49 protein-coding genes, 2 tRNA genes and 1 pseudogene (2 of these 52 cut by a window edge) are annotated in these 57,671 nt (G+C 63.1%); 24 read left to right on the top strand and 28 right to left on the bottom strand.

The genetic code is table 11. From position 1 onward, the window contains the following. From ispH to A39O_RS41525, 3 genes are all read right to left on the bottom strand, one after another. A protein-coding gene (ispH, locus tag A39O_RS0101995; RefSeq protein WP_020503042.1) for a 4-hydroxy-3-methylbut-2-enyl diphosphate reductase crosses the window boundary here: on the bottom strand, positions 1-377 show its beginning. Its footprint begins 574 nt before the window's first position; only the first 377 of its 951 coding nucleotides appear in the window; its start codon is at positions 375-377; its stop codon lies off the left edge, out of view. Positions 378-481: 104 nt separating this feature from the next. Continuing rightward, positions 482-931, bottom strand: coding sequence for an FKBP-type peptidyl-prolyl cis-trans isomerase (locus A39O_RS0101990; protein WP_020503041.1), 450 nt, complete (start codon positions 929-931; stop codon positions 482-484). Between the two features lie 76 nt (positions 932-1,007). After that, positions 1,008-1,145: a hypothetical protein gene (locus tag A39O_RS41525; RefSeq protein ID WP_020503040.1), complete on the bottom strand. Its 138-nt coding sequence runs from the start codon at positions 1,143-1,145 to the stop codon at positions 1,008-1,010. A gap of 327 nt (positions 1,146-1,472) precedes the next feature. On the opposite strand from A39O_RS41525, the gene rimO reads away from it, so the two are divergent. Beyond that, positions 1,473-2,819: a 30S ribosomal protein S12 methylthiotransferase RimO gene (rimO, locus tag A39O_RS0101980; RefSeq protein WP_026199093.1), complete on the top strand. Its 1,347-nt coding sequence runs from the start codon at positions 1,473-1,475 to the stop codon at positions 2,817-2,819. 326 nt (positions 2,820-3,145) lie between these two features. Here rimO and A39O_RS43430 read toward each other — a convergent pair whose 3' ends face one another. The 3 genes from A39O_RS43430 to A39O_RS0101960 are packed head-to-tail and all read right to left on the bottom strand — an operon-like array spanning position 3,146 to position 4,207. Continuing rightward, the gene (locus A39O_RS43430; RefSeq protein WP_407635621.1) at positions 3,146-3,487 is read right to left on the bottom strand and encodes an ImmA/IrrE family metallo-endopeptidase; all 342 of its coding nucleotides are present in this window, start codon (positions 3,485-3,487) and stop codon (positions 3,146-3,148) included. 53 nt (positions 3,488-3,540) lie between these two features. After that, a complete protein-coding gene (locus A39O_RS42015; RefSeq protein ID WP_026199091.1) occupies positions 3,541-3,813 on the bottom strand; it encodes a HigA family addiction module antitoxin in 273 nt (90 codons plus the stop codon). A 49-nt stretch (positions 3,814-3,862) separates the two neighbouring features. After that, entirely contained in the window at positions 3,863-4,207 is a 345-nt protein-coding gene (locus tag A39O_RS0101960) for a type II toxin-antitoxin system RelE/ParE family toxin (RefSeq protein WP_020503037.1), read from the bottom strand. Positions 4,208-4,518: 311 nt separating this feature from the next. Here A39O_RS0101960 and A39O_RS0101955 point away from each other — a divergent pair, with 311 nt between their 5' ends. Further along, positions 4,519-5,037: an LEA type 2 family protein gene (locus A39O_RS0101955; RefSeq protein ID WP_020503036.1), complete on the top strand. Its 519-nt coding sequence runs from the start codon at positions 4,519-4,521 to the stop codon at positions 5,035-5,037. Positions 5,038-5,170: 133 nt separating this feature from the next. Here A39O_RS0101955 and uvrB read toward each other — a convergent pair whose 3' ends face one another. Then, positions 5,171-7,228, bottom strand: coding sequence for an excinuclease ABC subunit UvrB (gene uvrB, locus A39O_RS0101950; RefSeq protein ID WP_020503035.1), 2,058 nt, complete (start codon positions 7,226-7,228; stop codon positions 5,171-5,173). Positions 7,229-7,879: 651 nt separating this feature from the next. Here uvrB and A39O_RS36095 point away from each other — a divergent pair. The 8 genes and pseudogenes from A39O_RS36095 to A39O_RS0101915 form a co-directional block, all read left to right on the top strand. Continuing rightward, positions 7,880-11,773, top strand: coding sequence for a Calx-beta domain-containing protein (locus A39O_RS36095; protein ID WP_169338390.1), 3,894 nt, complete (start codon positions 7,880-7,882; stop codon positions 11,771-11,773). A gap of 152 nt (positions 11,774-11,925) precedes the next feature. Continuing rightward, a complete protein-coding gene (locus A39O_RS0101940) occupies positions 11,926-13,110 on the top strand; it encodes a pyridoxal phosphate-dependent aminotransferase (protein WP_020503033.1) in 1,185 nt (394 codons plus the stop codon). Between the two features lie 127 nt (positions 13,111-13,237). After that, on the top strand, positions 13,238-13,765 hold the full coding sequence (locus A39O_RS36090; protein ID WP_020503032.1) for a GspH/FimT family pseudopilin: 528 nt from the start codon (positions 13,238-13,240) through the stop codon (positions 13,763-13,765). A gap of 85 nt (positions 13,766-13,850) precedes the next feature. After that, positions 13,851-13,926, top strand: a tRNA-Asn gene (locus A39O_RS0101930). A gap of 272 nt (positions 13,927-14,198) precedes the next feature. Continuing rightward, positions 14,199-14,274 (top strand) — tRNA-Phe (locus A39O_RS0101925). Between the two features lie 382 nt (positions 14,275-14,656). Continuing rightward, on the top strand, positions 14,657-14,860 hold the full coding sequence (locus A39O_RS40185; protein ID WP_157639561.1) for a hypothetical protein: 204 nt from the start codon (positions 14,657-14,659) through the stop codon (positions 14,858-14,860). Beyond that, positions 14,829-15,263, top strand: a complete 435-nt coding sequence (locus A39O_RS31555; RefSeq protein ID WP_020503031.1) for a DUF2335 domain-containing protein — start codon at positions 14,829-14,831, stop codon at positions 15,261-15,263. Before A39O_RS40185 ends, A39O_RS31555 begins: the two co-directional genes overlap by 32 nt. A 314-nt stretch (positions 15,264-15,577) precedes the next feature. Continuing rightward, a pseudogene (locus tag A39O_RS0101915) lies at positions 15,578-15,778 on the top strand (transposase); the annotation flags it as partial. Positions 15,779-16,135: 357 nt separating this feature from the next. Here A39O_RS0101915 and A39O_RS0101910 read toward each other — a convergent pair. From A39O_RS0101910 to A39O_RS0101855, 12 genes are all read right to left on the bottom strand, one after another. After that, positions 16,136-16,954 carry a hypothetical protein gene (locus A39O_RS0101910; RefSeq protein ID WP_020503029.1) on the bottom strand — a complete coding sequence of 273 codons (819 nt, stop codon included), beginning with the start codon at positions 16,952-16,954 and terminating at the stop codon, positions 16,136-16,138. A 449-nt stretch (positions 16,955-17,403) separates the two neighbouring features. Further along, entirely contained in the window at positions 17,404-18,102 is a 699-nt protein-coding gene (locus A39O_RS31550; RefSeq protein WP_020503028.1) for a Panacea domain-containing protein, read from the bottom strand. Continuing rightward, complete coding sequence (locus A39O_RS40180) at positions 18,080-18,262, bottom strand: DarT ssDNA thymidine ADP-ribosyltransferase family protein (protein WP_157639559.1); 183 nt, start codon at positions 18,260-18,262, stop codon at positions 18,080-18,082. Before A39O_RS40180 ends, A39O_RS31550 begins: the two co-directional genes overlap by 23 nt. Before the next feature lie 197 nt (positions 18,263-18,459). Continuing rightward, positions 18,460-18,945, bottom strand: coding sequence for a Cys-tRNA(Pro) deacylase (gene ybaK, locus A39O_RS0101900; protein ID WP_020503027.1), 486 nt, complete (start codon positions 18,943-18,945; stop codon positions 18,460-18,462). A 175-nt stretch (positions 18,946-19,120) separates the two neighbouring features. Next, positions 19,121-19,801 (bottom strand): M48 family metallopeptidase, encoded by a 681-nt coding sequence (locus tag A39O_RS0101895; protein WP_020503026.1) that lies wholly within the window; start codon positions 19,799-19,801, stop codon positions 19,121-19,123. Between the two features lies 1 nt (position 19,802). Continuing rightward, a complete protein-coding gene (locus A39O_RS0101890) occupies positions 19,803-23,030 on the bottom strand; it encodes a type I restriction endonuclease subunit R (protein ID WP_020503025.1) in 3,228 nt (1,075 codons plus the stop codon). A 12-nt stretch (positions 23,031-23,042) separates the two neighbouring features. Next, the gene (gene darG / locus A39O_RS31545) at positions 23,043-24,137 is read right to left on the bottom strand and encodes a type II toxin-antitoxin system antitoxin DNA ADP-ribosyl glycohydrolase DarG (RefSeq protein WP_020503024.1); all 1,095 of its coding nucleotides are present in this window, start codon (positions 24,135-24,137) and stop codon (positions 23,043-23,045) included. Then, positions 24,137-24,778 (bottom strand): type II toxin-antitoxin system toxin DNA ADP-ribosyl transferase DarT, encoded by a 642-nt coding sequence (darT, locus tag A39O_RS37485; RefSeq protein WP_083924429.1) that lies wholly within the window; start codon positions 24,776-24,778, stop codon positions 24,137-24,139. The genes darG and darT overlap by 1 nt, the downstream gene beginning before the upstream one ends. 646 nt (positions 24,779-25,424) lie before the next feature. Next, on the bottom strand, positions 25,425-26,654 hold the full coding sequence (locus tag A39O_RS31540) for a restriction endonuclease subunit S (protein ID WP_083924427.1): 1,230 nt from the start codon (positions 26,652-26,654) through the stop codon (positions 25,425-25,427). Next, the gene (locus tag A39O_RS0101865; protein WP_020503021.1) at positions 26,651-29,356 is read right to left on the bottom strand and encodes an N-6 DNA methylase; all 2,706 of its coding nucleotides are present in this window, start codon (positions 29,354-29,356) and stop codon (positions 26,651-26,653) included. Before A39O_RS0101865 ends, A39O_RS31540 begins: the two co-directional genes overlap by 4 nt. A gap of 264 nt (positions 29,357-29,620) precedes the next feature. Next, positions 29,621-30,571, bottom strand: a complete 951-nt coding sequence (locus tag A39O_RS0101860) for an alpha-E domain-containing protein (RefSeq protein WP_020503020.1) — start codon at positions 30,569-30,571, stop codon at positions 29,621-29,623. Positions 30,572-30,610: 39 nt separating this feature from the next. Then, complete coding sequence (locus tag A39O_RS0101855; RefSeq protein ID WP_020503019.1) at positions 30,611-32,056, bottom strand: circularly permuted type 2 ATP-grasp protein; 1,446 nt, start codon at positions 32,054-32,056, stop codon at positions 30,611-30,613. Between the two features lie 246 nt (positions 32,057-32,302). Here A39O_RS0101855 and A39O_RS31535 point away from each other — a divergent pair, with 246 nt between their 5' ends. Both A39O_RS31535 and A39O_RS0101845 read left to right on the top strand, forming a co-directional pair. Further along, positions 32,303-34,453, top strand: coding sequence for a putative bifunctional diguanylate cyclase/phosphodiesterase (locus A39O_RS31535; RefSeq protein ID WP_020503018.1), 2,151 nt, complete (start codon positions 32,303-32,305; stop codon positions 34,451-34,453). Positions 34,454-34,670: 217 nt separating this feature from the next. After that, positions 34,671-35,462, top strand: a complete 792-nt coding sequence (locus tag A39O_RS0101845) for a proteasome-type protease (RefSeq protein ID WP_020503017.1) — start codon at positions 34,671-34,673, stop codon at positions 35,460-35,462. Here the strand turns inward: A39O_RS0101845 and A39O_RS0101840 are convergent. Further along, the gene (locus tag A39O_RS0101840; protein ID WP_020503016.1) at positions 35,447-35,935 is read right to left on the bottom strand and encodes an ATP-dependent zinc protease family protein; all 489 of its coding nucleotides are present in this window, start codon (positions 35,933-35,935) and stop codon (positions 35,447-35,449) included. The genes A39O_RS0101845 and A39O_RS0101840 overlap by 16 nt on opposite strands. A 348-nt stretch (positions 35,936-36,283) precedes the next feature. Between A39O_RS0101840 and A39O_RS0101835 the strand changes: the two genes are divergently transcribed. The 5 genes from A39O_RS0101835 (at position 36,284) to trpC (ending at position 40,033) form a co-directional block, all read left to right on the top strand. Further along, positions 36,284-36,544, top strand: a complete 261-nt coding sequence (locus tag A39O_RS0101835; RefSeq protein WP_020503015.1) for a hypothetical protein — start codon at positions 36,284-36,286, stop codon at positions 36,542-36,544. A 129-nt stretch (positions 36,545-36,673) separates the two neighbouring features. After that, positions 36,674-37,345: a hypothetical protein gene (locus A39O_RS31530; protein WP_083924446.1), complete on the top strand. Its 672-nt coding sequence runs from the start codon at positions 36,674-36,676 to the stop codon at positions 37,343-37,345. 30 nt (positions 37,346-37,375) lie between these two features. Further along, positions 37,376-37,957 carry an anthranilate synthase component II gene (locus tag A39O_RS0101825; RefSeq protein ID WP_020503013.1) on the top strand — a complete coding sequence of 194 codons (582 nt, stop codon included), beginning with the start codon at positions 37,376-37,378 and terminating at the stop codon, positions 37,955-37,957. 7 nt (positions 37,958-37,964) lie between these two features. Continuing rightward, complete coding sequence (trpD, locus tag A39O_RS0101820) at positions 37,965-38,987, top strand: anthranilate phosphoribosyltransferase (RefSeq protein WP_020503012.1); 1,023 nt, start codon at positions 37,965-37,967, stop codon at positions 38,985-38,987. A 248-nt stretch (positions 38,988-39,235) separates the two neighbouring features. After that, the gene (trpC, locus tag A39O_RS0101815) at positions 39,236-40,033 is read left to right on the top strand and encodes an indole-3-glycerol phosphate synthase TrpC (RefSeq protein WP_020503011.1); all 798 of its coding nucleotides are present in this window, start codon (positions 39,236-39,238) and stop codon (positions 40,031-40,033) included. 13 nt (positions 40,034-40,046) lie between these two features. On the opposite strand, the gene crp is transcribed toward trpC, so the two are convergent. Further along, the gene (gene crp, locus A39O_RS0101810) at positions 40,047-40,700 is read right to left on the bottom strand and encodes a cAMP-activated global transcriptional regulator CRP (protein ID WP_020503010.1); all 654 of its coding nucleotides are present in this window, start codon (positions 40,698-40,700) and stop codon (positions 40,047-40,049) included. 156 nt (positions 40,701-40,856) lie between these two features. On the opposite strand from crp, the gene A39O_RS0101805 reads away from it, so the two are divergent. From A39O_RS0101805 to aceK, 4 genes are all read left to right on the top strand, one after another. After that, a complete protein-coding gene (locus tag A39O_RS0101805; protein WP_020503009.1) occupies positions 40,857-41,273 on the top strand; it encodes an OsmC family protein in 417 nt (138 codons plus the stop codon). Beyond that, a complete protein-coding gene (locus tag A39O_RS0101800; RefSeq protein WP_020503008.1) occupies positions 41,266-42,882 on the top strand; it encodes a DUF885 family protein in 1,617 nt (538 codons plus the stop codon). Before A39O_RS0101805 ends, A39O_RS0101800 begins: the two co-directional genes overlap by 8 nt. 90 nt (positions 42,883-42,972) lie before the next feature. After that, positions 42,973-43,461, top strand: a complete 489-nt coding sequence (rraA, locus tag A39O_RS0101795; RefSeq protein ID WP_020503007.1) for a ribonuclease E activity regulator RraA — start codon at positions 42,973-42,975, stop codon at positions 43,459-43,461. Positions 43,462-43,471: 10 nt separating this feature from the next. Next, the gene (gene aceK / locus A39O_RS0101790) at positions 43,472-45,217 is read left to right on the top strand and encodes a bifunctional isocitrate dehydrogenase kinase/phosphatase (RefSeq protein WP_020503006.1); all 1,746 of its coding nucleotides are present in this window, start codon (positions 43,472-43,474) and stop codon (positions 45,215-45,217) included. A 305-nt stretch (positions 45,218-45,522) separates the two neighbouring features. Here aceK and A39O_RS36085 read toward each other — a convergent pair whose 3' ends face one another. From A39O_RS36085 to glcE, 4 genes are read right to left on the bottom strand one after another with little or no spacing between them, the layout of a single operon-like run. Continuing rightward, positions 45,523-46,998, bottom strand: a complete 1,476-nt coding sequence (locus A39O_RS36085) for an MFS transporter (protein WP_020503005.1) — start codon at positions 46,996-46,998, stop codon at positions 45,523-45,525. Positions 46,999-47,026: 28 nt separating this feature from the next. Further along, complete coding sequence (locus A39O_RS0101780) at positions 47,027-47,929, bottom strand: 2-hydroxy-3-oxopropionate reductase (RefSeq protein ID WP_020503004.1); 903 nt, start codon at positions 47,927-47,929, stop codon at positions 47,027-47,029. Positions 47,930-47,962: 33 nt separating this feature from the next. Further along, a complete protein-coding gene (gene glcF, locus A39O_RS0101775) occupies positions 47,963-49,177 on the bottom strand; it encodes a glycolate oxidase subunit GlcF (protein WP_020503003.1) in 1,215 nt (404 codons plus the stop codon). Between the two features lie 9 nt (positions 49,178-49,186). Next, the gene (glcE, locus tag A39O_RS0101770) at positions 49,187-50,287 is read right to left on the bottom strand and encodes a glycolate oxidase subunit GlcE (protein WP_020503002.1); all 1,101 of its coding nucleotides are present in this window, start codon (positions 50,285-50,287) and stop codon (positions 49,187-49,189) included. A 198-nt stretch (positions 50,288-50,485) separates the two neighbouring features. Here glcE and A39O_RS0101765 point away from each other — a divergent pair, with 198 nt between their 5' ends. After that, positions 50,486-51,955, top strand: coding sequence for a 2Fe-2S iron-sulfur cluster-binding protein (locus A39O_RS0101765; RefSeq protein WP_020503001.1), 1,470 nt, complete (start codon positions 50,486-50,488; stop codon positions 51,953-51,955). A gap of 321 nt (positions 51,956-52,276) precedes the next feature. On the opposite strand, the gene ubiG is transcribed toward A39O_RS0101765, so the two are convergent. The 3 genes from ubiG to thrC form a co-directional block, all read right to left on the bottom strand. After that, entirely contained in the window at positions 52,277-53,029 is a 753-nt protein-coding gene (ubiG, locus tag A39O_RS0101760) for a bifunctional 2-polyprenyl-6-hydroxyphenol methylase/3-demethylubiquinol 3-O-methyltransferase UbiG (RefSeq protein ID WP_020503000.1), read from the bottom strand. A 103-nt stretch (positions 53,030-53,132) separates the two neighbouring features. Continuing rightward, on the bottom strand, positions 53,133-53,903 hold the full coding sequence (locus A39O_RS0101755; protein WP_083924423.1) for a transglutaminase-like domain-containing protein: 771 nt from the start codon (positions 53,901-53,903) through the stop codon (positions 53,133-53,135). Between the two features lie 6 nt (positions 53,904-53,909). After that, a complete protein-coding gene (thrC, locus tag A39O_RS0101750; protein WP_020502998.1) occupies positions 53,910-55,310 on the bottom strand; it encodes a threonine synthase in 1,401 nt (466 codons plus the stop codon). 454 nt (positions 55,311-55,764) lie between these two features. Between thrC and A39O_RS0101745 the strand changes: the two genes are divergently transcribed. Both A39O_RS0101745 and A39O_RS0101740 read left to right on the top strand, forming a co-directional pair. After that, positions 55,765-56,073 (top strand): DUF485 domain-containing protein, encoded by a 309-nt coding sequence (locus tag A39O_RS0101745; protein ID WP_020502997.1) that lies wholly within the window; start codon positions 55,765-55,767, stop codon positions 56,071-56,073. Next, positions 56,070-57,671 carry the 5' portion of a cation acetate symporter gene (locus tag A39O_RS0101740; protein WP_020502996.1) on the top strand. The gene runs 108 nt beyond the window's last position, so 1,602 of the gene's 1,710 nt are visible here — the first part of the coding sequence; the start codon lies at positions 56,070-56,072; the stop codon falls past the right edge of the window. The genes A39O_RS0101745 and A39O_RS0101740 overlap by 4 nt, the downstream gene beginning before the upstream one ends.

Below are 57,671 nucleotides of genomic sequence, written 5' to 3'. Positions count from 1 at the left end.
TCCGGGTGGCCGCGGTGACCGATCAGGACCAGTTCATCGCCGGCCTTGCAGTGCCGCGCCACCTCCAGATGGACCTTGGTCACCAGCGGACAGGTGGCATCGAAGACCCGGAGCCCGCGCGCCTGCGCCTGCGCCCGCACCTGCTGGGCGACCCCGTGGGCGCTGAAGATGACCGTGGCCCCGTCCGGAATCTGATCCAGTTCCTCGACGAAGATGGCGCCGCGCTGCTTCAGCCCGTCCACGACGAAGCGGTTGTGAACCACTTCGTGTCGCACATAGATCGGGGCACCATAGAGGTCGAGCACGCGCTCGACGATGGCGATGGCGCGGTCGACACCGGCACAGAAACCGCGGGGATTGGCGAGGAGTATGTCCATGGCAACAGAGGATAGGCGAAGATTGGGTGATAGAAGAAGTCAGACATTATGGGGCAATCCGGCCGCCGCCGGCGGCCGCATCGTCAGTCTCTGACTGACCGCGGTCAGGCGACCGACAGGATACGCACCCGCAAGGCCAGCGAACGGCCGGCAAAGGGATGGTTGAAGTCGACCCGCACCCGCCCGGCCGCACCCTCCCCCTCGCGTTCGAGCACCAGTCCGCTGGTCTCGTGCCCGGCCGGAGTCGTGAAGGCGACCACCTGGCCCGGTGCGGGGTCCAGATCCGGCGGAAAGTCACTCACGGGCAACCAGTGACGATTGTCCGGGTCATACTCGGCGAACAACTCGGACCCGCTGGCCAGGATCAGGTGGTCCTCACCCGTAGCGAGACCCAGCAGCGCAGCCTCCATCCCCGCGGCCAGGGTGCCATCGCCCAGACGACAGGTGATCGGCTCCTGATCGAAGGTGGAAAAACCAACGAAGCCGTCGTGAAAACGCACTTCCAGGTGCATCACCAGGGAACAGCCGGGGGCGATCTGCGCAGGTGTCGGCATGAGCGAGCGGTCGCATGGCAGGGTCGTCGACGCGGTGTCCGGATGAACCGGACACCGCGCGGCGACCCCATCGCTGCTACATCAGTTCCTGGGTGACGAACAGATAGCCCAACGACACGACCACGACCGTGATCGCCAGGTAGGGCAGGAGAATACAAACACCGGGCAGGTCATTACAGACCTTGCTGTATTTACAGAGATTGCAGTTTTTCATTATGGTGACCGTACGCCGAGTGAACTTCCGAGGCCGGCCCCGTGGCGCGAGGGCAGGTCCTCTTTCGGTGACAGGATCAGGCGCCGTTATCGTCCGGTACCCACGCGCCCCGTCCTTGGGGGTGTCCTCCCGCGATACCGCTGTACCACGGCCCAGTGTCAAGCGTAGCCCACGGGCGAGCGCTATGCTTACCGAATCAGCGTGCGAGGGCAAGCCCGCGCGAACAAGTATTTCGCGCGCGGGCCTTTGTTTCCTGTACCTCCTACCAATACCATAGACGATTGCCCAAGGCTCAGGGCACTTTCCTCCACCCTGCCGGGAGTTCCCGTGACCTCTCTTGATTCCAGCGCGGTTCCTACCCGCCCGCCCCGCATCGGGTTCGTCAGCCTGGGATGTCCCAAGGCGACCGTGGACTCGGAACACATCCTCACCCAACTACGCGCCGAGGGCTACGGCATCACGCCGAGCTACGACGGGGCCGATCTGGTCATCATCAACACCTGCGGCTTCATCGACGCCGCGGTGGAGGAGTCACTGGAAGCGATCGGCGAGGCTCTCAGCGAGCACGGCCAGGTGATCGTCACCGGCTGTCTGGGCGCCCGCGCCGAGCTGATCCGCGACGCCTACCCGCGAGTGCTCGCCATCACCGGGCCGCATGATTTGGACGCCGTGATGGCCGCGGTCCATCGGGAACTGCCGGCCCCGCATGACCCCTTCCAGAGTCTGGTCCCACCCCAGGGGGTGCGACTCACCCCGCGCCATTACGCCTATCTCAAGATCTCCGAGGGCTGCAACCACCGCTGCACTTTCTGCATCATCCCCAGCCTGCGCGGTGACCTGGCCAGCCGCCCCATCGGCGCAATCCTGACCGAGGCCGAACGGCTGGTGGAGGCCGGCGTGCGAGAATTGCTGGTCATCGCCCAGGACACCAGCGCCTATGGCCTGGACCTGCGCTATCGGCCGGACTTCTGGAAGGGCCGGCCGCTGACCACCGACCTGGTCACCCTGGCGCGCACCCTGGGCGAACTGCCCGCCTGGGTGCGGATGCACTATGTTTACCCCTACCCTCATGTGGACGACCTGATCCCGCTGATGGCGGACGGCGTGATCCTGCCCTATCTGGACATGCCGCTGCAGCACGGGTCGGAGCGGGTGCTCAAGGCGATGCACCGACCCGCCGCCGCCGAGCGCGTGCTGGAACGTCTCGCCCGCTGGCGCGCCCAGTGCCCGGACCTGGTCCTGCGCAGCACCTTCATCGTCGGCTTTCCCGGCGAGACCGATGCCGAATTCGAAACCCTGCTCGACTTCATCCGCGCGGCGCGGCTCGACCGGGTCGGCTGCTTCCCCTATTCGGCGGTCGCCGGGGCGGCGGCCAACGCCTTACCCGATCCGGTGCCGGAGGACGTCAAACTGGAGCGCCTGGGCCGGTTCATGGACGTCCAGGCCGAGATCAGCCGCGACAAACTCGCCGCGCGGATCGGCCAGCGCCTCACCGTCCTGGTGGATACGGTGGACGATGCCGAGGTCATCGCCCGCGGCCCCGGCGACGCCCCCGAAATCGACGGCGTGATCATCATCCCCGGCGCCTGGGAGCTGGACCCCGGCGACTTCGTCGAAGTGATCGTCACCGACTCGGGAGACCATGATTTGTGGGCTGAGCCGGTGGAGGATTGACCGGCGGGCCTTGGTCATTGTTCCGGCCGTGCGCCATCGTAGGGTGGACAAGCGCAGCGCAGTCCACCAACGGCGGCGCGGGATTCGGTGGACGATAGTCGCCCGCACGATCGCTGAACAGGGTCAGGTTGCGGCCTTGGCGGCGCGCCTCGTGGAACAGGAGCAAATCGACAACGCGCGCGAACTCCAAGCCGCCCTCGCGACCGGCAGGCAGGATCTGGTCAAGACGGTGGGTCTCCGGCAGGCGGACTGGGGTAGGCGTAACGGTTGCTCCTTCCTCCCGTTGAAATTGGCACTACAACGACGACCGACTCGGCAATAACAACTTACCCCGCGGATTCCACGGACTCCGGGCACGGGGTTCCCCAGCACAAACGGCGCTTGAGGCGGTTTCCGATTTTATGGTCGAACACGCCTTCCTTCTGCAGTCGCCCGACCACGATGCCGGGGGCAATGCCGATTGTCCGCGCAAACGCCTGCACCTGTGCCAGGTTCGGCCGGCCAGTCGCAAGTAAGCTGCGCCATGCGGCAGGCGGGATCAGCAGATCCGCGGCGAATCGGTTCGCCTCGTGCTCCTTCTCGTCCGCGGCACCGTCGCCCTCAATAAACACGGCACGCTTGCCATGAAGCAGAACGTGGCCGGCCTCGTGGAAAAAGGTGAACCACAGGTGGTCGTCTGACTTGTAGCGCAGACTAAGCTGAATCAGCGCCTTGTCCGGAGTCAGCCAGCGGGTGGCACCGGTAGACGCTTTAGCCAGTCCAGGTCACCGACCAGGTGGGCCTGCTCTTGCTCGCGCACCCGCGCCGCCTGGTAAAGACTTTCCAGATTCTGCCAGAAGTGGGCCGGACGACCCAGCACCCGCTCCAGCTTGAGCGCAGTCTCGGCGGTAATCGGGGCCTTGCCCTGGACAATCTCGTTGACGGTCTTCGGGGTCAAGCCCGTGCGAGCGGCCAAGTCGCGCTGGGTCATCCCGAGTGAGTCCAGATATTCCATCAGGATCTCTCCCGGGGGGACAACGTAGTCGGGATCAAATTCAGTTATGCTAATCATGTGTATCCTCCACGCCATTGATGCGAACGGAGGTCACCAGCGACCAGTCGAGGCCGCCTTCTGCGCGTAGCGGCCGGGGGTCGTGGTTCGGTTCGAAGATCAGTCGGTAGGGATGGTCCAGATCGAGACTCAACTGACCGGCACGATCCCCGATCAGCTCATGGCATCGACCAGGACCGCTGTAAGGGGGCCAGAGATCGCCCAGATTGTCGGCAGCGCGCAGTTCCTGTATGCGCCGCGTGATGAGCCGGGCACGCCGCTCGCCGTGGACCACTTGCAGCCTCCGCGCCTCGCGGCACTCCTTGCCCAACTTGGTGGTGCGAAAGGCTATGTCCATTTTCAAAAGATGTTAACGAATGACGTTAACTACTTCAAGCTATTTTCGGAGAGTCGCGTACACTGGAAACCAGTTCTTTCTCGGCTCTAAGCAACTGATTAATTTTATTTTTTCGATCGCTCATGTCACGTTGAGAACGGTATGTCCGGCACTCCGAAACCGTCATCCCCGCGAGGCCAGCCTTGACCATCGACCGCACCGCGGCACCCCGACCGCGTCGGCGTCTGCAGCCCGGGATGCTCCCAGGCAACCCTGGACGCGGAATCGACCCTCAACCAACTGCGCACCAAGCGAAGACTGGAGTAGACGCGATGAGCCAACCGAGGTCCCGCCTCACACCCACCCCGAGCATCCTCCTGAGCTTCGCTCTGGTCATCGCCCTGATCAGCGGCTGCGCCAGCCTGACCAAACCCTGGATCGCGCCCGAGGTCGCGCTGACCGGACTGAAGATCAAAGAGCTGACCCTGCTGCGCCAGGTGTTCATCGTTAACCTGACGGTCCGGAATCCCAACGACCGGACCTTGCCGATCAAGGGTCTGACCTACCGCATCACGCTGGAAGGGAACGAACTGGCGCAGGGATCCAGTCAACTCGATCGGCAGATCCCGCCGCTGGGCACCGCGCTGGCCGACGTGGAGGTCGTCGGCAGCCTGCTGGGTATCACCCGACAACTCCCGGCCCTGGCACTGAAGGATCGTCCACTCGACTGGACCGTCTCCGGCACGGCCAGCCTCGCGAACGGGCTCTTGCCGCTCCCGTATCGCTGGTCCGGTCAGATTGACCCGAAGGCGTTGCTGAGTATAGCCGTCGAACGTGATAACCGGTCGTAGGGGCGGGTTTAAAACCCGCCCCTACACCAAGGGTCTGCCTGGTGATGAGCGGCAAGCGCATCCGTCCCCAGGAATCCAAAGCTTCAGCCTTGGCGCCCCCTGACCAAAGCTGAAGCCGTGGACTCCACTGACCTCAAGCCGCCAACCCCTTCCCCTGCAATTCCTTGATTTTATCGCGCACGGCCGCCGCCTTCTCGAACTCCAGGTCTTTGGCATAGGCGTACATCTCCTTCTCCAGCGCCTTGACCTTTTTCGCCATCTGCTGGGGTGTGAGATTGGCGTACTCGACGATCTCCTCGGCCACCCGGGCATAGGCGCGGGCCTTCATGGGGGCGCCAGGCATGGCCGACTCCAGGATGTCCGCCACCGCCTTGCGGATGGTCTGGGGGGTGATGCCGTGCGCGGCGTTGAAGGCGACCTGCCTGGCCCGGCGCCGCTCGGTCTCGCCGATGGCCCGCTCCATGGACCCGGTGATCCGGTCGGCATAGAGAATCGCCTTACCGTTGGCGTTGCGGGCGGCCCGGCCGATGGTCTGGATCAGCGAGCCCTCGGAGCGCAGGAACCCCTCTTTGTCCGCGTCGAGGATGGCCACCAGCGAGACCTCGGGCATGTCCAGCCCCTCGCGCAGCAGGTTGATGCCCACCAGGACATCGAACTCACCCAGCCGCAGATCGCGGATGATCTCCACCCGCTCCACGGTGTCGATATCCGAATGCAGATAGCGCACCTTGACCCCGTGCTCGTTCAGATACTCGGTCAGATCCTCGGCCATGCGTTTGGTCAGGGTGGTCGCCAGCACCCGCTCGCCGACCGCGACCCGCAGACCGATCTCGGACAGCAGATCGTCCACCTGACTCAGCGCGGGGCGCACTTCCACCTCCGGGTCGACCAGGCCCGTGGGGCGCACCACCTGCTCGACGATGGCCCCGGAGCAGCCGAGTTCATAGGCGCGCGGGGTGGCCGACACATAGATGGTCTGCGGCTGGCGGGCCTGGAACTCCTCGAAACGCATCGGGCGGTTGTCGAGCGCCGAAGGGAGCCGAAAACCGTAGTCGACCAGATTTTCCTTGCGTGAGCGGTCGCCCCGGTACATGCCGCCCAGTTGGGGGACCGTGACATGGCTCTCGTCGATCACCACCAGGGCGTTGCCCGGCAGGTAGTCGTAGAGTGTGGGCGGCGGTTCGCCGGGACCGCGCCCGGAGAGATAGCGGCTGTAGTTCTCGATCCCTGAGCAGTAGCCGACCTCCATCATCATTTCCATATCGAAAATGGTCCGCTGCTCCAGGCGCTGCGCCTCGACCAGCTTGTTGTTGTCGCGCAGCCAGGTCAGCCGATCCTTGAGTTCCAGCTTGATCTGATCGACGGCGTTGAGCACGGTCTCGCGCGGGGTGGCGTAGTGCGTCTTGGGGAACACGGTGTAACGCGGGACCTTGCGCAGCACCTCGCCGGTGAGCGGATCAAAGACGGACAGGGCTTCGATCTCGTCGTCGAACAGCTCGATGCGCACCGCCTCCTCGTCGGATTCGGCCGGGTGGATGTCGATCACGTCGCCGCGCACCCGGTAGGTCCCGCGCGCCAGCTCGATCTCGTTGCGCCGGTATTGCAGATCCGCCAGCCGGCGCAGGATGGCCCGCTGATCGATCAGGTCGCCGCGGCTCAGATGCAGGACCATCTTCAGATAGGCATCCGGATCGCCCAGGCCGTAGATGCTGGACACACTCGCCACGATGATGACATCCGGACGCTCCAGCAGGGACTTGGTTGCGGACAGCCGCATCTGTTCGATGTGCTCGTTGATCGACGAGTCCTTCTCGATGTAGGTATCGCTGGCCGGGATGTAGGCCTCCGGCTGGTAGTAGTCGTAGTAGGAGACGAAATATTCCACCGCGTTATGTGGAAAAAACTCGCGCATCTCGCCGTAGAGCTGGGCGGCCAGGGTCTTGTTGGGCGCCAGGATCAGCGCCGGGCGCTGCACCGCGGCGATGACGTTGGCGATGGTGAAGGTCTTGCCTGAGCCCGTGACGCCGAGCAGCGTCTGGCCCGCCTCACCATTGTTCAGCCCTTCAACCAAACGGCGGATGGCTTCCGGCTGATCACCGGCGGGGGCGAACTTGGCGACCAGTTCAAAAGGTCGGGATATCAATGGGGTCTCCTCAAAAGGCCGATGGACACTCGGATGGTTGGGGCGCATGTCCCCCGACAAGAAGGATCAGACGGGAGCGCGCTGCGGTATGAGGACGTACGGGCGTGACCGCAACAGCGGCATTCCGGCCGACCGGCCGGCCGCGCGGCCCACCAATCGTGACCTGGCAGCCTGAGTCGGTGCGCATGGCACCTGACGCGCCCCCGACAGGAGACAAAACGCAAAATGCTTCGCAAACCGCACAGGCCGCGGCGCCAAGCGCTTCATAAACTGTACAGGTTGACAGGTCAATATGCCGATTTGGGGATTTACCATACCCGCCGTGAGCTAACCCAGACGAAACACATCTGGTACGCAATTTGCTATTCCTAGACGTAAAGCACCTCACGATTTCCTTGCGATGCGGCCCAGCCAAGCGTTGCACCGCCGATCATGGCAACTGGAACGGGACCGCAGAACCTGCAAGTGCATGCGTTCCTCGGTTCCGAGCGCAGCGAATATTGCTGTGATTCCTGTCCTCACCCGGCGACGACGCCGACTGATACCGGCTCCAAGCGCACGGCAGCCTGAATGCAAGAGAGCTTCGGCCAGACACGCGCAACAAACCTAATACCATTACCATTACCATTACCGTTGTCGAGGTTATTTATGGTCCGATCGCTCCTCTCCGCAAGCATCTTACTGGGCAGCAGCGTTGTTTTGGCAGAGATCACCTTTGAAGATGTGACCAATATCGCCGGGCCCTTCCATACCGGCTCCTCCTGGGGCGCGGCCTGGGGTGACCTCAACGGCGACGGGCGACCGGATTTGTATGCCAATAATCACCAGATGCGTGGTTCACTGTGGCGTAACAACGGCGATGGCACCTTCACCGACGTCATCCTTACCGTGGATCGGCAGCGCGTATTGACTGGAGAATATCAACAGGATGCCCATGCCGGAACCTGGGGCGACTTCGATAACGACGGCGACCTGGATTTATTGGCCGCGCGCAGTTCCGGCGGTGGACGCGGACAACTCTTCGTCAATTCCGGCGGGATCTTTACGACCGAGGTCGGCGTCGCGAAGGGCCTTGGCGGCTTCACCGCTGGACGGATGGGCTCGTGGTTCGATTATGATAACGATGGCGTTCTCGACATTGCCGCGGCGACCGCGAACTATTCGCAGATTTACCGTCAAGGCTCGACCAAATTCTCGAACACAACATCAGCGGTTGGCATGGGCAATAAATGCAACCATAATGTGTTCACTCAGCTCATGGATATCACTGACGACGGTCGCCCGGAGCTGATTTGCGGTGCTGTCGCGACCTACCCGGAAAAGATCTACGATACATCCAGCAGCGTCTTTCGTGATCTGACCTCACTGGTAGACCAGGACCCCCTGGTGCCTGACGTCGCATTGGCCGACTTCAACAACGACCAGCAGATCGATCTATTCAAGCTCAAGGGGCGTGTTCGCCCAAGCGAAGTGCTGTTGGTAACCCCTGGCCACTTGGAAGCCTACCTGACGGTTTCTTCAAATAGCGAGCACAAAGGTTTTTCTTTTGGCGCCGACGGCCCGATCACCGTTCGAGCATTCAGTTTCGAGCGTGAGAACAGCAATGAGAATATTGTTGTTTACACCGGCGCTGATCGCTGGAGCCCGGCCACGGTGCCCTTTGTACTCGATCCAGCTGATCCGGCGAATTGGGGTATCGATCCTAACCGTTCCGCTCCAGGCGTCTACATGGGCTATGACACGGCGACCCAACAATGGACCGTGCGGGTGAGCCCGGGCTCGGCAGACAGTCGTGATGCGTACTTTGCAATCGAAGGAAACGCCCTCACTGAACCGCAAACAATTGCGATTACAAGACCTGAATACCCACAACAACCGAACCTGCTGGTCAACACCGGCTTCGAGTTCGTCCCCAGCGATGACTTCGGCATCGGCGAGGTCTGGTGCAAGAGCGTCGTTGCCGGTGATTTCGACAACGACACGGACGTGGATCTCTACATGGCCTGCGGCGGCAGTTTGACCAACCTGCCAAACCGCCTGTTTGAAAATCTCGGCGACGGCACGTTTTCTGAGGTTGCGTCCGCCGGCGGCGGCGCCGGCGTGCAAGGTGTCGGACTCGCAGCGAATGTCGGTGCCAGCGACAACGTCGTCATGGCAGACTACGACGTTGATGGTTACCTGGACTTGTTCGTGACGAATGGGCCGCTGCTGACCCCGCTGCGCGTTGGCGGCCCGGACCAGCTCTTCCGCAACACCAGCTCCGGCAACCATTGGATTCAACTCGACCTCGAGGGTACCACCTCGAACCGCAGCGCAATCGGGGCGAAAGTGTATGCCTCTGCGAATGGTGTCAACCAAGTCCGTGAACAGAACGGCGGCTACCATCGTTTTTCACAGGACCAGATGCGCGTGCATTTCGGACTCGGCAACAATACGTCCGTCGATTTGACCGTCGAGTGGCCGAGCGGACAGGTCGACCATTTCCCCGGCGTCCAGGCCGACAGCGTCCACCATATCATTGAAAGCGGCACCATCGAACGCGTCACCCTGGGACCCGTCCCGCCGCTGCCGGCACCCCAAGCGGGCGACGAATGCGGTGCGCCAGCGTATACCAAATCACTGGATCAGGGCGCATTTCTCTGGAAGGACTGCACCACGCAGCAGTGGTATTTTCGTGCCGGCGCCGGCGGCTCGGCAGCCACTGTCAAAGTGACCGGCCGGTTGGTCTCAACCTCGGCCTTCACCTCCGTGACACCCTATTCGCTGGAGACCGGTGATGTGCTGGACACTTCCACCTCCGGCAAGATCAACTTTTCGCTCAGCTCATCCGGTAACGGCGACGATGGTTTTCAGTTTGGAGCGACGGGAACCGCAACCTGTCTTTCGATTACCAGTCCGGCTAACGTGCGGCTGTTGGTCGGAGGAAAAACATTGCCGGTCACGTTACCCTTCAATCTCAACACCCTGTCGTCCGAAGGCTGCGCGAGTACCAGCGTCTCGATCGCCGATGTAACGGTTGACGAAGCCGCGGGAAGCGCACAGTTCGTTCTGAGTCTCTCGGAAGCGAGTGCGGCTGACGTCACGGTGCAATACACCACCCGGGACGGTAGCGCAGTGAGTGGGTCGGACTACGCCGCAACATCCGCGCCGGTCACGCTCCTGTTCCCGGCGGGTACGACGTCCCAGACGATTGCCGTACCGGTCTTCGAGGACACCCTTCGGGAAGGGAACGAGACCTTCGAGGTTGCCCTCGCGAACGCAACCAACGCCGCCATCGACCGTGGAGTCGGCGTTGCGACCATCTTGGACAACGAGTTGTCGGCGTGCGGAGCGCCCGCGTATAACCGGGCGACTGACCGCGGTGTCTTCCTGTGGAAGGACTGTGCCACAGGCACCTGGTATGCACGCATGTCGCCAGGCGGCAGCACCCTGACTTACCAGGGCAGCGTCAGCGCCGGGGTCGCGTTCACCAGTGTCGCCGGCGTCAGCATCGAGGCCAAAGACGTCTTGGACTACGTAAGCGATCCCGCACGGATCAACTATACGCTCGCGGTCGCGGGAACCGGTCAGGACGGCTTCGATTTTAAGGTTGTTACCGATGCCGGTGTTTGCTTCCGACTGGACGCCCCGACCGCCGAGAGGTTGTATGTCGGAGCGGGCCGCCATCAAGTCACCACGCCGATCGATCTGGCAACGATGGGTGAATGCCTCCCCGCCCCGGTGCCTGCGGTCTCGGTGGACAACGGCACGGTCACTGAAAGTAGTGGTGCCGCCACGCTGGTGGTCAAGCTGTCGGTGGCGACCTGGATCCCGGTCACCGTGGATTACACCACCGCCGACGGCAGCGCCACATCAGGTTCGGACTACACCCCGGTCAGCGGTACGCTGAGCTTCGCACCGGGCGAGACCAGCAAGACCATCAGCCTGCCGATCGTCAATGACGCGGTCACCGAGACTGAGGAAAGCTTCGGGCTGAACCTGAGCAACGCGGTCAACGCCATCATCGAGGCCAGCGCGGCGACGGTGACCATTCAGGATGACGATACGGTGGTGACCGTCTTTGCGGAGGACTTTGAGAATGCGTCGGGCTGGGTGGTCAATCCCAACCGCAGCGATCGGGCCACCAGCGGCCAGTGGCAGATCGGCGATCCGGCGGCAACCAGTTCCAACGGCGTGTCGCTGCAGCCCGACAACACGCACGGCGGCGTCAAGGCCCTGGTGACCGGCGCGTCCGCCGGGAGTAGTGCCGGCAGCTACGATGTCGACAACGGGGTCACGTCGGTTAGGTCGCCGAACATCGTCCTGCCCGGCAGCGGCAAACTCACGCTTGACCTGAGTTATTACTTCGCCCACCTGAACAACGCGTCGAGCGCCGACTTCCTGCGCGTCACGATCCGCGGAACCAGCGGGAATCGGACCCTGCTCGAGCAATTCGGCAGCGCCGCCGACCGCGCCGGCGTATGGACAGGGTTCTCGGCAGATGTCTCTGATTTTGCTGGACAAACGGTCTATCTATTGATCGAGGCGGCCGACCTCAGCAGCGCCTCACTGATCGAAGCCGGGGTGGACGACCTCAGCATCATGCGGCGTTGACGCCATGCGGATGGAGCGGGTGCGCCCGCTCCATCCGACAGGAGAAAGCCGCACGGGACTGGTTCGAGTGGGATGCTCCCGCACCGTCGATACGGTAACATGCGGGATCAACCTCAAACTCAACCGAATCAGGCACGCAGAGACCTCCGTCGATGACCATCAAGCTCGCCGCCCGCGTCCAGGCCGTCAAGCCTTCCGCCACCCTCGCTGTCGATGCCCGCGCCAAGGCCCTCAAGGCCGCGGGAAAGGACGTCATCGGTCTTGGCGCCGGTGAACCCGATTTCGATACCCCGGACCATATCAAGGCCGCGGCGATCGAGGCCATCCACCAGGGATTTACCAAGTACACCGCGGTCGACGGCATGCCCAGCCTGAAGGCTGCCGTAGCCGCCAAATTCAAGCGCGAAAACAACCTGGACTTCGCCGTCGACCAGATCCTGGTCTCGTGCGGCGGCAAGCAAAGCTTCTTCAATCTGGCGCTGGCGGTCATCGATCCGGGCGACGAGGTGGTGATCCCGGCGCCTTACTGGGTCTCGTATCCCGACATCGTGCTGCTGGCCGGCGGGGCCCCGGTCCTGGTCCACGCCGGGGCGGAGCAACACTTCAAGATCAGCCCGGCGCAACTGAAAGCGTCCCTGAACGAAAAAACCAAACTCGTTGTCATCAACAGCCCATCCAACCCCACCGGCATGGCCTACAGCGCGGCCGAACTCAAGGCCCTTGGCGCCGTCCTGCGGGACTTCCCGCGCGCCCTGATCGCCACCGACGACATGTATGAGCACATCCGCTGGGATAGCGCGCCCTTCGTCAACATCGTCAACTGCTGCCCGGATCTCGCCCCGCGCACCCTGGTGCTGAACGGCGTGTCCAAGGCCTACTCCATGACCGGCTGGCGCATCGGCTACGCCGGCGGCCCCGCGGAGGTCATCAAGGCGATGACCAAGGTGCAGTCGCAAAGCACATCCAATCCCACCTCCATCGCCCAGGTGGCGGCCCAGGCGGCATTGGAAGGCCCCCAGGACTGCATCGGCATGATGGTTCGGGCCTTCAAAGAGCGGCACGACCATGTGCTGGAGCGCCTGAACGCCATCCCTGGAATCGAGTGCCTGCCCACCGACGGGACCTTCTATCTCTTCCCCCGGGTGCAACAGGCGATCGATCGGCTGACCGGAGTCCACAACGACCTGGAGTTTGCCGAACACCTCCTGGAGAAAGTCGGGGTCGCGCTCGTGCCCGGCTCGGCTTTCGGGCTCGCGGGCCATGTGCGCATCTCCATCGCGACCAGTCCGAGCAACCTCGATCAGGCCGTCGATCGCATCGCGTCCGCGGTCGGGTAAGCAGTCGGAATGGTGGTGCGGACAGCTTGGACGCAGTGACGAGCGAGGCTGATCGTGGCCCCGGCGCCTAGGCCGGGGATGGTAGGTATACTAAAATCACGTTAAGACCTTAGGGAGATTTGTCGCCATGAACGCGGATCGAACATCCCGGAACACCGGGTTTTCCCTGATCGAGCTGTTGGTCACGGTGGCGCTGCTATCCATCCTGCTGGCCCTCGGTGTTCCGGCCTTCACCGATCTCATCGTTAGCACCAAACTGACCAGCGCCACCAACACCCTGATCGGCCACCTGCAGTTCGCGCGAGCCGAGGCGATCAAGCGGGGCCGCGGGCTGGTTGGCGTGGGACCTTACAAGAGCGATACCGCTTGGCTTGACGACGACTCTTGGGAAGGCGGCTATATGGTTGCGGCCGCCGACAACGCCTCCCCTCCCAACCTCCAAGTCTTGCGACGCGTGGGCAAGGCCGACTTAGCGTCACTCACCATCACGTCGAACAACAAGATTGTCTATTTCGAGCACGATGGTTCCGCCTATGGTGTGGTCAACACCACGCTCAGGATCTGTAGCAAGAATGACCCAACCAAGAAACGCGGAGTCACGATAAGTTCGATGGGGCGCGTCCGCACCACCGACCAGAGCATCACGTGTCCATAACGGGCGCGGTGATGTGACCTCTGAGTTTTTCAGAAACTGATTGACTCAGGGCTCTAGATCGAATATATTTTTCGGCTCGCGATATTCCCCGGTAGCTCAGTCGGTAGAGCGGATGACTGTTAATCATTAGGTCGGCGGTTCGAGCCCGTCCCGGGGAGCCAAACAAGACAAGAGGGGCCTCAGCCCCTCTTCTGTGCTCAGTTGAGATCATGTGTCGCGTGACGACTGCAAGGCTCCGGAATAAAGCACGGTGATACAAGGAAGCAGGATCGGAAATCCGGCGAATCGTCAAAGACAGTGTTTTTAGCGTCGATTCAGCGTTTTGATCTTGACTGAACGGCCTTCTCCAGATGTAATACCGTGCTCGCAGGTTGTTCCACTGCGACACCGGTGTCGGAAGGAACATGCGGCCCTAGACCCGCCCAGTTGCATTGCCCAGGTAGCTCAGTTGGTAGAGCAGGGGACTGAAAATCCCCGTGTCGGTGGTTCGATTCCGCCCCTGGGCACCATAAAAACAGTAGGTTAGGCTCGCAAGGATGCGTGTAGATTCGCCTAATTTTGCGCCTTTAGTGTCCCTTTGTGGTACCTCTACTGGTACCTACCCCAACGACAGCTTGTTTCTCTGTCCCTTTCGGTATCGCACCATGTCGTTTGGTCTGGCGTATGGGGTTTCCGGTGGGAGACTACCGTTCGTCGGGTCGCTTGGCCGCGTGGGCTCGATTCCTGAGTCTCAGCGTCAGCATGGGTTCTCTTCCAGGTAAACCACGCGATAGCAGGGGCCGCTGGCCGTGAGGGGCTCTTGCTTCGTGGATTGGTCGCGCCTATTCTTAGGGGCACCCATGAACCAAAGCGACACGAGAATCTGCCGCTTTTTTATTATGAAACAATGCCATGACAAAGAAACTCAAGCACTTTATCAAGGGCGTGGGGAGCGTCGTGGACCTTGCCCCGCCACCGCGCGCGTCCCGATTTATCCCGCGCGACACTGATTCTGAACGGCTTCGGGGAGATTTCGAGCGAATCGGGATCGATATGACGCGGGTTCTGGAAATGCAACGCAACGATGGCAAAGCCACCCACCCACAAAACACCTGAGCGCGCCAGCGGGGGCGCGCCCCGGACAAACGGGAATATCCAGGTCGCCCAGCGTACTGAGATTTGGTCCGCGCCGCTCCCGCCGCCGTCTCTTCTCCAGCAGTACGATGACATTCAGCCGGGGTTTGCCGAGCGGTTGCTGTGCTTGACCGAACAGGAAGCCCAGCACCGCCGGCAGGTCACGGTGCGAGCCCAGCGATATGAAATCTTCGAGGCAACAATGGGGCAGTTGTTCGGCCTCTTGGTTGCCCTGGCGGCCTTCGGTACCGCTGCGTGGCTCGGTTTTCTTGGTCACCCCACCGCTGCGGCCACTGTTGGCGGAACGACGATTGCCGGCTTAGTGGGTGTCTTCGTCGCGGGCCGCGAGCACCCGGAACCCGAAGCCAAGTCGCGCACCCGCTGATCCAAATGCATCCCCATCCCGCAGCGGGGGCGTCGACCGCGGGCGCCCTCCATCGTCACTTGCTGGTCACTGACGCGGACCTTGAGCATGGGCGCTAGGTCCACCAGGGTGCCGATGGGCCGGACCACGATTTAGTGCCCGTCGTTCCATCGCCCTGCGCATACCGCTCGCAACATCCCTCCCGACTGCGGCAACCATGGCCAGGCGCCGACCGCGGCTCATTCCCCTTTCCGTCGGACCGGGGTCAGCTCTCGTCGGACCGGGGTCAGTTCTCGCATTGCTGCATTCCCCCAACTTTCGCCTAAACTCCTTGCATGGCAAGACCGTTACGCATCGAGTTTCCCGCCGCCCTCTACCACGTCACCTCCCGTGGTGATCGGCGCGAGGCGATCTACGAGGACGACGCGAGCCGCGAGGCGTTTCCGGATATATTGGCCGAGACGGTGGCCCGCTATAATTGGATTTGCCATGCCTACTGCCTCATGACCAACCATTATCACCTGATGATCGAAACAGTCGGGACGCTCCAGCGTCCCGTGGTACCGAGACAGGGTTCCAGCCGGCGGGTCGCGCCCTAACCCCCAGAAAGCGCTGTTCTCACACAAAGACACGAAGATCACTAAGCGATTCAACACGATCGGCTGGTCCAGCAGGTCACCCGCGCGCTGATCGGCCCGACATTTTCAGTAATTTGTTTTTGTGTTCTTTGTGTCTTGGTGTGAGCAATTGCCGAATCCGGGTTTACCCCTGAGCCCCACTGACAAGCACCCTCCCCGGCACTGGATTCCGGCATCCTGCCGGAATGACGGGACGATCCCGTGCGGCCCCATCGCGGCCGGAGGCCGCTCCCACGGGGAACCGCGGGATGAGCTTCAGCGACCCTGGACCGGTCGTGGCCCGTCGTCGTGCTCGCGCAGTGCCTCCCAAAGCTGCCCTGGTCCCAGTAGGATGTCCTGGAGCCCGCGGCGTACCCGCTCGGAGTCGAGTGCTTGCTTGCTCATGGCGCCATGGGCGGCGCAGGCGTCGATGATCGCGTTCAGCAGCGCGTTGGCGAGGTCCGGCGAGGTCGCGAATTGCTCCTTGGTGTTGCTGCGGGCCTGCTGAACCAGGGTCTCGGACTCCAAAAGCTTGCCCTTGAGCACGTTGTTCACATAGACCAGCTTGTCGTCGTCGGTCAGGGTGCCCTCGAAGAGGTCGTTGACCGCCGCGATGATCTCGGCGAAACGCGCCCGCGCCTGCTCCCGCACCTCCCCGCTGCCGGCCTCCGTCATGGGCGCCAGCCGCTCGCCGCCGGTGAGCGACAGGTTGCGTTTGCCCTGATCGTGAAGCCCATGGTGGGTGAGCCGCAGCTTCGACAGATCCACCCCTTCGCGCGCCCGCCCGAAATCCAGCAGCGGCAGCAGGCGCTTGTAGAACAGTGCCCGCTGCTCAATGGCGGTATTGCCGTAGTCGAAGATCTGCGAGAGGAAGGCATAGACGCGCAAGAACGCCCCCAGGTTGCGCTTGAACAGGAGCAGCGCGTTCATCGCGTCCTGGGCGGCCTGCGCCGCGGCGGCATCCGCCCTGCCCTTGGCGGCGTCCAACGCCTCACGCTCCGCCTTGAAGCGCCTCAGCAGCCGATCCGCCACCGGCTCCAATGCAGCGATCAGTTTCCGCTGGGTCGCCGCGGGGTCCAGTTCCACGGCCACCACGCGCGCAATCTCGAAGTCATCGTAGTAGCCGGCGACATCCAGCCGGGCGCGCAGGTCGTAGACCAGATTTCTGAAGCTCCGACAAGACGTTGGTATCGATCAGATACCCATTCAGTCTCCTCCCGAGCCAAGTCGCGCGGGCGGCTCAAGTCTTCGTCAGTCAATCCTTCAGTGACGCTTGCGAACAGGTTCTTGAAGTCCGTGTCGGATTCGAGGGGGAGATTCCCACAGCAGCAAGACGCGCAAGGGGACCCCGTCCGGGATGTCTTCCGGTATCCGAATTGTGTGCTGCTCCGGTATGGCTTCAAACTCGATCGCTTGCATGGCGGTAAACTCTTCATTTTGGTGGCATCCGGATGACCTTTGGTCCCCACGTTGTCCTACTGGCCGCTGGAGCGGCGAAGGCTGCATTCCCACGCGTAGAGACTGGGCAAGTATTATTATCATTTTTAGCACACTGTTTGGAGCTTGCCCTGGCCCCATTGGGATAGGCGCTCCAGGGCCAGCCGGATAAGACGCTCGTCAAACAACTTCAGCTTGCGCGGGCCAGCCTCAGGTCCCCCGCCTGGCCAATGTTTCAATCCGTGCAAAATGCCCTCGACAGTCGTTGGGCAGCCTTCCCGGCAGATCAGCCAATCCGTTGTCGCCAGCAGTTCCAGACCCAAGGGGGTTTCATATCCGTCGATCAACGCGGTGGTCTCCTGGAAGGCGCCGCGGTAGGGCTTGGCCTCAAGACCATCGAGATAGACCTTGATATAGTCCTTCTTGGTGTCCTCGAACCAGATGACATCCAGGGGGCCGGCGTCGGCCAAGCGCTTGTCACAGTGCAGGTAGCTTCCGTCCAGACCGTTGATCAGGTGGTGGAGTCGGTGGGCATAGGGACCGTATTTATTGGCTTCAAAACGAAGGTCCAGCGGATTATCGAGCGCGTAGATCTCGATATTGCGTTCCAGGAACCAAGCGAGTTTCTGTATCTCCAGCAGAGAGCATTCGATACCCAGGATCCAATAACGCCGCACCAGTTCGGCGATCAAGGCACGAGCCGGTGTGAGCTGCTGTACGCCGCTGCGTTTGGCGACGTTATTGACCGTATTAACGATCGCCGCGACATCAGCGTCGAGCAGATTACCTTGCGTGTAATGAATCATCAGCAATACCAACCCGGTCCGGATTGCCGATCGTGCGGAAGTTCGGATCTTGGATTTCGGAGTTTCCGCAATGCAGGCCATGAGCCATAACCCACGGCAGATTCTGCGCGTGGATTATTCGAAATATCAGCACCTTCTCTGCGTTCAGATTCAGTGACATGCGCTTAATTCCACAAGCTCGGTTGGCGCCTCGGGCCGCTGGAGCGGCCGGACGGCATTCCCACGCTGGAGCGTGGGAACGAGATGACGTGGGAACGAGAAGCCGCGCCGTCGGCGCTTCACTTAATGGCATTGACGCTGGAGCGTGGGAGCCGGAACGGAAAGCTAACGACCGGTGCCCTGGTCATCGCCGCAGCATCATTTCAGCACGGCCTGGACGACGATCGGAGAGAGCAAGCGCTGAAGGTCCTGCGGATCGATGCCCACCAGATAGCCGCGACGACCGCCGTTGATATAGATCAGCGGCAAATCCAGGATGGTCCTTTCAATATAGATCGGCATGGCTTTTTTCGTTCCGAAGGGGCTGGTTCCGCCCACCAGGAAGCCGGTATGGCGGTTCGCCACCTCCGGCTTGCACGGCTCCACCTTCTTGCAGCCGATCTGCCGCGCCAGTTCCTTGGTCGACACCTTGCAATCGCCGTGCATCAGCACGATCAACGGCTTTTCCGACTCGTCCTCCATGACCAGCGTTTTCACCACCTGATGCTCGTCGACATCGAGTGCGCGCGCCGAAACCTTGGTGCCGCCGTGCTCTTCGTAAGCGTAGAGATGGCTGGAATAGGCCACCTGGTGCTTGCGCAGGAATTTGGTTGCTGGGGTTTCGGGGCCGGTATTTGTTTTCATCGGGGCTCCGCCGCCTACTGGGCTAATCCGCGTACGTCGATCTTGCCGGTGACGGCGTCTGTCAAATCGCCTAACCTGTAGCAACGTTATTACTCAAATGGCCTCGCGCCAACAGCGTACCCTATCGCGCTTGGAGGTCATGAGGTCCGGAGTGCTTGTGTCATGGCGTCTGCGATCATAGATCCTGTTCCAGCAGTTGCCCGTTTTCCTTCAGCCATTCCTTCGCCTTGTCCATCTGGGCTACCGCGGTCCGCACGATATTCCAGAATCGCGGAGAATGGTTGGGCTCGATCAGGTGGGCCAGTTCATGGGCGATGACGTAATCGATCGCGAAGAGCGGCGCCTTGATCAGCCGCCAGTTGAAGTTGAGATTGCCGTCCGGGGTACATGATCCCCAGCGGCAATGTCCGTCGGTGATCTTCGCCTCCTCATAGGTGACCCCCAAGGTCTGCGCCTGCGTGCGCACCCGCGGGAGGATGCGCTCGCGGGCGCGTGCTTTCAGCCACTCCCGAAAGACTTCGCCGCGGCTTTCGGCGCGCGCCCGCGGGATGATGAAGCGGTTACGAAATTCGATGGCGAAACCCTCCCGGTCGACGATCTCGATCAGGTAGTGACGCCCGAGATAAAGGATGGACTCGCCTGAGACCAGCTCCTTGCCGGGCGGATGGGGTGGCTCCCGGTCCTTTTGCGGATGGCGGGTCTTGGCATAGAGCCATTGCTTCTTTGCCTCGATCGTGCGCCGGATCAGTTCCGGATCAGTCCCTTCCGGCGCATGCACGACCACGGAACAATCCCGCTCGACGGTAATACCGAGCGTCTTGCGCTTTGTGAAGACGGTGCGATAGATCAGTTCCATCTCAAGCCGCGTAGAGAATCGCGTCGTTGTTGCGCTCTGCAATCTCCAATGCCCGACTGATGAGCGCGTCCCGCTTGGTGACGATACCGGTAAGACCCTTGAAACGCGGTGAGAGAAAGAGCATGAGCAGCTCGGCGCGTAGCTTATTACGGGCGGGTATGCTCTCCCAAAATCCGGTCAGTTTCAGTTCACGCTCGACCGTGTTGAAAACCTGCTGCGTGAGGTCCACCAGGCCGGCAATCTGATCGTCGTTCAGTGTTGAACCCGTCGACCATTCGCCGTGTTCCTCGCGCACCGCGGCCGGGACATCCGCAGGCCCCGGCGCGCCAAACAGTTCACCGCGAAACATGCGGAAGAACGGCATCTGTTTCTTCTTGTTGAGGCCATAGGTCTCTTCACGTTCCGCCGCGCGCACGCGCTGACGCAGTTTCTCCAATGCCTCGTAGATCTTCTCCCAATTGTCGCTGAATTCGGTAAAGATGGCCGCAAGCACCGCGGCAAACGAGGCCTGCAGCTCGGGGTCATCGTTCAGCTCGACCTCGATATGGTGACGGATGGCGTGCTCCACCTCGGCCGCCTTGGTCTTGGTGCGTTTGTGCTTGCCGACCTCCGCCTCGAAACCCTCATCAAGGATCGAAATCGGTGCAACCTTCTGATCGATCCCCTGTGCCTTGAGGTGCGCATCGGTGAGCGCACGGAGCTTCTGTGGAATGCCGCGCATACTCAGGCGTTCATCGCGCAGATGTTTGGCGGCCAGCGCGTTGATCTCCGCGAGCGCTTGATAGCGCTTCATATAGTGAAGCGCCTGGCGCGCCGGAAAAACCAGGTTCAGGCAGCGGGTCAGTTCCCGGAAGTGCAGCAGATACTCGAAACGGCAGTCCTCGTCATAAAAGAGGTCACTGAATGCATCGTAATCCGTCAGGTCGGTCAGCCCGTACTTATCTAAGAATGCCATGACGGCACGATCGGCGGCGTCCAACTGACGCAGTTCGTCCTTCGGGAAGCTCAGGTTCTCCAGCACCTCTTGGCGTTCCCGCGCATCATAGTTGTCGATGGCCGTCTGCAAGTGGTGGCCGATACCGACATAGTCCACCACGAAGCCCTTGCTCTTGGAGCCCCCCGCGACCCGGTTCACCCGGGCGATGGCCTGCAACAGGTTCTGCGCGCGGATCACCTGATCCAGATACAGGACCTGCTCGATCGGTGCATCGAACCCGGTCAATAGCATGTTGTTGACTACCAGGATGCCCACATCGCCTCGCATCCGCTCGCCCTTGCTGTCGGGCGGGCCGTCGGCCACGGCATCGAACGGCAGCTTGAAGCTTGCGATCAACCGTTTATGTTCGGACGGGTTCGCGTACAACTCCAGGTGCGGCTTCTTGTCGTTGAGCTGCCCGCCGGAGATCACCACACCGACACGCATCCGCCGCAGCCGCTCCAAGTCCAGACTGGTCGGGTTCGACTGCTCCAACCGCGCGATGGCCGCGGCCAGCGCCGTGCAAAGGCAGCTTCGATAGCGTACAGCCGCCTCGCGGGAGCTTGCCACCACTTGGGCCTTATAGCCGTTGGGGAAGACCTGGGTAAGATAATGATCAACCATGTCGGCCGCCTTGGCGGCGATGATCGGCTCCGCCTCAAGATAGGCCAGCTTGGAACCATAGCCCAGGACCTGGAGCCGTTGGGCGATGTTGTAATCGCTGAACAGGTCCGCGAACGCCGCATCCATGGCCTGCTGGTCAGCCACCTCCGCGTTCCCGGATCGCCCCTCGTAAACAATTTCCAGCGTCACGCCATCCTCGATGGCCTGGCGCATACTGTATTTGTCGATGTAATCACCGAACACGCGGGTCGTCTTATCGATTGGGGTGCCGGTGTAGCCGATGCGTGCGGCATTGGGGATGGCGCGGTCCAGATTGGCACCGAGCAGGCTGTACTGGGAGCGGTGGGCCTCGTCGGTCATCACCAGGATGTGCGGGCTCGCATTCAGTTCAGGGAAGGTCTCCTGCAACTCCTCATCCCGGAACTTGTGGATCATGGCCATCACCAGGTCCGACGAGTCGGTGCGCAAAAGTTCCTTCAGCCGGCTGATGCTGTCCGCTACTTTGACGGTGAAGCCAAGGCCCTGACTGGTCGCGGTGAGCTGTTCTTCCAACTGGGTGCGGTCGGTGACGAAGACGATTTTCCACTGCAGCAGGGCGGGATGCCGGTGCATCTCACGCACCATGAACATCATGGTCAGCGACTTGCCCGAGCCTTGGGTGTGCCAGATCACCCCGCTGCGCTGACGCGGTGTCAGGCCGGCCAAGAGCCGCTTGACCGCCAACTTCACCGCCCGGAACTGCTGATAGCGGCCGACGATCTTGATCGTTTTGCCGTCGGCGGTCGTGGCGAACAGGGTAAAGGTCCGGATCAGGTCCAACAGGTTGCGGTGGTCCAACATGCCGGCGACCAGACGCTGCTGATCATTGGGCGAACCGGCACCATGGGCCAGCTCATCCAGGGTGCGCGGATAGGGGTCCGCCCAGCGGTAGAAGTGTTTCACACTGTGGGTGGTGATGGTGCCGAACTTGGCCTGGTCGCGACAGGTGACCACCGTAAATTGATTGAAATAGAAGAGCGGCGCACTGCCCTCGCCCTGGTTGCCGCGCTGCTCACTATAGCGGAGCAACTGCTCGATCGCCTCCGGAATCGGCTCCTTGACCTTGGGCGACTTGCACTCGATCACCACCACCGGCAGACCGTTGATGAACAGCACGATGTCGGGGATGATATGGTATTCGGTGCCGAGGATGCGCACCTTGAATTGGCAGACCGCGATGAAGCGGTTGTTCGCCTTGGGGTCCGGGCCATCGAAGTCGATGAAGCGCACCGTCGGGCTCTTTTCCCCGGTCTGACGGTTCTCGCTGACGGTGGTGTTGCCCAGCAGCAGATCATGGACGTGCCGGTTGTTCTCCAGCAGGCCCTTGCCGGAAAAGCCGGTGATCTGTTTCACCACCTCGTCCACCTGATCCGGTTCCAGCCAGGGATTGATCCGAACCAGTTGTTCCCGCAGCACCGGCTCCAGCACCACCTGCGCGAATGAGTCGCGGTGGCTCTGCGCCGGGGTCTGATGGCTATTCAGATCGATGATCTCCCAGCCAAGGCCGGCGAGTTGATCGAGCAGCGGCTTCTCGACGTGGTTGCGCTCGTCGAGCCTGATCTGGGCGGGGGTGTTGTCCTGGTAGGCCATGATCGCTTCCGTTTAGCACAGTGTTTGGAACTTGCCTTGGTCCCACTGGGACAGCCGATCCAGGGCCAGCCGGATGAGACGTTCGTCGAACAACTTCAGCTTGCGTGGGCCAGCTTCAGGGCCGCCGCCCGGCCAGTGTTTCAATCCGTCCAGTATGCCCTCGACAGTCGCCGGGCAGCCTTCCCGAAAGATTAGCCAATCCGTTGTCGCCAGCAACTCCAGACCCAAGGGAGTTTCATAGCCGTCGATCACCGTGGTGGTCTCTTGGAAGGCGCCGCGGTAGGGTTTGGCCTCAAGACCATCGAGATAGACCTTGATAGAGTCCTTCTTGGTGTCCTCGAACCAGATGACATCCAGGGGGCCGGCGTCGGCCAAGCGCTTATGGCAGTGCAGGTAGCTTCCGTCCAGACCGTTAATCAAATGATGTAGTCGGTGGGCATAGGGACCGTATTTGTTGGCTTCAAAACGAAGGTCCAGCGGATCGTCGAGCGCGTAGATCTCGATATTACGCTCCAGGAACCACGCCAGCTTCTGTATCTCCAGCAGCGAGCATTCGATCCCCAGTATCCAATAGCGCCGCACCAATTCGGCGATCAAGGCGCGGGCCGGCGTGAGTTTCTGTACGCCGCTGCGTTTGGCTACGTTTTGGTATTGGCTGGTTGGCTCATAGACGATGACCTCAACATCTTTCAAGTCGCACAGCGCCGCCTCGATACGCGGCTTCACCTTGGACCAGTCGAGTTTGCCGTTGCCGGCACCCAGTGGGGGCACGGCGATGGATTTCACCCCATGTTCCTGAATGAAGCGACGCAGATCTGCGAGACCCGTATCGATCCATTCCATCTTGCTGGGGTAACGCCAATGCTCCTTGGTGGCGAAATTGATCACCCAGCGAGGCCCCAGCAGATCGCTGCGTTCGGTAACAAAGATCCCGCCGGGCACCAATTTCTTGTCCTTACAGACAGCCGCGTAGGCGGCAAAGTTCTGCGGAAACCGCTCTTTGAACATGAGCGCAATGCCTTTACCCATAACGCCCACGGTATTGACCGTGTTGACGATCGCCTCGACATCGGCGTCGAGCAGATTGCCTTGAGTGTAATGGATCATCAGAAATACCAATCAGGTCTGCAAAGAACTTTTATATGGAGGCTGCGCGCCAGGGCTTGTTGCTCCAGCGCGAGCCTCACACTATCAGTATAGCAGGCAATGCCCAGCAGTGCGGCGAAAGGCACCTGACGATGAACGAGTGCCTCCGCCTGGTAACGTTCAAATTTCCCCGGATCATCCGGGTCGCGCTTGAAATCGCGACGCTGAAGGATAGCCCAATCGATGTTCTTCAAATCCGCCGGATCGCAGTAATATTGAGCAGCCTGCGGATAGGCATGTCGATCAGTGAATAAGAAGCATTGGCGCAATTGCGTCAGTTGCGGGAGACTGGACACTAGAATCACGATGTCTTCGTTCGGGCATCGAGTGATTCCACCATACCCCGTCGTCACGTTGTACAACATGGGTGAGGACGGGGTAAAGTAAAATGGTACATAGTCGCTCAAGGTCCCGCCCGGCGGCACGGGGACTATGCGCCCGTGCCGTTTATCAATCAGGTCCGGGTTTCCGATCGTGAGGAAGCTCGAATCCTGGATTGCGGAGTTTCGGCAATGCAGGCCATGATCCATGACCCACGGCACATTTTGCGCGTGGATGATCCGGAATATCAGTGCCTTCTCTGGATTCAGATTCAGTGACATGCACTTAAGCCCACAAGCTCGGTTCGCGCCGCGGGAGGCTTCCGCGGCCGGACGGCGTTCCCCTGCTTCCGCATGGGAACGAGAGGAATATGTACGGAGTCCGCGTCCATAGGTACGGAGCCCTCCCCCGATATGTGCGGAGTCGGCATCGATATGTACGGAGTCCCACCTGATATGTTCGGAGTCCCCGTTCGATCTGGCTCCCACGCTCCAGCGTGAGAGCAAGTCCCGACGCTCCGGCGTCGCGTCGCACCTCGGGCCGCTGGAGCGGCCGGACGGCATTCCCACGCTGGAGCGTGGGAACGAGAAGAAACGCGCTGGGTTGGCGGTATCATCTGCGATCTGGCTCCCAAGCTCCAGCGTGGGAGCAAGTCCCGACGCTCCGGCGTCGCTTTACGTCTCGGGCCGCTGGAGCGGCCAGACGGCATTCCCACGCTGGAGCGTGGGAACGAGAAGAGAAGATTCTCTCACGGAGACACAAAGGCACGGAGAAGAAAGAGAAAACCTTTGTGTCTCCGTGTCTCTGTGAGAGATCGATCTGGCTCCCACGCTCCGGCGTGGGAGCAAGCGCGAGGTCGTCTCCCTCGGCCCAATACAGACGGCCGAGGACCTCGAGGGGATCGATACAGGGGACCGCCGACATGAGTCAGGCTCCGGCCTCCAGCAGCGGCGTGACGCGGACTTTGCCGGTTAGGAGGTCTTGCATGAGGGCGGCCTTTTGCCTCCGCAGTTTCGTGAGGTGAAAATGCTGCTGGCGTACGGTTTCGGTATGTTTGTCTAATACTGCGGCGATCCGGGACTGCTCTTCGCGTCCTGGCTTGCAGAAGATCAGCTTCTCAACAGTTGGCAAATTGAGGCCGGCCTTAGCGCCGGATTCGTTGAGTTTCTTGAATTGCTCTTGGCCCGCATTCCCGGCGAAGGCATATCCGACATATCGCGGATCAATTTCGTCCTTGTTTAGCCGTATCAACGCGATATGCTGGTTGATGTACGCCTCGCCAAACCCGAACGGAATTACACCGACAATGCCGAGGTCCGCGGTGATGGAGATAAGAAGATCGCCCTCCTCCACTGACGTTCGGCTGCCTTCTGCCGAGGCCGGCGGACAGACGTAAATAGTATCATCGAGCCTCAGGTCGATGTGTTCGCGCGTCAGATTCCCGATTCGAAGGAAAACGGAGCCCTCATTTGCGTAATATCTTGCCCAGCCGCGCGATCCGCTTGTAATACGCGTGGCGACCGCCCCGAGTCGAGCGATCTCCCATTCTGTCGGTATAAGCCCGAGCGCGGACTCTTTGAAGGCGTTGCTTTCCTCAGAGCGGATGTTGCCGTGCTCGTCGATGCCGCGGGTGAGCAGGTCCTGCATCAGGCCGGTCTTAATGCGCTGCTGCTTGGCGATAATGGCCTCAGTCTGCTCGATCGCCTTATCGATGACCGATAGGGTCTTGGCAATCTGGATTTGTTCTTGCCGCGCAATTGGATATTGTGCGATGAATTCCTTCAGGTGCTTAAAGTGTCTGTCATAACCAAAACTGCCGATTTTCTCAGCCGCGCGCGAGACAAGATAAAAGAAAAATTTCTCATCAATATTTCTAGCTGGCTTTAGAACCTGAGTTCCATCTGCTCCAGCGATGAACGGAAAAGTCACATATTTTGTATGTCTCGTATGGTCTCCAAAGACTGTAAACGGCAAGCCTTCAAAAATTACGAGGCGGTCGTCATCATGATAACCACAAATGAAATTTGAACTCTGATCAACAACTGGGAACGTTCCGACATTTTGATACTGTGATGATTGAATCTGCTTTGACTTAACGTTTCGGGAAAGCAGAATTTCCCGCAGCGGCTTCTCTGTCCAACCCTCTCTAATAGTCATTGAAGATACCCCAACCCACCCAGCAACCCATCCAACTCCGACAAGGTCTCAGCCCGCTCAGCCTCCAACTCCCGACTCGACACCGCATACTTGTCCCACAGATTCTCACACACCGCGATCAGCCCCCGCCGCGCGGCATTGAGATAGCGCGTCTGCTCATTGGCCACCAGATCATAGAGCTTCTTGAGGATTAGGTCCTTAGCCTCCTGCGGCGTCAGTTGACCGCCGATCTCGGCCATCAATGCATCGGCGCGCTCGATGCGTCGCTGCAAGGCTGCTTTGTCCCTTTTGAGCGCGGCGACCCGCTTCTTGTCGTCTGGGTCCTTCGCATTCAGTTCGGCAATCTGGCCATCGATGCCGCGGATCAGATCCTTTGATTCGGCCTGCTCGTCCTCGGCGCCGATGCGTTTGAGTGTGAGCTTCAGATCCAACTCGAATTGCAGTTCACGCAGCCGCTCCTTATTCGCCTTGATCCGGGTCTCCACGGCCGTGATGGCATCGCGTGCGTCGATGAGCCGTTTGCGCTCTTTCACGGCTCCGGTCCCGGCGCTGCCCGTGAGGTCGTCGATCAAGTCCTTGAGCGCCTTCTTGATGAGGGTCGCATTGACCTTCTCGTCCTCCGTCGGCTCGTAGCTGGAGACCTCCTGGGCGGTCTCCACGGCCTCGGCCAGCGCACCCTGGTCCTCTGCGACCTTGGCCTCCAAGGCTTCGATGGCGTCGGCCTCCGACTGGAAAAAGGCGGCGATCAGGTAGGCGTCCGGGATCAGGCCATGGAACCAGCCGATGGTACCGATGGTTTTCAGGTCGTAGCGGATGGTCTGCCACCAGTTGACGAAGACACCGGCCGACTGGAATTCATCGAGTACGGCGAGCGGGATCAGCCGCGCCTTGAGGCTCCCAAGCAGCTCGGCGCGGACCTCCGGCAGCTTCTTGCCGCCGGAGGTGCGGGTGAACTCCAGTTTGGCGAAGTCGTCGCGCGCCTCTGCCCACCAGTCGGCGAGCGCCTGATCGTGATCGGCGAGGGTTGCGAGCAGGTTGGGGTCGGACTCCAGTCGGGACTTGATGGCGGGCTTGGCGCCGATCTCGGCACAGAAGGCGAGATAGCCCGGCCGGCCTTCATCGGCAAGCGAGCGGAACAGCGGGCTGTTGCCGGTGAGCGGGTCGATGCGGAATTGCGCGAAGTCGGCACGATGGATCTGGACCTCGGCCGCCGGCACGCCGCCCAGGAGATGGGCACGCAGGTCTTCGGGCTCGGGCTCCGGGGTATTGTCGACATAGCGGCGGATGTTGAGATTGTAGTCGTGCCGGTCGCGGATCTCGGCCTGGTCCACCAGGCGGCTGTATTTGGGCAGCTCGCGGCCGTGAGTGAAGCAGTGGTCGATCTTTTCGATGTCCTCAGGCCGCAGCCGGTTCTGGTTCTTGCCCTCGGCGTACTCGCGGTCGGCGTTGATGAACAGGACCTTGCCGCGCACGCTGTCTGGTTTGTCCTTGCGCACCACCAGCACACAGGCGGGGATGCCGGTGCCGTAGAAAAGTGCCGGGGGCAGGCTCACGATGGCCTCGATCAGGTCTTTCTCGATCAGGTGTTCGCGGATCAGTCGCTCCTTGCCGCCGCGAAACAGCACACCGTGGGGCATGATGGTGGCCATGCGCCCATTGGGCTTGAGGCTGGCGATCATGTGCTGGACGAACATCAGGTCCGCCTTCTTGCCGGACTCCGGACAGAATTCCCAGAAGCGCTCGTCATGGACCAGACCGGCGCGGCTGTAGTTCTGGGAGAAGGGCGGATTGGCCAGCACCCGGTCGAAGGTGCGCACGCGTCCACGCCAGAGGATCATAGGGTGCTCCAGGGTGTCGCCGTTCTCCACAGTGAAGCGGGTGATGTTGTGCAGGATGAGATTGATGTTGCAGATGGACCAGACGGTGCCGTTGGAGTCCTGGCCGAAGAGGTGTAGATCGTCCTTGTTCTGGCCCTGCTCCTCGACATATTGGTGAGCCTGGATCAGAAAGCCGCCGGAGCCCACCGTGGGGTCATAGATCTCCTGGCCGGCCTGGGGCTTGACGAGCTGCACCAGCAGGCGCACCACCTCGGCCGGGGTGTAGAACTCGCCGCCCTTCTTGCCGGCACTGTCGGCGAAAAACTTGATCAGATATTCATAGGCGGCACCGAGCAGGTCCGGGAACTCGAAACGGTCGTTGACCAGGATGAAACGCGGGTCGTTGAAGTGGTCGAGCAAATCCTTCCACTTCTGGTCCGGGATCTTGGTCTTGCCGCGGGTGGCGTTGAAGTCGATGTTGCCCTTGAGCACACCGGCCAGCACGTCGTTGGACTCCTCAATGGCCCACAACGCCTTGTTGAGCATGGCACCGATGTCGTGCTTGAGATGCTTGAGCGGCGGGACCTCCCGTCCCTGCTCATCAATCCAGGACGCATTCCAGCGGGCGCGCGGCGGGACGAAGAAGGTCTCGCCGTAGGCGGTCCGGTCTTCCAGCAGGTCTTCGGCCAGGTCGTCGTCCAAGTGGGCGAACCGCTTGCGCAACTGTGCGCGTTTGAGGTCGAACTCGTCGGACAGGCGTTTCAGGAACAACATGCCGAAGATGAATTCTTTGTACTCCGAGGCATCCATCTTGCCGCGCAGAATATCGGCGGCCTTGAAGAGAAAGGACTCCAGTTGGGAGAGTGTGATTTTTTCCTGCTGCATCCGGGGCTGTGCCTGTCCTGGGGTCTCGACGATCGGGTTGGCCGGCCTGGGGGTCCGGCGCGCGAGACATTATCTTCCCCCAAGGCGTCGAGCGGCGCGACCGCGCGTTATAGCCTTCTCACCTGATATCCAGACAGACCCCGGGTGTTGGGGCGGGTTTGAAACCCGCCCCTACGTCCGGTTATCACGTCCGATGGCTATAACAGGATCGACTGGGATTCGGCTGCGCCAGGTGTCCCGCAAGCCCGCCGGGGCCGGCCGACCTCAGGCCGCGGCCTCAAGCACCAGCGGCGGCGGGAACCAGGTCTTGGCGATCTCGGTGTGGAGTTCGCCGATCGAGAGCTGCAGCTCGTCCACATAGGCATGGAGTTGCTGCTGATCGAGCAGCCAGGGCTCCGCCGCTTCCAGGTTGCGCTTGACCCGGCCGGCCACCCGCAGCGCGGCATCTTTGCGCGGCAGCTTTTCCAGGCTCTGGCGGGTCGACTCGATACAGTGCCAGACAGCGCGCGGGAACGCCTTGTGCTGGAACAGAAAACGCAGCACCCGTTCGCGCTGGACCCGCACCTGCTCGCTGCGCCGGTAGGCCTGATACGCGGTCATGGACTTGAGCACGCTGACCCACTGGATGGTCTCGAAGGGCTGCAGGTCGGTGGTCGAGTGCGGCAGCAGGTTGGCGGAGCGCACGTCGATGATGCGGGTGGTCATATCGGCCCGCTCCATGAAACGCCCCAGGTGCAGGAACTCGTAACCCTGATCATGCAGCATGGTGCCGGAGAGCAGGCCGTTGATGCCCTGGGTGCTTTGGATGATGTGTTTGAGATAGCCGTGACGTCCGCCCTTGGTGGTGCCCCGCTCCAGCTCGTCGCGGGCGTAGAGATAGAGCTCGTTGAGCAGCTCCCAGGCCTCGCGCGGCACGAAGTCGCGAATCGTCCGGCAGTTCTCGCGCGCCGCGGCGACGGCGTAGAGGATGGAGCCGGAGTGGCGCTCGTCGCCGATCAGGAAATGCACGACGTTGGGTTCGCCGTAGTCCGGGTAGTGTTCCTCGAACCAGGCGTTGGCCCCGGTGATGTAGACCAGCGGCTGCCAGCCCGGGGCGATCCCGCGCGGCAGGTCCAACAGCAGGTTGGCATTGACGCTGACGATGCGGGCGGTGTTCTCGGCCCGCTCGACGTAGCGGGCCAGCCAGTAGATATTTTCAGCAACGCGCGACAGCATCGCGGCGGCCCCCTTCAGTCTGGTCGTTGAGGATGCGGATCAATCGGGCACGATCCAAGTGTCTTTGCTGCCCCCGCCCTGGGATGAGTTGACCACCAGCGAGCCTTTGCGCAGGGCGACACGGGTCAACCCGCCCATGGTCACCTGCTGGCGGTCGGCCGACAGGATGAAGGGGCGCAAATCGACATGCCGGGGCTCGAGCCCGCGGCCGATGATGGTCGGTACGGTGGAAAGCTTGAGCGCCGGCTGGGCGATATAGTTGCGCGGGTCGGCCTGGATCAGCCGCGCGAACTGCGCGCGGTCCGCCGCGGTGGAGGCCGGCCCGACCAGCATGCCGTAACCGCCCGACTCGTTGGCGGGCTTCACCACCATCCGCTCCATGTTGGCGAGGGTGTAGGCCAGCGCCTCGGGCTCCATGCAGCGGTAGGTCGGCACATTGGGCAGGATGGCGTCCGCGTCCAAATAATACTTGATGATCTCGGGGACGAAGGCATAGACCACCTTATCGTCCGCCACCCCGGCACCGGGGGCGTTGGCCAGTGCCACGGTGCCGGCGGTCCAGGCCCGCATCAGGCCCGGCACCCCCAGGGTGGAAGTCGGGTCGAAGGCCTCCGGGTCGAGGAACAGATCATCGATCCGACGGTAGATCACGTCCACCTGCTTGGGGCCGTCCACCGTGCGCATGTAGACGCAGTCGTCGGTGTCGACGAAAAGATCGCGCCCCTCCACCAGTTCGCAGCCCATCTGCTGGGCCAGATAGGAGTGCTCGAAATAGGCCGAGTTGTAGATGCCCGGCGTCAGCACGGCCACCTGGGGGTAGTCGGCCGGGCGCGGCGAGAGCGCGGCCAGGGTGTCGAACAGTTGGGACGGGTAATCGTCCACCGGCAGCGGGGCATAGTGCTCGAACAGCTCCGGGAAGACCCGCTTGGTCACCAGGCGGTTCTCGAGCATGTAGGAGACGCCGGAGGGGACGCGCAGGTTGTCTTCCAGAACGTAGATGGTCCCGTCCGCGTCCCGCACCAGATCCGAGCCGCAGATGTGCGCCCAGATCCCGAGCGGCGGGTTCACCCCCACGCACTGGGGCCGGAAGTTGACCGATTTGGCCAGCACCGCGGCCGGAAAGACGCCGTCCTTGATGATGCGCTGGTCGTGATAGAGGTCGTCGATGAACAGGTTGAGCGCCTGCACGCGCTGCTTGAGCCCGGCCTCCACCCGGTCCCACTCGGACTTGGGGATGATGCGCGGGATGATGTCGAAGGGCCAGGCACGATCGATGGTGCCGCCCTCCTCCGAGTACACGGTGAAGGTGATGCCCATCTCTTTGATGGCGACTTCCGCCGCCTCCTGGCGCGCCACCAGTTCATCCGGACCCAGGGCTTTCAGGTCATCGAGCAGTCCGGCGAAGGCGTTACGGCCCTGGCCGGGGGCGGCCACCAGCTCGTCGTAGAGGTCCTGACAGGGATAGAGGTTCCAATCGATACTCATGGCGGACACTCACGGGCCTGGATGTCTTGAGGGATGATCTTGCACGGCCGACGCGCTCAACGGTGAGCGGCCAGCCGTGGATTCCGAGTATGCTGGAGTCGGCACGTGGAAGTCTATCGGCACGCCGTGCCACACCGGCAGGCCCGCCATCGGTGGACCCCAAGCTGTTGCGTGTGCTCGTTCTCAGCAGCACGCTGGAATCTTGTCATACTTAACCGACCTGACGCTGAGTAGACAGGAACCGGCATGGCGGAACTCAAGGCTGATCCGACGCCCTGGGGAGGCAGACCCTCCCGTAAGGACACTGAGGTGCGCTTCAAGAAACTCTTCGAGGAAGCGGATGCCATGTCGATCCAGGGCTATCTCCCCGACGGGACCGTGGTCTACTGGAATCTCGCCTCGGAACGCATCTATGGGTATACCGCGGCCGAGGCCTTGGGTGCCAACCTGCTGGACCTGATCATCCCGCCCGAGATGCATGATCAAGCCGCCGCCGCGGTGCGCTGGATGTTCGAGACCGGGAAGGGAATTCCGCCCTCGCGCCTGACACTCAAGCATAAGGATGGCCGCCGGGTTCCGGTGTACTCCAGCCACACGATCATCAGCATTCCCGGCCAATCTCCGGTGATGTTCTGTATGGATGCGGACATGAGTGCCCTCGACCAAGCCGAGGCCGAACTGCGCATCGCCGCCGCGGCCTTTGAATCCCAACAAGGCATGCTCATCACCGACGCCGAGGGCGTGATCCTGCGTGTCAACGCGGCCTTCACCCGAGCAACCGGGTACGCCGCGGCGGAGGCCGTGGGCAAGACGCCGCGGCTGATCAGGTCGGGCCGCCAGCCGCCCGAGTTCTACCGGGCGTTGTGGCAGGACCTGCGCACCGCGGGATTCTGGCAGGGTGAGATCTGGAACCAGCGCAAGAACGGCGAGGTCTATGCGGACTGGGTGACCATTTCCGCGGTCAAGGATGAACAGGGTCGGGTCACCAACTACGTCGGCACCCAGACGGATATGACCCAGCGCAAGAACGCGGAGGCCAAGATCACGCGCCTGGCCTTTTTCGATCCGCTCACCCAGTTGCCGAACCGGCGGTTGATGCTGGATCGGCTCCAGCGCTCAGTCGCGGCCAACCTGCGCAACCATCGTGCCGGGGCCTTGTTGTTCATCGACGTGGATGATTTTCAAACACTCAACGACACCCTGGGACACGATTTGGGTGATTTCCTGTTGCAGCAGATCGCACAACGGCTCAGCGTTATCGTCCGCGAGCGGGATACGGCCGCCCGCCTGGGCGGGGACGAGTTCGTCGTCCTGCTCGAGGACCTGAGTTCGGACCTGACCGAGGCCGCGGCCGCGGCCAAGACCGTCGGCGACACCATCCTGACCTCATTGAGCCAGGTTTACCATCTTCAGGAACAGGAGTACCTGGGCAGCGTGAGTCTCGGCATCACCCTGTTTTCCCAACAGGAAAGCAGTGTCGATGAGCTATTGAAACAGGCCGATCTGGCCCTGTACGAGGCCAAGGCGGCGGGCCGCAATACCTTGCGTTTCTTCGACCTGGAGATGCAGGCCGCGGTCACCCGGCGCGCCGCCCTGATGAACGGTCTCCGGGAAGGCCTGCGCCGACAGCAGTTCAAGCTCTTCCTGCAGCCCCAGGTAAACTGTGACGGTACGCTGGTCGGTGCTGAGGCACTGGTGCGCTGGCACTGCCCGATCCGCGGCCTGATGTCACCCGCGGACTTCATTTCAGTCGCCGAGGAGTCCGGGTTGATTCTACCCCTCGGCCAGTGGGTGCTGGAGACCGCTTGTGCCCTATTGGCGACCTGGGCGGCGCACCCGGCAACCGAACACCTGACCTTGGCAGTCAATGTCAGCGCCCGCCAGTTCCGCCAGGCGGATTTCGTCGACCAGATGGTCGCGACCCTCAACCGCTTCCAGACCAACCCGCGGCGACTCAAACTCGAGCTGACCGAGAGCCTGCTGGTGGACCAACTGGATGAGGTCATCGTCACGATGTCCGCTCTGAAGGCACTCGGCCTGGGTCTTGCCCTGGACGATTTCGGCACCGGTTATTCCTCCCTCGCTTACCTGCGGCACCTGCCTCTGGAGCAGTTGAAGATCGACCGATCATTCGTGCGCGACCTGCCGGCTGACCACGATAGCGCGGCGATTGCCCGGACGATCATCGTGCTCGGCCAGACCATGGGGCTGCGCGTGCTCGCCGAGGGGGTCGAGACCCAAGCGCAGCGGGATCTGCTCGCCAGCCTGGGATGTCATTACTTTCAGGGCTATTTCTTCGGCGAGCCGATGCCGACGGACGCGTTTCAGGAGCTGACTTCAGGCCCTAAGGTGAATGCTGCGCGCCTTATTCACCCTACAGCGGAGCCGGTTTTGTAGGGTGGAGAAGCGTAGCGCATCCACCATCGGCCTCACCGCCGACAGGTTGCCGGCTGGGGCCACCCAAATTTGGAACTGCTGTCGCCGCACCCTGCCGCTCGACGCCGCGGCCGCACCATGGTAGACCTGAATGGACACCGCGGACTCCCGCCCGGCGGCGCCGTCGGCGCACCGGCCAACGACCATCTCCCCACGTTCCTGACCAGGCCACACCCCCATGACGTATTGCCTCGGCCTTGCCCTCGACGAGGGTCTGGTGATGGCGGCCGATTCCCGCACCAACGCGGGCATCGACTATGTCACCACCTTCAGCAAACTCCATGTCTTTCAGCCGGCACCGGACCGACTCTTCATCCTGTTGTCCGCGGGCAACCTGGCAACGACGCAGGAGGTGATGAACCGCATCCGCCGCGATCTCGACCGCGCCCAGGGCCAGGGCGCCCAGGAGAGCGGCCTGCTGACCGCCGATTATCTCTTCGAAGCGGCCGATTACGTGGGCCGGGTCAGCCTGGGGGTGCAGCGCGACCATGGTCCGGCGCTGAGCCAAAGCGGGGTCAGCGTCGGGACCACGCTAATCCTGGGCGGCCAGATCGCCGGGCAGCCGCATGGGCTCTATCTGATCTACCCCCAGGGTAACTATTTCTCCGCCTCGCCCGAGACGCCTTATCTGCAGATCGGGGAGAACAAGTACGGCAAGCCGGCGCTGGACCGCATCGCCAAGCCGGGGCTCTCATTGGAAGATGGGGCGCGGCTGTGCGTGGTCTCGCTGGATGCCACCTCCCGCTCCAATGTCACGGTCGGACCGCCCTTCGAGGTCGCCATCTATGCCAAGGACACCCAGACCCTGACGCACCGGCTCAAACTCACCGCCGACCACCCGGCCCTGCGCGCCCTTTCCACCAGTTGGAATCAGGGCATCCGCACTGTCTTCGACGGCCTGCCGCGCTTCGACTGGGAGTCGATGGGCGAGCAGCCGGAGCCGGCTCCGGCGGGTCAGTCCCTCCCGTAATGCCGGGCTGGACGGGACTGGCGCCCGGTGAGAAAGGAGCGGCCGGGATCAACCAGCGCGCGTCCGGCAAACGCGGTGCGTCCAAGCAACATGCGAAACAGCATGGTCTCGCGGTTGGACAGGCCGAGTTCGATGGGCCAAGTCGCACCGCCCAGCGTCAATCGGGTCAGGATCACGTAACGCTGCTCGCGGTGTCCGCCGGAGTCCGAGACCTGGCGGCGATCGATGACCGGCGCCTCGGCGTGGACCACGACGTCGGTGCGTCCGCGCAACGGATGGACGCCGAAGCGGGCCCAGGGCACACCGCACCGATCGAAGGGATCGACGTAGAAGGCGTGCAGGGTGGAGGTGCGCGCCCCGGTGTCCACTTTTGCCTTGATCAGCGTCAGCCCGAGGTCCGGCAGGGCCGCCCACTCGCGCCAGCCGAGCAGCAACGCCGCGCGATCCGCCGCTGCGGGCGCGGGGATGCTCATCGCTGGAGCGCCGGTGGGGTCAGACCCCGCGGCGGATCAGCCGCGTCGCCTACGGGTCGGCGCAAACCGCGGGTGGACGAGACGGGGTGAAACACGGGGCTATCCATGATGCGGTGCTGCGGGCTGAGGGTGATTTCCGAAGAACTTCGTACCACGCGAACTCAACCTCCGGGGACCCGGGCGACGCGACCGGAGGCCGACGCTTTAACACGAGCGCCGATTTACCGCACGGGGCCAGGGAGGCTATCATCTTCAAGCCTAGCGCACCGCACCGCCGTTCTGCTACCGCGGACCCGATGCGAGTCCTGCCACCGAGCGCAAACCCCGTGATTTTGGAGCCGAGCAACAATGACGCGTTTACATTCCGCACTCCCCCTCGCCCTGTTCCTGGCGGCGGCCTTCCCCGTGTTCAGCCTCGCCGAAGACACGGCGGACGCCTGCCGCCAGATGGCGATCGACGATGAGGTCGCCCCGGAGGACATGGAGGACTACATCGCCGAGTGCCTCGCGGTCGTCCAATCCGACTCGCCCGAGGAGGCCGTGGAGGCGATGGAACAGTTGGAGGAGATCGCGCCCGGCACCGACGCTGCGCCCGACCAGGCGCCCTAGCGCGGCAACGCCGCGGTCTTGATCGGCATGCCGGCCGCCAAGCCGGAACATCCGGTCATCGGCGCGGCGGCAGACTTGGCCCGTTCAAACTGCCCAGCGCCCGCGCACTACCGTCCAACAGGTCCTTTCATGGTCAAACGCGTCACACTGCTCGCCCTCGCCGGCCTCGCCGCCGCCCTCCCTGCGTGGGCGGAGCAGGGCACGGCCAAAATCCTCGCCCCCTGGGAGGCCAACGGTCAGATTTACCAGGTGGCCGTGGACAAACTCCAGTTCATCGGCACCTTCGAGGGCATTATGTACATCGAGCACGGCCAGGGACTCCTGGACGCCGCCCTGTTCACCTGCCCCTCGACCCAGATCACCGAAATCCTCGCCAACACCATCAAGGGCCAAGGCTACTGCACCATCGAAAGCCCGACCGGCGACTATATTTATGCCGAGTTCACCTGTGACGGCGAGCCCGGCTCCTGCACCGGCACCTTCAAACTGACCGGCGGCACCGGCAAACTCACCGGCATCACCGGCGAGAGCGACCTCATCGTGCGCACCGCGCTGAGCGGGACCACCATCGATCAAGCGACCGGCGGGACCGTGTCCGCCGCCAAAGGCCTTGCCATCTGGCCGGAGATGCGCTTCGAGATCCCGGGCAAGAGCGCCGAAGCGGTCAACATGCTCGGCACCGGCATCGCCGGCGCCAAGAGTGGGCCGTTCCAGCCCAAGCCAGCGACCACACCGGCAGACGAACCCAAGCCGGGCGGCCTCACCAAGCCGTTGGTACCAAGTGAGCCCGTGCGTAAGTAAGACGCTCCCACCTCCCAGGGAACCTTCGAAATGCTGTTGATGATCGACAACTACGACTCTTTCACCTACAACCTGGTCCAGTATCTGGGCGAGTTGGGGGCCGAGGTGCGGGTGGTGCGTAACGATGAGCTGAGCGTGGCGCAGGTGGCCGCGCTGAATCCGGAGCAGATCGTGATCTCCCCCGGTCCCTGCACCCCGAACGAGGCCGGGATTTCGGTGCCGCTGATCCAGGCAATGGCGGGGCGGGTACCGATCCTGGGGGTCTGCCTGGGGCACCAATCGATCGGCCAGGCCTTCGGCGGGCAGATCGTCAAGGCTCGCCGGGTGATGCACGGCAAGACCTCACCGGTGCACCATCGCAATCAAGGGGTGTTCAGCGGGCTGGCGAACCCCTGCGAGGCGACCCGCTACCACTCGCTGGTGATCGCGCGCGACCGTCTCCCGGACTGTCTGGAGATGACCGCCTGGACGCAGACCGAGGCGGGCGCACCCGACGAGATCATGGGCGTGCGCCATCGCACGCTCCCGATTCAGGGGGTCCAGTTCCACCCAGAATCGATCCTGACGCAACAGGGCCATGATTTGCTTAAGAATTTCATCATGGGACGCTGAGTAACCGATGGATATCAAGTCGGCGATTACCTCCTGCGTGGAGGGGAAGAACCTCGACAGCGCGCAGATGACATTGGTGATGCGTACCATCATGACCGGCGGAGCGACCGCGGCGCAGATCGCCGGGTTTCTGGTGGCGCTGCGCATGAAGGGCGAATCGGTTGCGGAGATCGCGGCGGCCGCCGGCGTGATGCGCGAACTGGCGACGGGGGTGGATATCACCGGGCTCGACTTCCCGGTAGATATCGTCGGCACCGGCGGAGACGCCAGCGGCACCTTCAACGTCTCCACCACCGCGATGTTCGTGGCCGCGGCCGCGGGCTGCCATGTGGCCAAACACGGCAACCGCTCGGTGTCGAGCAAGTCGGGTGCGGCGGATGTCCTGGAGGCGGCGGGGGTGCGCCTCGATCTCAACCCGGCGCAGGTCGCACGTTGCGTGCGCGAGGTGGGCGTCGGATTCATGTTCGCCCCCGGCCATCACAGCGCGATGAAGCACGCCATCGGACCGCGGCGGGAACTGGGCGTGCGCACGGTCTTCAATGTCCTGGGTCCGCTGACCAACCCGGCCGGCGTGCCCAATCAGTTGCTCGGGGTCTTCAGCGAGTCACTGCTCCAGCCCCTGGCGGAGGTCCTGCAGCGCTTGGGCAGCCGGCATGTGCTGGTGGTCCATGCCCGTGATGGTCTGGATGAGATCAGTATCGGGGCTGAGACGCAGGTGGCTGAACTCAAGGATGGGGTGATCAGCCGCTACCGGATCAGTCCGGATGACTTCGGTTTACCCCGCGCCGGGCTCGACCGCATCCGCGTCGCCGATCCGGCCGCCAGTCTGCTCATGCTGCGCGGTGTGCTCGCCAACGAGCCTGGCCCACCGCGTGACATCGTGATGCTGAACGCGGGCGCCGCGATCTATGCCGCGGGGCGGGCGGCGACCCTGGCGGATGGGGTCCGGCTGGCGGATGCCGCCATCGCGAGCGGCGAGGCACTACGGCGGCTGGAGTCGCTGGTTGTGCTGACCGCGACCATGGCCTAGGCGAATGCCGGAACTTCCTGTGTTGGTACCCGGCTCCAACGTAAGTTGCACCGTCATTCCGGCAGGATGCCGGAATCCAGCGCCTAAGATAGAACGCCCTGCCAGCCATTCCAAATTTGGGCGGCATCGCACGGCCCTGGGTGGATGCGGCGCGCGCGACCGCCGTGCCGGGTCCCGGACACCGAGCGGCGCGCCTTATCCACCCTACAGCGGAGCCGGTCTTCCGTTCAGCACGAGATGCCTCAGCCATGCCCGGAACCCCTGATATCCTGAAAAAGATTTGTCATCGCAAGGTCGCGGAGGTGGCGGCTCGCGCCGCACACCTGCCGCTGACCGCGCTTCAGGCCCGGCTGGCCACGGCACCACCGGTACGCGGCTTCGCCGCGGCCCTGGAAACACGCATCGCGGCTGGCCAGCCGGCGGTGATCGCCGAGATCAAACGCGCCAGTCCGAGCAAGGGGGTGCTGCGGGCGGATTTTGCTCCGGCGATGATCGCGGCGAGTTACGAGTGCGGCGGGGCCGCCTGCCTGTCGGTACTGACCGACATCGATTTCTTCCAGGGCAGCGATGCCTATCTCGTCGAGGCGCGCGCCGCCTGCGGCTTGCCGGTGATCCGCAAGGATTTCATCATCGACCCCTACCAGGTGTATGAGGCGCGCGCGATCGGCGCGGATTGCATCCTGCTGATCGCGGCCTGCCTGGACGATGCGCGGTTACGCGACCTGAGCACCCTGGCCCAGGGACTGGGCATGGATGTACTGGTAGAGGTGCACGACGCCGCCGAGTTGTCCCGCGCACTAGCCGTGCCGGGCCGGCTGATCGGGATCAACAACCGGAATTTGCGCACCTTCGAAGTAACCCTGGACACCACGCTGGAATTGCTGGACGCGGTGCCCGCCGACCGGTTGCTGGTGACCGAGAGCGGCATCCTGAGCGCGGAATCAGTCACCCTGATGCGCAGCCATGGGGTCCACGCCTTCCTGGTCGGCGAAGCCTTCATGCGCGCCCCCGACCCGGGAACCGAACTGCGGCGGTTGTTTTTCTGATGCGAAGCGCATCCTAGCGGGTGCCGAAGACGACGATCGTCTTACCCGCCACGCTGATCAACCCCTGTTCCTCCAGGCTCTTCAACACCCGCCCGGCCATCTCACGGGAACAGCCGACGATGCGCCCGATCTCCTGGCGCGTAATGCGGATCTGCATGCCGTCCGGATGCGTCATGGCGTCCGGCTGCTTACACAAATCAAGCAAGGTACCGGCGATCCGCCCGGTCACGTCGAGGAAGGCCAAGTGTCCGACTTTACGGCTGGTTTGCCGCAACCGCGTGGAGAGTTGCAGACCGACGGCATAGAGGAATTCCTTTGCCACATCCTTCAGTTCGTTATCGAGCAGCCGGTCGAGACGCTGATAGGTGATCTCCGCAACCTTGCATTTGATGCGGGTTCGCACGATGACGCTGCGGGTGTTCATCGGCATGAACAACCCCATTTCACCGATGAACTCACCCTTGTTGATATAGGCCAACAAGAGTTCGCGGCGCTCTTCGTCGTCGATAACGGCGGCCACCGAGCCCTCGATCAGGTAATAAATGCTCTCTGCCGGCTCCCCGACGCGGATGAAGTCCACGTTCTTGTCGTAGGACTTGGTATGACAGTAAGACAGGAATGGCTGAAGCCAGCGGGGTTCTTGCTTGGGTGGGATCAGGATAGTCATCGGTCGCGGCCTTCGTGGGGCAATGGCGCTGCGGGGCAACGCGCGAGTTAATCTGGAATCTTAGGCGAGCATCTGCGCCTTGTCGAACTATGGTAGCCTGCGGCGTCAGTACGGACGCCGCGGCGGCGTCACGGATCGGTTGCTCAGGGGGTGTTCATGAAGGCTCGGGTGAAGTGGATCGATGGGGTTGCCATGCTCGGCGAGTCCGAATCAGGACATGGGATCGTCATGGACGGTCCGCCGGACGCGGGCGGGCGCAATGTCGGGGTACGCCCGATGGAGTTGCTGCTGTTGGGGATGGGCGGCTGCACCGAGTTCGACGTGCTCTCGATCCTGCGCAAGGCGCGGCAGCAGGTCACCGATTGCGTGCTCGAACTGACCGCCGAGCGGGCACCCGCCGACCCCAAGGTTTTCACCAGCATCCATGCCCACTTCATCCTGACCGGACGTGGCCTGGACCCCCGCCAAGTGGAGCGTGCGATCAAGCTGAGCGCCGACAAGTATTGCTCAGCCTCTATCATGCTCGGTGCCGTCGCCACTGTCACCCACGACTTTGAGATCCGCGATGCTTGAAGCGGCGGCCGCATTCGACGCGGTCGTCGCGGAGTTCTACGAAGGGTGGTTTCGCTACCACCCGGATCGCGCCATGGAACTTGGCTTCCCGGTGTCGGGCCGCGTGCTCCCGCCGCAAGAGGACGATGATCTGGCCGCCCTGTGCGGCTGGATCGAGGCCCTGATCCTGGGCCTGGATGAGGTCGCATTCACCGCGCTGGACGCGGATCGGCAACTGGATTACGAACTGCTCGTCGGGGCCGCGCGGATCGAGCACTTGGAGTCCCTGACGCGCGACTGGCGCTGGCTCGACCCCCTGCACTTTCTGCCGGTCGCGGAGATCGACCGCCTGACCCTGGACCCGACGCGGGCGCTGGACGGCGCCCTGCCCCAGCTCCTGGAACAGATACCGGAACACCTGCGCCAGGCCCAGGCCCAACTGCGGGAGACGGCGGCGGCGCTCAGCGCACCCCTGGTGCGCGTCGCCGCCGCGGAGGCCGCCGGCGGATGCTGCTATCTGCGCCACCTGGCACGGACCATCTGGCTGCGCGGCCGCACCCGCGCATTCCACGAACTGGGAACACTTGCGGAGTCGGCTGCCAATGCCTTGGCCAGTTTCAGCCACGCGCTGACCACCGAGTTGGCCACAGGGGCACAAGGGGAACCCGGCTGCGGGAGCGCACATCTGCAACTGCGGTTACGCTATCTCCATTGCATCGACTGCGATCCGGCAACCCTGGGTGACCCCATTGCCGGGATGCTGCGCGCGACTGAAGCCGAACTCGAGCGCTTGGCCGACGACCGGACTGGCGACCGGAGTCAGGATGCCGGGTCGGAATCCGGAGTGCCGGCCGCGGCTTCACCCCGACTGCAACAGTATCGCGTCCGTGCTGAGGAACTCGCGGCCGAACTCACCGCGAGCGGCCTCGTCACCCTGCCCGACGCCCCCCTGCGCATCGATCTGCGCCCGGCCTGCACAGGGCCGCGGCGCGCCCACACGGACTACCTCCCGGCGGCGGATGGAACGGGCACCCTGTACCTGTCCGCCGGCGGCAGCGAGACCGAGTCGGATGCCTGCATCCGCGACCGTTGTCTCGCCAACGGGTGGGGCGGCAGTCACTTGCTGGCCTACGCCGACGCGGCGCGGGCGCGGCGCCTGCCGCGTCGGCTCGCCAACGCCGTCTCACTGACCGGGGGCTGGCATCTCTATCTGACGGGCCGGCTGGGACGCTCGGGTGGTCACGCGGGCGACCGGCGCCGTTGGGCACTGATCGCCCGGCGCGACTCCCTGCTGCGGGCCGCAGTGGACCTGGGCCTGCATACCGGCCGCATCGGCAGCGATCAGGCCCTGGCGCGCCTGCGTTCCCACGGACTCACGGAGACGGCCGCGGAGGCCGCTTTCGCACGTATCGTACTTGCTCCGGGTGATGCGCTGGCCGCGGTGCTCGGCTGGCAACTGCTGGAAGCGGCGCGGGCGCAACAGGAGGCGCTGGACAGCGCGGGATTCGCCGAGCGGGCCTTTCATGACCGCCTGGTCTCCCAGGGACCGATCCCGTTGGCACTCGCGCTGCGCTATGGCTTGGGCCAATCGCTTTGGCAGAGCGCGCTCGACACGGTGTTCGGCCCTTAGGCGTCAGCGCCGCACGCCCTTCGCTTCGCCGCCGTTTGCCCTTATGCTCTCAGCTACCGACGATCAACCATCCGCCAGGCCCATAATCCGATGGCATTCAAGACCGCCGACCTCTACGACCACTACGAGACCCAGGTGCGGGTCTGTGACCCCATCTTCCGGGACTTCGGCGGATGCCGCGCCTTTTCCGGTGCGGTCGTCACCGCCAAGTGCTTTGAAGACAACACCCAGATCAAGGCGCTGCTGGCCGAACCCGGTGCCGGTCGCGTGCTGGTGGCCGACGCCGGCGGCTCGCTGCGCTGCGCCATGCTCGGCGACCTGATCGCCGCGAGCGCGGTCGCCCAGGGGTGGGCCGGAGTGATCCTGTTCGGCTGCGTGCGTGATACGGATGAACTGGCCGGGATGGACCTGGGGATCAAGGCCCTGGCCGCCAATCCGCGCAAGAGCCAGCGCCGCGGCGAGGGTCAACGCGACCTGACGGTGAGTTTTGCCGGAGTCAGCTTCGCGCCCGGCGACTGGGTCTACGCGGACGCGGACGGCATCCTGGTCGCCGCCGCCCGCCTCGACCTCGCGGACTGAGGAGAGCGCCATGGCCTGGACCGAAGCGAAACAGATCGCGGAGTGCATCCTGGATGGTTTCGACAGCCATTACCGGCAATTCCGGGAAGTCACCGCCAAAGCGCGGCGGCGCTTTGAGAACGCGGATTGGGCCGCGGTCCAGGCCGCCTCCCGCGAGCGCATCGACTATTACGATCAGCGCGTGGTGGAAACCGTGGGCATCCTGCGCCGCGAATTCCACTTGCATAACCGCGACGAGCGCCTGTGGCGGCGGGTCAAGGTGGAGTACCTGCGCCTGCTGCCGCAACACCGCCAGCCCGAATTGGCCGAAACCTATTACAACTCGGTGTTCTGCCGCCTGTTCGACCGCCGCTATTACAACAGCGCCCATATCTTCGTGTGGCCGGTGTTCTCCACCGAACATCTGGAGGCGGAGAACCCGATCTTCCGTCCCTATTACCCGGCGCGTGACGGCATGGTCAAGATCATCGGCACGATCATGGACGGACTCGGGTTCACGCTCCCCTTCCGCGACCGCCGCCACGACATCCGCAACCTGATGCACGCCATCTGTTCCCGCTTCCCGGACAATCGGGCGCTGGCGCAGAATTTCCAGATCGCGGTGCTGACCGAGCCCTTTTTTCGCAACAAGGGGGCCTATGTCATCGGTAAGATCATCAATGGGGCGGACCAAACCCCCTTCGCGGTGCCGATCCTCAACGACGAACAGGGCGGACTCTATTGCGATGCCCTGTTGCTGGGCAACGACGAAATCACCGACATTTTCAGCTTCTCCCGCGCCTATTTCATGGTGAATACCCAGGTGCCGGCCGCGGTCGTGGACTTCCTGCGCCCGCTCCTGGCGCGTAAGTCAAAAGCCGAGTTCTATACCGCCATCGGCTTCCAGAAATACGCCAAGGCCGAATTCTACCGTGACTTCCTGAAACACCTGCGGTATTCCTCTGACGAATTCAAAGTTGCACCCGGCATCCGCGGCATGGTGATGTGCGTTTTCACCCTGCCGTCATTGTCGTTCGTCTTCAAGGTGATCAGGGACCGGTTCGCACCACCCAAGGAAATGACCCGCGAGACCGTCAAAGAGAAATACCTGCTGGTCAAAATGCACGACCGGGTCGGGCGCATGGCCGACTCCTGGGAATACTCCCATGTCGCCTTCCCTCTGGCGCGCATCTCAGCGGAGCTGCGCGCGGAACTGGAGTCGGAATGCGCCGGCAGCCTGGAGATCAACGGCGATCAACTCATCATCAAGCACCTCTATATCGAGCGGCGCATGACCCCGCTCAATCTCTATCTGCATACGGCCGATCACGATGAGATCCGCCATGCCATCCGGGAATACGGTGACGCCATCAAGCAGCTCGCCGCGGCCAACATCTTTCCCGGTGATTTTTTGTTCAAGAATTTCGGTGTGACCCGTGCCGGGCGGGTCGTCTTCTACGATTACGATGAACTCTGCTACCTCACCGAATGCAACTTCCGGGAGATCCCGGAGGCACCCTACCCGGAGATGGAGATGGCGGCGGAGCCCTGGTATACGGCCGGACCGGATGACGTCTTCCCGGAAGAGTTCGCGACCTTCCTGCTTACCGACCCACGGATTCGTAAGGTCTTTCTCGAACTGCACCGCGACCTGCTCGACCCCGCCTGGTGGCGCGCCCGCCAGGCGGTGATCCGCAGCGGCCGTCTCGATGACATCTTTCCCTACCCGCAGGAGCGCCGCTTCCGGCGCTCCCTTTCTCAAGGAACCGCTCGTTAATAAGGGCCTTGGTCATCGTTCCGGCGACTGGAGGTCGAGGCTTTAGCCGGTCCGGCGCGCAGGCACCACTGATTTTCTCGTTCCCACGCTCCAGCGTGGGAATGCCGTCCGGCCGCTCCAGCGGCCGGTAGCGCCAGATCATACCCGCAAGGATTCTCTCGCACCGCGTCGTTTCGCGGTCCTCGCGTTGCATGCGTAGGGCCGAATTGAATCGCTTCTCCGATTACGATTACGACAACGACAACGACAACGACAACGGTTATATTCGCTATTTTAGTTATTTCCGACTCGTCTCACCGACCCCATCAATCTTTGACCCGCACGAAAAACAACAGCGCCATGGCCGGCAGCGAGGCAAGAAAACCGATCGTGAAGAGCCCGAGATAGTCGACCTGTTCGACGATGACCCCACCCATACCACCGAACAGGGCGGAGAAGACCGACATGAAGGCCGACCCGATGGCGTAATGTCCGGCCTTGAACTCGGGTTTGCAGGTGCGCAGGATATAGACGATGAGCACGGCGTTGCCCAGACCCGCGGCAATCTGCTCGATCGTGTAGACAGTCCCGATGGTCAGGAATCCCAGCGTGCTGGTCGCCAGGGGGCGCTCATAGGCCAGCCAGATATAGGCGAGGATATTGAGGTTCATCAACAGCGTCAGCGGCCAGATGGCTCGACGCAACCCGGTGCGTTTGATCCAGAGTCCGCCGATCGTGGTCCCGATGATGGAACCCACCAACCCCAGCAAACCGCTCATCCAGGCGAGCTGCGTGTTGTCCACCAGCAGATAGCGCTTGAGGAACGGAGTCCCCATCGAGAAGATGATTTCATCGCCGATCTTGTAGAACATGATAAACGCCAGACTCAGCGCGATCACCGGCTTGGCCTGGGCCAGCAAGGCGATCAGCATGAAGGCGAAACCATAGGTCAGGGCCTGCACCCCAGGGACACCCAATGCCAGGAGCACCGCACTCAGGGCCAAACCAAGCAGGGGGGCGCTGACCAGCGCGACGAGTGAGCGGCGCGGCGAGACCTCAAGGTAAGCGGCGAAGGAGTTCAGGAAGGCGGTACCCGCGTGACGGCCACCGACCATGGGCTCCCGCGGCTGCTGGTAGTGCGGGAGCTTGACCAGGTGCGTCACGGTCAGCACGGCCATCACCACCGCCCCCGCCGCGAAGCCGCAACCCCAGGCGCTGTACAGATTGCCGCCAAAGGCGTGCTTGGCGACCTCCGCGACCGCCAGGATGATGCCAAAGCGAGCGACGATCATCGCCAGACGGTAGGCCGTGACCCGCAACCCGGTATAGGCGGCCTGCTGCTTGGGGTCGCTGATGCCCTCCATGTAATACCCGTCGATGGCGATATCATTGGTGGCCGCGAGGAACGCCAAGACGATGAAGAGCCACACCAGAATGGCATCGGGCACCCCCGCCCCGTCCCCGCGCAGGAGGCAGAGTCCGGCCAGCAGCGCGGTCAGCACGGTGAGCAGGGCCTGGATCAGGATCATCCAGGTGCGCCGGGTGGAGTAGATATCCACGAAGGGCGCCCACAAGAACTTCAGATTCCAGGGCAGGCCCAAGAAGTTGAGATAACCCAATGCGCGCTCCGACATCCCGACATCGGTGAAGAAGACCGACGACATGGCGCGCACCACCATGTAGGGGAAGCCCTGGGCGAAATAGGTTGAAAAGACCCACCACCGCGGATCGCCGAGTGGATCGCCAAGTGAATCGGGTAGGGCATCAGATCCGCGCGCGTCGCGGTTTGCGGGGCTGTCCATGAACCTCCTGGGGCAGCGGCTGAAAGATTCAGGGACCGGACGCGCCGCCGGTGCGGCCGTGGCTCATGGCCTCCAGCACCTTGTAAATGGCCGCGGAGTCTTCTTCACCCAACCCTTGGCCGACCAGGGCGTTGAGGTATTGAGCGATGGTCGCGGCGCTCGGCAATGCCAGGCCAAGTTCAAGCGCGGACTCGCCGACGATGCGCATATCCTTCTGGTGCAGCCGCGCCTTGAAGCCAGGCGCGAAATTGCCGTCGATCATGCGCTGTCCGTGAACCTCCAGGATGCGGCTGGCGGCGAATCCGCCCAGCAACGCCTCGCGGACGCGCGCCGGATCGACACCGGAAGCACGCGCCAGCAGGATCGCCTCAGCCACCCCGACGATGGTCGCGCCCACCACGATCTGGTTGCATGACTTGCAGACTTGGCCGGCACCGCTCCCACCCACATGGACGATGTTGCGCCCCATTGCCGCGAACAGCGGTCGCACCCGATCGAAAACCTCCGCCGCGCCGCCGACCATGATCGACAGCGTGCCCGCGATGGCGCCGGCCTCACCGCCCGAGACCGGGGCATCGAGCATGGCCAGACCGCGCTCGCGCAAACGCGCGGCGATGGTGCGGGTGACGGCGGGCGAGATGGTGCTCATATCCACCAGCACGGCGCCGGGGCTCGCCCCTTCGATGACCCCCTCCGGCCCGAGGATGACCTGCTCCACGTCGGCGGTGTCCGCCACCATGGTGAAGAGGATGTCCGCGTGCCGGGCAACCTCAGCCGGGCTGGCGCAGGTCGCGGCGCCGGCCGCGGCCAGGGGTTCCATGGACTCCGGGCGTCGGGCATGGACAGCCAGGTCCCACCCGGCGCGTAGCACATTCAGCGCCATGGGGCGACCCATGATCCCCAGCCCGATGAAACCGACGCGCTCTGCCATGCTGGTCACTCCAGAGGATTTGAACCTGATGCTTCAGTTGGCTGGGTCCAACAGTTCGAGCCAGTGTACCACCGGGACCCCACTGCCGGCCCCCAGGTGCAGTTGACAACCGATATTGGCGGTCGCGATCAGTTCCGGCGCACCAGACTCCAAGGCGATGACCTTGTTCGAGCGCAACGCGAGCGACAGCTCCGGCTGAGTCAGCGAGTAGGTGCCGGCGGAACCGCAACACAGGTGCGCGTCCGGCACGACGCTCAAGGTAAAGCCGAGCCGGGTGAGAATGCCTTCGACCACGCCCTTGATCTGCTGCCCGTGCTGGAGCGTGCAGGGGGCGTGGAAGGCAATGCGCCGACCCCGACCTGGTGTCCCCAGCGGGCTCAAGTCCGCCGCCGCCAGCCACTCGGCCGGATCGCGGGCCAAGGCCGACACCCGCGCGGCCTTCTCGGCATAGAGGGGATCATCGCGCAACAGGTCACCGTAGTCCTTCACCATGCCCGCACAGGCGCTCGCGGTCACCAGAATGGCGTCGCAGCCGGCCGCGATCTCGGGCCACCAGGCGTCGATGTTACGGCGCATGGCGTCCAGGCCCTCATCCTGGGCATTGAGGTGATAAGCAACAGCACCGCAGCAGCCGGCGGCGGGACTGGCGATCAGGTCGACACCCAGCCGGTCGAGCAGGCGGGCCGCCGCCGCGTTGGTCAGGGGTGTGGCGACCGACTGAACACAACCGGCCAACACCAGGCAACGCCGCCGACCGCGCGGCGCGGGCCAGTCCCCGGCCGGCCGGGCGCGCGGCACCTTGGCCGCCAGCGCGGCCGGCAGCAGGGGCCGCACCAGCCGACCGAGGCCGAGCAGCGGACGCAGACGGGCCGGGTGCGGCAGCAGCCGGACCAATACGGTGCGCAGCAGTCGCTCGCCGACCGGCCGCGCGACCCGCTCCTCCACCAGATGACGGCCAATCTCGGCCAGCCGGGCATAGCGCACCCCGGACGGACAGGTGGTCTCGCAGGAACGGCAGGTGAGACAGCGGTCCAGGTGCTGCTGCGTGATGCGGGTCGGGGTATGCCCTTCGAGGACCTGCTTGATCTGGTAGATCCGCCCGCGCGGCCCATCCAATTCGTCGCCCAGCAACTGATAGGTGGGGCAGGTGGCGGTACAGAAGCCGCAGTGAACGCAACTGCGCAGGATGGCGTCGGCCTCGCGTCCCGCGGGGGTGGCAAGGAACTCCGGGAGAATCTGGGTCTGCACGGTTGGCCCTCAGAGGTCCTGATACAGTCGGCCGGGATTGAGAATACCGGCGGGGTCGAAAGCACGCTTGAGGTTGCGGTGCAGGGCCAGCAGCGGCGCCGACAAGGGTTGGAAGACCTCCCCCGTGCGGTCACCGCCGCGGAACAGGGTCGCGTGACCGCCCGCGGCGGCGACCAGGGCACGGATGACCGCGGGCGCGGCACCACTGCGCAGCCAGCGCTGGGCACCGCCCCACTCCAGGAGTTGCGGACCCGGCAAGTCCAGGGGCGGCGTCGCTGCCGGCAGAGCGCAGCGCCACAGGGGCAAGTCGCCTTGGAAAAACGCGTGACCCTGCTCACGCACCTGATCGTCCCAGAAAGCGACGGCATCCGCATCCGCCAGCGGTTCGCCCCCGATGCGTTCGGCCGCGGCGCGAACCCCTTGGGCAGCCCCGGCCAGACGCACCCACAGCCGTCCGCCGTCCCCGGAGTCGATCCAGCAGGAGGCCGTGATGGGCAAAGGCTGCGCCGCCCAACGCTCCATCCGCGCCAGGGCCTCGGGTTGATCACAGTCCTGCACCAGGGTCCGGGATACGGCCGGAGACGGCAACACCTTGACACTGATGTCCAGCAGCACACCCAAGGTCCCGTAAGCCCCGACCATGAGGCGGGAACAATCGTAACCCGCCACGTTTTTCATCACCTCGCCCCCAAAGCGCAGGACCTCGGCCCGGCCGGTGAGAATACGGGCACCCAGCACCAGGTCGCGAATCGCGCCGCCGGACGGCCGGGCGGGGCCGGAGAGACCACAGGCGACGGTGCCCCCCAGGGTCGCGCCGACACCCAGCCGCGGCGGTTCACAGGGGAGATGCTGGCCGTGCTCGGCCAGCGCGGCCTCGATGACCGCCAGCGTGGTCCCACAGCGGGCGGTCACCACCAGCTCCTTGGGCTGGTAGTTGATGATCCCGCAATGCCCGGACAGGTCCAGTGGCGTGGTGTCCGCCGCGACCTGACGGCCGAGCCGGGTCTTGGTTCCGGCCCCGCGCAGGTTCAATGAGCGGCCAGCCGCCGCGGCCGCCCGCAGTTGATCGAGCAGCGCGGCCGTGAGATCGCAATCGGCGTCGGTAGTCATACTGGCTGATGCCCGCTGATGAAGGCGCACAGCCGCTTGGTTTGTTGGTCCACGGGATCCTCCAGTGCTTTTGCGTCGCGTCGGCACATCGACTATGTTACTCGTGAGTTGCGTGCCCTTGCTCTCCGCTGTCCTCAATGGGATGCCGGGGTCGGGATTGCAACCTTGAGGCCGACACCCGTCTGGAGACCGCTGTTCATGGGCTATCTGAGTCTCTCCCGCGCCGCCCGCCTGGCCGGGGTCACCCGCGCCGAGATCCAGCGGCGCATCCGCCGCGGCGACCTCGAAACCTTCGAGGGTGCCGTCGCGATCCAGGATTTGTTGCTGCTCTACCCGGCGGTGAGCCTCCATGACGACGAGGCACTGCTCCGAGTGGAGCGGATCAAGTCCGCGGCCGTGCCGAAGTCCCATCACGCCGATACCATCCTGCCCAGCCCCGAGGTCCTGGTCGCACGTCTGCGCGGCCTGAGCGCGACGCTGGTCGAGCGGATGTCGGCCCTGACGGCAACCGAGTCGCTGCTGGACGAGGTCGGCGCACGGCTCCGGGACCTTCCGGGCGGTTATCCGGGTCCGTCCGCGGCGGCGATCAGCGCCCTGCAAGCCTGGTTTGCGCAAGCCCGCCTGGCCCTGGCGGAGCGACCAACGACTGACCAGAAAGCCCAACTGCTGGCGAAAGACACCTTCCTGCGCATCATGGCTGCCAACTGCAAACTGATCCCGAGCGGGCACGATTTCTTCGTCGAGGGCGCCGAGTCCATCCTGGATGCCTCGGTGCGCGCCGGACTCAAGCTGGGTTACGGCTGCGCCAGCGGTAACTGCGGAGAATGCAAGGCCCGTGTGCTGAGCGGTGAGGTCGCCAGGACGCGCGATCACGACTATGTGCTGAGTGAGCGCGAGAAACAATTGGGCTACATTCTCACCTGCTCGACGACGGCGGTCACCGATCTGGTCCTCGAAGCGGCCGAGGCGCTGTCGGTGCAGGACCTGCCGCGCCAGGAGATCCGCGCCAGCCTGCGCAAGCTGGAACCGCTCGCCCCGGATCTGGTGAGCCTGAATGTCCAGACCCCGCGCACCCACACCTTGCGCTTCATGGCCGGCCAGCGCGTCATCCTGACCCTGGAGGACGGCGCCAGCCGTGAACTGCCGATTGCGAGCTGTCCGTGCAACGGACGCAATCTCTGGTTCTACGTCCGACGCGGCACGGACGCCTTCGCCGCGGCGGTCTTCGGCGGACTTCACGCCGGGCAATTGATCAAGGTGACCGGCCCCCAGGGAGCCTTCGTGCTGCGCGAGGACGCACCGGAACCCGCGGTATTCATCGCGATCGGCGACGGCATTGCCCCCGTGAAAAGCCTGATCGAGCACGCCGTCTCCATCGATCTGATCGAGTCGTTCCACCTCTATTGGGGCACCACCTATCCCGAGGGACACTACCAGAGCCGCTGGGGACGCGCGCTCACAGACGCACTGGACAACTTCAGCTTCACGCCGCTGACCAGCGACGCGGCGGCGGACCTGATCGCGGCGCTGCAAACGGACCATGCGGATCTCAGCGGCCTGCGCTTCTATCTCGCCGGGCCGGCCGCCGCGGTGCGCGCAAGCGCGGCGGCGCTCGGCGCGCTCGGTGTCGCCCAGGAACGGATGGCGAGTGAATACACGGACACCTGAATCTATGCGCGCAGGCCGCGGTAGACTGTTGTCATAATCGCGTTTACGATGCCGGCGAGTATTCTCTCGCACCGCAATGAACGTTAGGCCCGTGGGCCTTCATCATCGCTCCGGCCGGCACGATGAAGAACGCCGGTCCCGCGCGTGGTGATCCAAGCCTTTCAGACGCTTGATGGTCTTGTACGCCCAAGCGACGGAGCGAATCGAAACCAAATAGACAGCGGGCAGCTCATGCCTAACTTGAACCGCTTCTCCGATTACGACAACGACAACGACAACGACAACGAGTGTATCGTTGTTTAGCTTGTTTCTGACACGTTACTAATCGTCACACCGCTGCATCACGAGCATATAGTTCACCCCCATCCATCGGGTCAGGGAGAAGGCCCGGTTGAACGGGTTGACCCGCACCCCGGTCCGATCCAGGACGCGATAATCCGCGCCAAGACCGGCGATCACCTCGCCCGGACGCACCAGTTTGCGATACTGGTGGGTCCCTCGCGGCAACCAGCGCAGGACATATTCCGCCCCGAAGATTGCAATGAAAGCCGCCGCGACGGTCCGGTTGATGCTGGACACCACCATGACACCGCCCGGCCGGACCAGGCGGGCGCAGTGCGCAAGAAAGTCGGGCAGCCGTTCGACATGCTCCACCACTTCCATGTTCAGCACCAGGTCGAAGACTGTTCCGGAATCGGCAAGTTGATCGACGGATTCCAACCGGTAGTCGATCGTCAAGCCACTCCAGCCGGCGTGCAAGCGTGCCACACCAAGGTTTTTCTCGGTCACATCCACGCCGACCACCGTGGCGCCCAGGCGGGCCACGGACTCGCTTAAGATGCCGCCGCCGCAGCCAATATCGAGCACCCGCAACCCCGCAAACGGATGCTCCTGCCGCGGATCCAAACCCAGCGTGAGCGCAACCCGATCACGCAGATAACCGACGCGAAAGGTATTGAGTCGGTGCAGGGGCCAGAAGGGCCCGGTGGTATCCCACCAACGGTGAGCCAGGCGCTCATAATAGGCGACTTCGGCCGGATCAATATTGGCTCCAGTCAGTTGAGCAGATGCCATCGTATGCAGCCTCGTATTGGGATTCGTAACACGTCCGGTTTGACCGGTCAATCGCGTAGGGCGCGAAATGCCACTGATCGACCGCGATTACAAGCGCCTTGGGTCAAGGCATCAGCAGCCAACCCAGCCCGACACACACCAGCCCCGGCCAAAATAGCGCTACCGAAACAAGCAGCTTAGGCTCGGCCAGCAGACGCGGCCGCGTTAACAGATCGGGTTGAGGGACGACCCAACCGAGCACTGAGCCGAGGAGGCGCGTGACCGGCATACGCTCCCAGTTGATGGTCCTGGGCCACCGGTAGCTCTCAAGTTCGGTCGGATAAAAGGCGACTTTGGAGGCCGGACCCCGTTCTGCGGCAAGCGCATGAATGCGCGCCTCGAAGCGCTCCGGCTGCTGCTTGAGCTGCGCCACCCCAAGCAAACCGCCGGCCCCGTCCGGAAACACGATATCGAATACCGGGTCGGCTGCCGCGCGAAAACCGGGTAACCGGGCTTCCACCACCGTGTGCGTGGACCTGGCATAGTCGGGCGCGTAGAGCATCACCAATGTACTGGGAATACCCAACTCGTCGAGCATGGCCGCCAGCAGCCTGGATTTATCGGCACAATCGCCCCCTGATTCCAGCACCTGCAACGGCGTCGGGCCGAATCGCGGACTCAGGAAATAACGTGAATTCTTGGCGAACCCCTGGTTGTTGTAGACCCAACGGGTGAGTCGTTCCACGGTGCGCGCGGGGTCGCGCTGATGGTCGGCGTCGACAACGCCGATCGCCGCCTCGCGCAAGACACGCGACTCTTGCCGATACTCGGCGTACAGCAGTCCCGCGCCACCGAGCAGCACGACCCCGACCAGGATCGCGAGCATCCCTGCCATACCGGCTCAGGCCGGCCCGGCACCGACCGCGCCCAAGGTCGCCCGGATGTGCTCCCTCACGGCCTGGGTGGTCGCGTCCAACTCCGTGCAGCGCGTCGGTTTGTCCATCAATCCGCGCAATGACTCAGGCGCCGGAGCGTCCTGGCCGATGGCCGCCTGCACAGCCTCATTGAACTTGGCGGGGTGAGCGGTGGCAAGGCATACCGCATTGCCTCGCACCCGCGCCGCCCAGACCCCGGTGGCGGTATGCGGACAGAGGATGTAGCCGCTGCCGGCGAAGGTGGTACGCATCTGCGCCAGGGTATCGGCATCCGACACGGCAGTCGCATCGAAATCGGCCCGCACCTGGTTGAGTCGCGACCCCTTCACCGTGAGCCGGCCGCTCGCCTGCATCTGCTCGACCAGGTCACGCACGATCGCGGCATCGCCGCCGTGGAGAAAATACAGATAACGCTCGAAATTGGAAGCAACCTGGATGTCCATCGCCGGACTCAGGGTCTGGTAGACCTCACTGGCCTCGTAGTTCCCGGTGTGCACAAACTCGGTTAGGATCGCGTTGCGGTTGGTGGCGACGATGATCCGGTCCGCCGGCAACCCCATCCGCTTCGCCAGATAACACGCGAAGCAGTCGCCGAAGTTTCCGGTCGGCACCGAGAAACTCAGGCGCCGATCCGGGTCGCCGCCGCTCACCCGACCCCAGGCGTAGAAGTAATAGATCGTCTGCGCGAGGATGCGCACCCAATTGATCGAGTTCACCGCGCCGAGCTGATACTCGGCCTTGAAGGCCAAATCGTTGAACAGATCCTTGACGATGCGCTGGCCATCGTCGAAGGTTCCACGGATGGCGATGTTATGGACGTTGGGGTCCAGCACCGTGGTCATCTGCCGCTCCTGGATGGGCGAGACCCGGCCTTTGGGGTGGAGAATCAGGATCTGGATGCGCTCCTTGCCCCGCACCGCGGCGATGGCGGCCGAACCGGTGTCGCCGGACGTGGCACCGAGGATGTTCAGGTGCCCCCCGTCGCGTTGGAGCAGATACTCGAACAGATTCCCCAGCAACTGCAGGGCCACGTCCTTGAAAGCCGCGGTTGGACCGTGAAAGAGTTCCAGCACCTTGAGCCCCCCCGCCTCCACCACCGGCGTCACCTCCGGATGGGAAAAGCCGGCGTAGGCTCGGGCGATGAGTCCGCGCAGATCCTCGCGCGGAATTTCCCCGCCGACATAGGGGGACATCACCTCCAGCGCGAGGTCCTGGAACGACAGCCGCGACCAGTCGCGCAGGGTATCCCTCCCAACTTGCGGGATGACCGCGGGTACCAGCAGGCCGCCGTCAGTCGCCAGACCCATCATGACCGCCTCAGCGAAGCCGACGGGACTGACCCGTCCGCGAGTACTCACGTAGTTCATAATATTAACGATCCTGCAAGCAAAGCCCCGCACCGGACTGGGCGTTTGGCCAAGTCTCGCATAGTAAGAGAGCACCAGAGGCTTGGCAAAGCCCGCACGGCCCGGTCAGCGCAAGATCCGCATGACCATGGACGCTCGTCCGTCGTGCGATCCGCACCGTTTGCGCAGAAAGATCTCAGTTAGCGTTGACACGCATTGCGCTGGGGCAACACAATCGGAGTGTCCCGCCGTACCGCTCGGACGTTCAAGGGACGTGCAGGCCGGCCCGCTGCACTAAAGAACACCAACTGAACACGGGGCACGACCTGGACTCCGGCCTATCGCGCCAGGACGCGACGTGTGTTCGTCCTTGGATGTAGAGAAGTGCCGATTTGCTGCCCACGGAATGGCAAGGCCCCGCCCGGGCGGGACAATCGCAACACCACTCAGACTTTTCAATCAACCAGGTAAGCCCATGACTATTGACTCGGTCGAGGCCATCACGCGACACCCGCTCTACGCGGAACTCGTCACAAAACGCAAACGCTTCGCATGGATACTGACGTTCCTGATGTTCCTTTTCTATTATGGATTCATCATGATCGTCGCCTATGCCCCGAAATCACTGGCCGTGCCGCTATGGGCCGGATCAGTGACGACCGTCGGCATCCCGGTCGGCCTTTCGGTCATCATCTCGGCCTTTGTCCTGACCGGAATCTATGTCTATCGGGCCAACGGTGAGTTCGATCGCCTGACCAAGTCGATCCAGGAGGATCTGCGATGAAACGTCTTTCCCCCTGGGCCATCCTGGCCGCACTCCTCGTGCCCTTTGCCCTGGTGGCCGCGCCCGCGGTCACCGGCGCGGCTGATAAGCAGCCGCTGAACATGACCGCGATCTACATGTTCGTGATTTTCGTCGGTGCAACACTGGGCATCACCTACTGGGCGTCCAAGCGCACCCGCACCGCGCGTGAGTTCTACACCGCCGGCGGCGGCATCACCGGCTTCCAGAACGGTCTCGCCATCGCGGGCGACTACATGTCGGCGGCCTCTTTCCTGGGTATCTCCGGCCTGGTGTTCGCGTCCGGCTTCGACGGCCTGATCTACTCCATCGGCTGGCTGGTCGGCTGGCCCGTCATCATGTTCCTGATCGCCGAGCAGATCCGCAACCTGGGTAAGTTCACCTTTGCGGACGTGAGTTCGTACCGCTTCGGTCAGACTCAAATCCGCACCATGGCGGCCATCTCCTCCCTGGTCGTCGTCATCTTCTATCTCATCGCGCAGATGGTCGGTGCCGGCAAGCTGATCCAGTTGCTGTTCGGGCTGGAGTATTGGATGGCGGTCATGATCGTCGGCGCGCTGATGATGATCTACGTGATCTTCGGCGGCATGACGGCCACCACCTGGGTGCAGATCATCAAGGCCGTGCTGCTCCTGTCCGGCGCCACCTTTATGGCCCTGGCGGCACTGAACCACTTCGGGTTTTCCCCTGAGGAAATGTTCCGTCAGGCGGTCGCGACGCACGGCAAGCATGACGCCATCATGGGTCCCGGCGCCCTGATCAAAGACCCGATCAATGCCATCTCGCTGGGTCTCGCGCTGATGTTCGGCACCGCCGGTCTGCCGCATATCCTGATGCGCTTCTTCACCGTGCCGAACGCCAAGGAAGCGCGTAAATCGGTCTTCTACGCCACCGGCTTCATCGGCTATTTCTACATCCTGACCTTCATCATCGGCTTCTCGGCCATCGTCCTGCTCGCCCAGAACCCGGCCTACTTCTCGGCCGGCGCCCTGGTGGACGGCGTGATCACGGACCCGAAGGGCCTGCTCGGCGGCACCAACATGGTCGCCATCAAGCTGGCCGAGGCCGTCGGCGGCAACCTGTTCCTGGGCTTCATCTCCGCGGTGGCCTTCGCCACCATCCTGGCGGTCGTCTCCGGCCTGACCCTGGCCGGCGCCTCGGCCATCTCCCATGACCTCTATGCCAGCGTCATCGCCCGCGGCCGCAGCAACGAGACCATGGAACTGCGCGTATCGAAGTTCGCGACCCTGGGCCTGGGCATCATCGCCATCATCCTCGGCATTATCTTCGAGAAGCAGAACGTCGCCTTCCTGGTCGGCCTCACCTTCGCCATCGCGGCCAGCGCCAACTTCCCGGTGCTGGTGGCCTCGATCTTCTGGGGCAAGATGACGACCCGCGGCGCATTGATCGGCGGATTCGCCGGGCTCATCAGCGCCTTGACGCTGACCGTGATGTCCAAGGCGGTGTGGGGCGAGACGCTCGGCCACATGGGCGCTGACGGCAAGCCCGTCGGTCTGATCTTCCTGGACAACCCGGCGATCATCTCGATCCCGTTGGCCTTCATCTGCATCTGGCTGTTC

Origin of the sequence: Lamprocystis purpurea DSM 4197 (genome assembly GCF_000379525.1) — a bacterium.
Taxonomy (GTDB): domain Bacteria; phylum Pseudomonadota; class Gammaproteobacteria; order Chromatiales; family Chromatiaceae; genus Thiodictyon; species Thiodictyon purpureum.
Note: the sequence above shows the minus strand (reverse complement) of the source record. Positions and strands in the feature narration are given on the sequence as shown.

Coding starts and splice junctions, on each gene's coding strand:
- A39O_RS0101955 (WP_020503036.1), top strand. CDS start 4,519: ATGAGCCAACCGAGGTCCCGCCTCACACCCACCCCGAGCATCCTCCTG.
- A39O_RS36090 (WP_020503032.1), top strand. CDS start 13,238: ATGAACGCGGATCGAACATCCCGGAACACCGGGTTTTCCCTGATCGAG.
- A39O_RS0101855 (WP_020503019.1), bottom strand. CDS start 32,056: ATGAGTATCGATTGGAACCTCTATCCCTGTCAGGACCTCTACGACGAG.
- A39O_RS31540 (WP_083924427.1), bottom strand. CDS start 26,654: ATGACTATTAGAGAGGGTTGGACAGAGAAGCCGCTGCGGGAAATTCTG.
- A39O_RS0101865 (WP_020503021.1), bottom strand. CDS start 29,356: ATGCAGCAGGAAAAAATCACACTCTCCCAACTGGAGTCCTTTCTCTTC.
- trpD (WP_020503012.1), top strand. CDS start 37,965: ATGGATATCAAGTCGGCGATTACCTCCTGCGTGGAGGGGAAGAACCTC.
- A39O_RS0101940 (WP_020503033.1), top strand. CDS start 11,926: ATGACCATCAAGCTCGCCGCCCGCGTCCAGGCCGTCAAGCCTTCCGCC.
- A39O_RS0101755 (WP_083924423.1), bottom strand. CDS start 53,903: ATGGCAGGGATGCTCGCGATCCTGGTCGGGGTCGTGCTGCTCGGTGGC.
- A39O_RS0101825 (WP_020503013.1), top strand. CDS start 37,376: ATGCTGTTGATGATCGACAACTACGACTCTTTCACCTACAACCTGGTC.
- A39O_RS0101800 (WP_020503008.1), top strand. CDS start 41,266: ATGCTTGAAGCGGCGGCCGCATTCGACGCGGTCGTCGCGGAGTTCTAC.
- A39O_RS41525 (WP_020503040.1), bottom strand. CDS start 1,145: ATGAAAAACTGCAATCTCTGTAAATACAGCAAGGTCTGTAATGACCTG.
- A39O_RS31535 (WP_020503018.1), top strand. CDS start 32,303: ATGGCGGAACTCAAGGCTGATCCGACGCCCTGGGGAGGCAGACCCTCC.
- A39O_RS42015 (WP_026199091.1), bottom strand. CDS start 3,813: ATGGAATATCTGGACTCACTCGGGATGACCCAGCGCGACTTGGCCGCT.
- aceK (WP_020503006.1), top strand. CDS start 43,472: ATGGCCTGGACCGAAGCGAAACAGATCGCGGAGTGCATCCTGGATGGT.
- crp (WP_020503010.1), bottom strand. CDS start 40,700: ATGACTATCCTGATCCCACCCAAGCAAGAACCCCGCTGGCTTCAGCCA.
- ybaK (WP_020503027.1), bottom strand. CDS start 18,945: ATGAAAACAAATACCGGCCCCGAAACCCCAGCAACCAAATTCCTGCGC.
- A39O_RS0101890 (WP_020503025.1), bottom strand. CDS start 23,030: ATGGCCTACCAGGACAACACCCCCGCCCAGATCAGGCTCGACGAGCGC.
- A39O_RS0101765 (WP_020503001.1), top strand. CDS start 50,486: ATGGGCTATCTGAGTCTCTCCCGCGCCGCCCGCCTGGCCGGGGTCACC.
- A39O_RS0101990 (WP_020503041.1), bottom strand. CDS start 931: ATGCCGACACCTGCGCAGATCGCCCCCGGCTGTTCCCTGGTGATGCAC.
- A39O_RS0101805 (WP_020503009.1), top strand. CDS start 40,857: ATGAAGGCTCGGGTGAAGTGGATCGATGGGGTTGCCATGCTCGGCGAG.
- A39O_RS0101780 (WP_020503004.1), bottom strand. CDS start 47,929: ATGGCAGAGCGCGTCGGTTTCATCGGGCTGGGGATCATGGGTCGCCCC.
- A39O_RS0101895 (WP_020503026.1), bottom strand. CDS start 19,801: ATGGAACTGATCTATCGCACCGTCTTCACAAAGCGCAAGACGCTCGGT.
- ubiG (WP_020503000.1), bottom strand. CDS start 53,029: ATGGCATCTGCTCAACTGACTGGAGCCAATATTGATCCGGCCGAAGTC.
- trpC (WP_020503011.1), top strand. CDS start 39,236: ATGCCCGGAACCCCTGATATCCTGAAAAAGATTTGTCATCGCAAGGTC.
- A39O_RS0101860 (WP_020503020.1), bottom strand. CDS start 30,571: ATGCTGTCGCGCGTTGCTGAAAATATCTACTGGCTGGCCCGCTACGTC.
- darG (WP_020503024.1), bottom strand. CDS start 24,137: ATGATCCATTACACTCAAGGCAATCTGCTCGACGCCGATGTCGAGGCG.
- A39O_RS31530 (WP_083924446.1), top strand. CDS start 36,674: ATGGTCAAACGCGTCACACTGCTCGCCCTCGCCGGCCTCGCCGCCGCC.
- darT (WP_083924429.1), bottom strand. CDS start 24,778: ATGTCACTGAATCTGAATCCAGAGAAGGCACTGATATTCCGGATCATC.
- A39O_RS0101840 (WP_020503016.1), bottom strand. CDS start 35,935: ATGAGCATCCCCGCGCCCGCAGCGGCGGATCGCGCGGCGTTGCTGCTC.
- A39O_RS31550 (WP_020503028.1), bottom strand. CDS start 18,102: ATGATTCATTACACGCAAGGTAATCTGCTCGACGCTGATGTCGCGGCG.
- A39O_RS0101835 (WP_020503015.1), top strand. CDS start 36,284: ATGACGCGTTTACATTCCGCACTCCCCCTCGCCCTGTTCCTGGCGGCG.
- A39O_RS36085 (WP_020503005.1), bottom strand. CDS start 46,998: ATGGACAGCCCCGCAAACCGCGACGCGCGCGGATCTGATGCCCTACCC.
- rraA (WP_020503007.1), top strand. CDS start 42,973: ATGGCATTCAAGACCGCCGACCTCTACGACCACTACGAGACCCAGGTG.
- uvrB (WP_020503035.1), bottom strand. CDS start 7,228: ATGCGCCCCAACCATCCGAGTGTCCATCGGCCTTTTGAGGAGACCCCA.
- A39O_RS31555 (WP_020503031.1), top strand. CDS start 14,829: ATGGCAAAGCCACCCACCCACAAAACACCTGAGCGCGCCAGCGGGGGC.
- thrC (WP_020502998.1), bottom strand. CDS start 55,310: ATGAACTACGTGAGTACTCGCGGACGGGTCAGTCCCGTCGGCTTCGCT.
- A39O_RS0101845 (WP_020503017.1), top strand. CDS start 34,671: ATGACGTATTGCCTCGGCCTTGCCCTCGACGAGGGTCTGGTGATGGCG.
- A39O_RS40180 (WP_157639559.1), bottom strand. CDS start 18,262: ATGTCACTGAATCTGAACGCAGAGAAGGTGCTGATATTTCGAATAATC.
- glcE (WP_020503002.1), bottom strand. CDS start 50,287: ATGACTACCGACGCCGATTGCGATCTCACGGCCGCGCTGCTCGATCAA.
- A39O_RS0101745 (WP_020502997.1), top strand. CDS start 55,765: ATGACTATTGACTCGGTCGAGGCCATCACGCGACACCCGCTCTACGCG.
- A39O_RS40185 (WP_157639561.1), top strand. CDS start 14,657: ATGACAAAGAAACTCAAGCACTTTATCAAGGGCGTGGGGAGCGTCGTG.
- A39O_RS0101960 (WP_020503037.1), bottom strand. CDS start 4,207: ATGGACATAGCCTTTCGCACCACCAAGTTGGGCAAGGAGTGCCGCGAG.